The sequence below is a fragment of the Nocardia sp. NPDC004260 genome, assembly GCF_053603155.1.
Genome location: NZ_JBSGEZ010000037.1, coordinates 1 through 57,061, shown reverse-complemented (window position 1 = coordinate 57,061; position 57,061 = coordinate 1). Strand labels below are relative to the sequence as shown.

Below are 57,061 nucleotides of genomic sequence, written 5' to 3'. Positions count from 1 at the left end.
ACTGGGACACCTGGAGATCCAGGGCATGGAGAGCGAGCACCGCGCGGCGGCCTCGATCAAGGAACGCGACGGCCTGAGCTACGAGCAGTGGGCGGCGCAGGTCAGCCTGGTGCTGACGGGGATGGAGAACCTGTTCTTCCCGGTCGTCTTCGTCGCCGGCGGGGGCATCAGCAGGGAAGCCGAGCAGTGGATTCCCCTGCTCACCAACCGGACTCCGGTCATCCCGGCCCGCCTGCGCAACACCGCGGGCATCGTCGGCGCCGCCATGGCGATCGCGGGGGGCGTCGCACCGTGAGGCGCGCGGGAACCGCGAGGATGCCGTTCCCGGCATCGTGCCGTAGGTACCCTGGTTAGATCGTTACAATGGAACGTGCCCGGCTGAGCCGGAGAACCCCGACCGGCCCTCCGCCGGTGAAACCCGACAGATCGCTCCGCCGGAAACTCACTCTGGCGTGACGCCGCACGAGACCGTCACGAAAGGGCGTACGTGGTAGCCACGAATACCCGTCAGACCGCCGAATCGGCCGATGCCGACTCCGCAGATGTAACCGCAGCACGGCCGGTCCGTAAGGCTGCCGCGAAGAAGGCTCCGGCGAAGAAGGCCGCCGCCAAGAAGGCGCCTGCCAAGAAGGCCGCGAAGGCGGCCAAGGCTCCCGCGAAGAAGGCCACCACCAAGAAGGCGGGCCCCGACGGCGAGCCCGGCGCCGACGAGGCGATCGAGGACGAGTCGCTCGATCTCGACGATCTCGGCGATCTGGAAGTCTCCGAGGAGGACCTCGCCGACGGCGACGAACTGGTCGACGTCGCCGAGGACACCGAAACCGAGGAAGCCGAGACCGAGGCCGACGAGCCGACGGCGGCCGACAAGGCCTCCGGCGACTTCGTCTGGGACGAAGAGGAGTCCGAGGCGCTGCGCCAGGCCCGCAAGGACGCCGAGCTCACCGCCTCGGCCGACTCGGTCCGCGCCTATCTCAAGCAGATCGGTAAGGTCGCGCTGCTCAACGCCGAGGAGGAGGTCGAACTCGCCAAGCGGATCGAGGCGGGCCTCTACGCCGCGGAGAAGGTGCGCGAGTTCGCCGAGCAGGGCGAGAAGCTGCCGGTCGCCATGCGCCGCGACTTCAACTGGATCGTCCGCGACGGCAACCGGGCCAAGAACCACCTGCTAGAGGCCAACCTGCGCCTGGTCGTCTCGCTGGCCAAGCGCTACACCGGCCGCGGCATGGCGTTCCTGGATCTGATCCAGGAGGGCAACCTGGGTCTGATCCGCGCGGTGGAGAAGTTCGACTACACCAAGGGCTACAAGTTCTCCACGTATGCCACCTGGTGGATCCGGCAGGCCATCACCCGCGCCATGGCCGACCAGGCCCGCACCATCCGCATCCCGGTGCACATGGTGGAGGTCATCAACAAGCTCGGCCGCATCCAGCGCGAGCTGCTCCAGGATCTCGGCCGCGAGCCGACGCCGGAGGAGCTGGCCAAGGAAATGGACATCACGCCGGAAAAGGTGCTGGAGATCCAGCAGTACGCGCGTGAGCCCATCTCGCTGGACCAGACCATCGGCGACGAGGGCGACAGCCAGCTCGGCGACTTCATCGAGGACTCCGAGGCCGTGGTCGCGGTGGACGCGGTGAGCTTCACGCTGCTGCAGGATCAACTGCAGTCGGTGCTGGAGACGCTGTCGGAGCGGGAGGCGGGCGTGGTCCGGCTGCGCTTCGGCCTCACCGACGGCCAGCCGCGCACCCTCGACGAGATCGGCCAGGTCTACGGGGTCACCCGCGAACGCATCCGCCAGATCGAGTCCAAGACCATGAGCAAGCTGCGCCACCCCAGTCGCTCACAGGTCCTGCGCGACTACCTCGACTAGGTCGCATCGCCTCGACGCCCGCATTCGTCGTCCGCTCGATTCCTCCAGCGGCCGGTGAATGCGGGCGTCGCGCTTTTCCGAGCCAGGCCGAAGACGCGACGGATGAAACGGCGCCACGACGGGGGCACTTCGCCGCGCTCGGCTTCCGCCCGGCAGACTTGCGGGGTGGTTGCCTCAACCTCGACTTCGAGCTGGCTGCGGTCCCCGTGGACGCAGACCGTCGACCTGCGCGCCGAGTGGCGCGACGTGCAAGCCTGGCTGCGCCGTCCCGGGCTGCCGCGACGGCTCCTGCCCGCGATCCGCGGGCACCTGGGAGCCGCCCCCGCCAGCACCGCCTACGCGTTCACGCTGTTCGTCACCTGGTGGACGCTGCGCGGGGTCGGTGACTCGGTGGAGCGCAGATTGATCTTCTCGGCGTCGACCAACCTCTACAACATGCGGCACAACCCGGTTCAGGTGCTGGTCGCCTCGGCGTTCTGGACCGACGGCGGCTTCCCCTGGACAGCCATCGCCGGTTTCCTGATCGTCATGGCATATGCCGAGCGCTGGCTGGGCACCGCGCGCTGGATCCTGCTGTTCGCGACCGGGCACATCGGGGCGACGCTGTTGACCGTCACCGGCATCTCACACGCCATCGACCGTGGCCTCATCCCGCTGCGGGTAGCCGTCGCCGCGGATGTCGGGACAAGCTACGGCTTTTCGGCCGTGCTGGCGGCGCTGGCATTCCGGTTCCGCGGCAGGGTGCGGCTGGGGTGGGCCGGTGCGCTGCTCGTGACGCTCGGCGTGGCGCTGTGGATCGAGCCGACATTCACCGACTACGGCCATCTCTGTGCCGCCGTGATCGGGCTGGCGGTCGGGGCGATCGCGAGCCTGTTCTGGCATCGGCTGGAACGGACCGCAGGCCGTAGAGCCCGCACGGCCCCGGACTGATCAGTAGACCTGGGGCTCGCGGCGGCCGCGGTTGGGCAGCAAACCGACCATCGGCTCGACCACCCGCGCCGCGATCGGGCCCAGCACCGCCATCAGCAGGACGTAGGTCGAGGCGAGCGCCGTGAGCTGACCGTCCATCGCGCCCGCGCTCACGGCCAATCCCGCGATGACGATGGAGAATTCGCCCCGCGCGACGAGCGCAGCGCCCGCTCTGGCCCGGCCCATCTGCCGGATGCCCTCGCGCGCGGCGGCCCACCACCCGGTCGCCACCTTCGTGACGACCGTGACCGCCGCCAGCGCGATCGACCAGCCCAGCACCGGCGGGATCGCTCGCAGGTCGGTGTTCAACCCGAAGGCCACGAAGAAGATGGCCGCGAACAGGTCGCGCAGCGGTTCGAGCATCTTCGCCGCCGCGTGCGCGGTCGAGCCGGAGATCGCGATGCCGAGCAGGAACGCTCCGACCGCCGCCGACACGCTCAGCGCCGAGGAGACGCCCGCGACCAGCAACGCCGCGCCGAGCAGCGTGAGCAGGAAGACCTCACGGTCGGCGCTGTCCACGACCGCCGAGACGTACCGCCCGTAACGCAGCGCCACCACGAGCACCAGCGTGATGGTGATCAGTGCCACCGCCAGGGCGCGCAGCCCGCTGAGCCAGCTGAGCCCCGCCAGCACCGTGGTGAGGATCGGGAGGTAGACCGCCATCGCCAGGTCTTCGAATACCAGGATGGACAGGATCACCGGCGTCTCCCGGTTGCCCAGGCGTCCGAGGTCGTCGAGGACCTTCGCCACGATGCCCGACGAGGAGATGTAGGTGACGCCTGCCATCGTGATCGCGCCGTCGACACCCCAGCCCAGCATCAGCGCGACCACCGCCCCCGGTGACGCGTTGACCACGATGTCCACCAGACCGGCCGCCCAGGAACGACGCAGGCCGGTCACCAGCTCCGCCGCCGTGTACTCCAAGCCGAGCAGCAAGAGCAGCAGCACCACGCCGATCTCGCCCGCGATATGGCCGAAGTCGTGCGCGGCCCGGAGTTCGATGAGACCACCTTGGCCGAAGGCGACACCGCCGAGCAGGTACAGCGGAATGGGCGACATACCGACACGGCCCGCGACACGCCCCAGCATGCCGAGAACGAAGAGAACCGCTCCGAGCTCGATCAGGGCGAGCGCGGTGTCCGTCACGGCTCAGCCGTGCGTCAATATCTTCGCGGCGGCATCCAAGCCCTCCGGAGTGCCGACGACCACGAGCAGGTCGCTCGCGGTGAAGGTGAAATCGGGTCCGGGCGAGGGATGCAACTGCCCGGCCCGCATGACCGCCACGATGGAGGCCTTCGTGCGGGTACGCATCTCGGTCTCACCGAGGGTGCGGCCGTCGTAGGGGGAATCGTCCCCGATCGGGAGCTGGCGCGTGGTGATCCCGGGCAGGTCGCGATGGTCGTCGTTGAGCTTGGCGACCAGTTGCGGCGCACCGAGCAAGTTGGCCAGGACCGCGGCCTCATCGGTGGTCAGCGGGATCTGCGCGGCACAGGCGTCGGGATCGTCGAGTTTGGAGACGATCAGGTCGATATCACCATCACGGTGGGCGACCACGCCGATTCGGCGACCGGATCGCACTTCGAAGTCCTTCCGGACACCGATCCCGGGTAGTGCGGTGACGTCGACGTTCACGCCCTCCAGATTAGCCGGATCACCGCGTCCGCGAACGGATCGGTCATCACTTCGGCCGATGGCGCGTCGCGGTCGCTGTGCTGTGATGGAGGCGTGTGGCGGTGGGCGGATGTGCCGGAGCGGGCACGGGATGCGCTGGGCGCCGTGATCGCGTTCGCCGGGGGCGCGGCGCTGTACCTCGCCGGCTTGTCCACCATGACCGAGCGGGGCGAGCAGGCATCGTTGTGGGTGCGGTGCGGTGTGCTGGCTTTACTGTGCCTGGCGACCTTCTGCCGGCGCCGGATGCCGGTCGCGGCCATGCTTGCCGGGCTCTTGCCGCTGTCCGCGGACATCTGGCTGGGCGCCACGGTGCCGGTGTGGATCGTCTATGCCGACTTGATCTACGCGGCCGTGCTCTACGCCGGGCGCCGGGCGTCGCGGATCACGGCGCTGTCCTGGGCGACGCTGTCCGTCGTCGTGGTGGTGGTGACCCTCGCCTTGACCGGCGACCTGCGCGCGGTCGCGCTGGCGCTGGTGGCGGTGTTCAGTTTCGTCGCGACGCCGATCTGGTGGGCGAACTCGGTGCGCACGCACAAGGAGATCGCGAACGCCGAGCGCACCCGCGCCGAGGCGCTGACCTTGGTCGCCGAACTCGACCGGCGCGCGGCCATCGCCGACGAGCGCACCACGATGGCGCGCGACCTGCACGACGTGATCGCCGGGCACCTGTCGGCCATCGCACTGCACTCGGAGGCGGCGCTCGGCGTGCTGGCCCGCCGCGACGCCGACCCGGCGGTGGCCGGCATCATGCGCTCCATCCGCGCCAACAGCGTCAGCGCACTGGAGGAGATGCGCACCATGATCGGATTGCTGCGCAGCGACGACGGCGCGGCGGAAGTAGCCGCGCCGCGCACCCTCGCGCAGCTGCCGATCCTGGTGGACGCCGCACGCGCGGCGGGGATCTCGGTACGGGTGCGCGAATCACTGGACGGCGCCGCGCTGCCCAGCGCCGTCGACCAGGCCGCCTATCGCATCGTCCAGGAGGCTTTGACCAACGCCATGAAACATGCGCCGGGACAGGAGGTCTCCATCGACGTGCGCGCAGAGCAGGAGAGACTGACCATATCCGTCCGCAACAGGTCAACGCCCGCGCGGCCCCACCGGGCCGTCGACCGAGCGGGACGTCGCGGTCTGGTGAACATGCGCGAACGGGCCGCGGCACTCGGCGGAAGCTTGTGCGCCGGAACGGATTCCGGCCACTGGCAAGTTCTGGCCACCCTGCCGCTTGGCTGCGTGGGCGCCGCATGACGATTCGGGTGGTGATCGCCGACGACCACGCCGCGATCCGCGCCGGCCTGCGGATGATCCTGGACGTCGAGGACGATATCGAGGTGGTCGGCGAGGCGGCCGACGGCGATGTCGCGGTGGCGCAGGCCAAAGCGCTGCGGCCGCAGGTGGTGCTGATGGACGTGCGCATGCCGGGCGTGGACGGGATCACCGCGACCGAGCGGATCACCGCGGACGGCTTGGCGAAGGTGCTGATCCTCACCACGTTCGATCTGGACGAGTACGTCTTTCGCACGCTGCGTGCGGGTGCCTCCGGATTCGTGCTGAAATCCACGTCGGGCCGGGCGCTGGTCGAGGCGGTGCGCGCGGTCGCGGCCGGGGACGGCGTGCTGGCTCCGGAGGTGACGCGAGCGGTGATCTCGGCGTTCGCCGCGTCGAATCAGATTGCCGCGCAACCGGCTCCCGCCGGATTCGGCGAGCTCACCGAGCGGGAGCGCGAAGTGCTCGATTGCCTCGGCGACGGCCTGTCCAACGCGCAGATCGCGGGGCGGCTGTTCATCGGCGAGACGACCGTCAAGACACACGTGTCCCGGGTGCTGACGAAACTCGGTGTGCGGTCGCGGGTTCAGGCCGCCATAGTGGCGCGTGAGATCCGCGACCGGTAATCACGCCGGGAGTGGGGCGAATGTTCCGTCCGCCGCGGGCAGGTACTCTACGACCCCTGTGACCGCGGCCACCGGCAAGGGGCCGCACAGGTGCGGGAAGAGCATCGACTCCGGATCGGTCGGGACGCCCGGCTCCCACTTGATCGGCGACCCGACGCGGCGGGAGTCGATCCGCAGCAACACCAGATCACGCCGCCCCGCGAACAAGCGATTCGCGGGCAGGTGCACCTGTTGCGCCGACGAGAGATGGATGAACCCTGCCTCGGCGAGGGAGGGCGCTCGGTACTCCCCCGTTTGCCGCGCGGATAACCATTCATCCAAAGTGCATAGGTGAACAAGCGTGTGAGTGTCATAGGTCACGGGTAATCTCCCGGTAGACAACTGGATCGGCCGATCGAGAGTGTGACGCAGTGCACATCCACGACAGGACCAGCGGCGTTCGCCCGTAGCGAAATCCCTGGTCGTGTTATCGAAAACACACTGCTTCATCCGCGGGAACAAAGTCCCCCGTCCCGAACGTCTGACAGAGTAGTCATACCCCTGCTGGGAAGTAGCGGTAGCGAGCTCGTGGTGAGTGACCACGGGCCCCACACCAGGTGAACGGTCGTCGGGACCGGGAGCCAGGACGGAGGAGTCATGCCAGGAACCCTGACAAGCACCCCACTGACCGCGGTCGATCGTTGCGACCGCTGCGGGGCGGCGGCCCGTGTGCGCGCCGTACTGCCCGCGGGTGGAGAGTTGCTCTTCTGCCAGCACCACGCGAACGAACACATGGATCGGCTGCGTGAGCTGGACGCCGTGATCGACACGGAGTCCGCTCCCGCGCTCTGACCTGCTCCTCGCGTCCTGACACAACAGCATCGAACAACAGAACACCGTTTCCACGGCAGCGGGCGACCCACAGGTCGCCCGCTGCCGGTGTGTCCGGCGGCGCGCTCACTCCGTGCCGAGGATGCCGTCCAGCAGCCTGGCCAGGCCGTATTCGAACGCGCCGTCCGGGTCGGCCGGCGCCTGGTACAGCTCACCCACCGCCGCCCCGACACGTGCGGCGAGCGGGAACCGGCTCGGCGGCATGACCTCGCTCAGCAGTGGACCGTGCACTTCCCACCACTGCGCGTCGCTCATTCGCGCGGTCTCGCGGGCCGCTGCCACCGCCATGCGCGCGTTTCCGGTGGCGAACTCCGACAGCACGGCGATCGCCCGGTCCATCGCCACGTCCGGCAAGCCGAGCCCCTCGATCGCGGCGAGCTGCCGCTCGTAGCGACGCATCCGCCCCGGCCCGAGCACGAGCCGCCACGGCGACACCTCGAGCAGCCAGGGGTGCGCGAGGAGTTCCGCGCGCACCTGGCGGGCCACCGCGGCGAGGCGCTCACGCGGCGGCAGGTCGGCGGGAACCGGCGCGTCCTCCTCGGCCACCGCGTCGACCATGAGCACCGTCAGGGCGTCTTTGCTCGGCACGTACGTGTAGAGGCTCATCGGCCGCAGCCCCAGTTCGGCGGCGACCGTGCGTATGGAGACCTTGTCATAGCCCTGCCGGTCGGCGAGTGCGACGGCCGCGGCGACCACCGCATCCACGCTGACCGCCTGCTTCGGACCGCGCCCAGCCGGACGCGGCGGAAGTTCGTGCCGCCACAGCAAGCTCATCAGCCGCCTGGCCTCGTCGGATGTGACGTCGTCGCTCACTGGCTCCTCGGAACCGATCCGGTACGGTGTCCGTTGTCAGGTTACTCCGTACACCATACGTTGATTCAAGGGGTGCGCTCTGCCCAGCACACACGCCACTTATCTACCGGATCGGCACATGTTCGCGCTCTGGACCTGGCTCGGACACGCCACCGGTCCGGCCCCGACCGGTCCAGGTGACCGCCAGACCCTGGCGCTGGCCGTCCCGATCGGCGTGGACGGAGCCCTCGAGGTCATCGACGTCGATGCCGCCTTGGTGGATCCCGAGACTTTCGCCGACTCGAGCCTCGAGCACCCGGGAGAGTCGGTCCTGATCTGGCAACAGGTGGTGCGTTCCGCGCTCGCCGACCCCGCCGGGGAGCCGCCCGGCCCGGACGCCGATGCCCTGCCCATCGCCGCGCACGCCGTGCCGGACGCGTCCCGCACGGCAATCGTCTCCGCGCGACGGGCACTGGCCGTCCTGCGCGACACCGAGGCGGTCACCGCGGATCTGCGGGCCACCCTGAAAGCCCGGCTGCGCCCCTATCAGGCCCGCGGGGTCGGCTGGCTGCGCGAAACGGTGGCCGCGCACGGCGGCGCGGTGCTCGCCGACGAGATGGGGCTGGGCAAGACCGTGCAGACCATCGGCTTCCTGCTCGACCGGGCCGAGGCCGGTCCGCAGTTGGTGGTGTGCCCGACCTCGCTGGTCGGCAACTGGGCGCACGAGATCGGCCGGTTCGCGCCGGGGCTGCGCGTGGTCGTGTGGCGAGGCGGCGCCGTCGATCCCGACGCCGCGACGATCGTCGTCGCCGGTTACCCGACGTTGCGGCTACACGGGCAGCTGCTGACGAAGCGGAGGTGGGCGACGGCCGTCTTCGACGAGGCGCAGGCGCTGAAGAATCCCCGCACCCAGGTCGCCAAGGCGGCGCGCGCGATCGACGCGGCCGCCACGGTCGCATTGACCGGCACGCCGGTGGAGAACCATCTCGATGAGTTGTGGGCCCTGCTGCACCTGGTGGCACCCCGATTGTTCGGGCACCGGACGCAGTTCCGGCGGCGCTTCGTGCGGCCCATCCACGAGGGTTCGGCCGCCGCCGCGGCACGGTTGCGCGACACCATCGAACCGGTGGTGCTGGCCCGCACGAAACGTCAGGTCGCCGCCGCCCTGCCCGCGAAAATCCACAGCGACCTGCTCTGCGACCTCACCGCCGAACAGGAACAGCTCTACGACCAACTGCTCGACAAGGCCGTGGACGACGGATTCGGCGCGGGCATCGAGCGCCACGGCCGCGTGCTCGCGGCGCTGACCGCCCTGAAGCAGGTGTGCAACCATCCCGGCCTGATCACCGGCGAACTCGACGAGCTCGCCGGCCGGTCCGGGAAGCTCGACCTGTGTACCGACATCGTCGCCGCCAATCTCGAAATTGGCAGTCCGACACTGATTTTCACGCAGTACCGGCAGACCGGTGACCTGCTGGTACGGCATCTCGCCGAGCAGTTCGGCGTGGATGCGCCGTTCTTCCACGGCGGCCTCTCGCAGGCCGAGCGCGCCGAGATCGTCACCCGATTCCAGGCCGAGGACGGGCCACCGGTGCTGGTGCTCAGCCTGCGCGCGGCGGGCACCGGGCTCACGCTGACCCGCGCCGCCGACGTCGTCCACTTCGATCGCTGGTGGAACCCGGCGGTGGAAGCGCAGGCCTCCGACCGGGTGCACCGGATCGGCCAGACCCGCACGGTCACCGTCACCACGCTCACCTCCACCACCACCGTGGAGGAGCACATCGCGGGCATGCACGACCGCAAGGCGGCGCTGCGCGACCTCGGCGACGCTGCGGGTATCGCGTCGCTGGCCGCACTGGACGACGCCCAGCTGATCGAGATACTGCGCCGCAAGAGGGAGAACTGATGGCGGACAACGAATTCGGCTACACCGCGTGGGGCATGGACTGGGTCCGCCTCGCCGAGCCGCTGCGCCAGACCCGGCCGGACCCGCTGCTGCCCCGCGCGCGCAGCATCGCGCGCAACAACGGCGTGCGGGCCACCGTCGAAGGACAGTTTGTGCGGGCCACCATCCACCGGGGCGGACAGGCGTCGGTGACGCAGGTAGAGGTGGCCCCCCTGTCCCGGACCGCCGTTTCCGCGATCGCCGGATTCGTGCCGGACCCGCCCGTACCGACCGACGATGTGCACCGCGCGATCAGCGCGGCCGGGGTCTCCCTCGCGCCGGTCCTCGCGGGTACCGACTGCTCGTGCACCGCGCGCAAGACACGATGCGTGCACCTTCTGGCCGTCTTCTACGAGATGGCGCGGCGAGTCGACGAGGATCCGCGACTGGGCTTGGCGATCCTGGGTTATTTCGCCGCCGCGCCGCAGGACTCGGACGAGTCTGCACCGGCGACGCGGTGGACGCCGATCAGTGCGCTGGACCCTCGGCGATTCTTCACCACGACGCCGCGCTGAACCGCCGAACCACCTCGGAGTATCCGGGCCACCGATTCCGGCCGCATCGTTGCCGCTGCCACGGGCATGCCGCTGGCGCGGTTCGCGAGCCGATCGGTCCTGCGACGCCGAGCACGTACGTCGCGGCGTTCCAGCGGGCGGTCGTAGTCCCACAGCGGCGGTATTCCGCCGGGTTGATCAGGCGTTGGTACCGCTGTCCACGGTGAGGAACGCGCCGGTCACGCTGCGACCGGACGGCCCGGCCAGGAAGGCCACCGTCGCCGCCACATCGTCGGCGGCGCCGAAGCGCCCGAGCGCGGTCAGGGCGCGCTGCCTGCCCGCATGCGCTCCGTCGCCCGGATTCATGTCGGTGTCGGTGGAGCCAGGCTGGACGAGGTTCACCGTGATCGAGCGCGGGCCCAGTTCGCGCGCCAGCGCCTTGGTGAAGCCGTTGAGGGCGGACTTGCTGAGGTTGTAGAGCGTCACCCCGTCGAACGGCGCGTGATCGGTCAGGTTGGTCCCGATGCTGATGATCCGCCCGCCGTCGGTCATGTGCGCGACCGCGGCCTGCGCGCCGACGAACGCGGCACGCGCGTGCACACCGAGCGCGTTGTCGATCTCCGCGACGGTGAACTCCTCGAACGGCTTCGCCGGGAAGATCCCCGCATTGTTGACCAGGATGTCCAGCCCGCCGAGCTCGGACGCCCCGCGGTCCACCGCCGTGCGCACGGCGGTGGCGTCGGCGCTGTCGGCCTGGATGGCGACGGCTCGCCGCCCGAGCGCCTCGACCTCGCCGACCACCGTCTTCGCCTGCCCCTCGGCGTGCTGGTAGGTCAGCGCCACGTCCGCGCCCGCCGCGGCGAGGCGGCGCACGATCGCCGCCCCTATCCCGCGGCTGCCCCCGGTGACCAGTGCGACCTTGCCCGTCAGGTCCGGCATCGGTACTCCTCCTATTTTTGTGTCGATCAATACATAAATAGCCAACCGCATCCGCCGCCACGGTGTCAAGGGGTATATTTAACGATCGACACAGAAAGGTCCGGTATGGCTGAACGGGGACGACCGCGCGCCTTCGATCGCGCCGATGCCTTGCGCCGCGCCATGGAGGTGTTCTGGGAGCACGGCTACGAGGGCGCGTCGATGAGCGACCTCACCGCCGCGATGGGGATCAACTCACCCAGCCTGTACGCCGCGTTCGGCGGCAAGGAGGCGCTGTTCCGCGCGGCCGTCGACCTCTACGGGCACACCGACGGCGGCTATACCGCCCGTGCGCTGCGTGAGGAACCCACCGCGCGGGCGGCCATCGAGGCGATGCTGCGGGACAACGCGGTGGCCTACACCGAGGAGAACAAGCCGCACGGGTGCATGGTCGTGCTCGCGGGCTCCACCTACACCACGCGCAACACCGGCATCCGCGATTTCCTGATCGACAAGCGCCGCGCGACGACCGAAGACATCCGGCGACGACTCGAGCGCGGCGTCGCCGAGGGCGATCTGCCGCCCGGTACCGACAGCGCGGCGCTCGCCGGTTTCTACACGACGGTCCTCTACGGCTTGTCCATCCAGGCACGGGACGGCGCGGCGCTACCGGAACTCACCGCGTCCATCGACTGCGCCATGGCCGCCTGGCCCGCCCAAGCCGACTGAGGCGGGCTACTTCCGGCGCAGCGCGGCGATGCGCTCACCGAGTTGTTCGGCGGTGGCCAGCGCGGTCGGCGGCCCGCCGCACTCGCGGCGCAGCTCGCCGTGGATCACGCCGTGCGGTTTCCCCGTGCGATGGTGATGCATCGCCACCAAGCTGTTGAGTTCGCGCCGCAACTCGCCGAGCCGATCGGCGGTGGCGACCCGCTCCGCGGCGCCCGCCACCTGTGGACCGGGATCGGGGACGGGCGCGGACACGCTCCGATCCGCGACCTGTCTGGCCTGCCGCTCACGCAACAGCGCGCGCATCTGCTCGGCGTCCAGCAGGCCCGGAATCCCGAGGTAGTCGGCTTCCTCGTCGCTTCCGGCGAAGGTCGCGGTACCGAAGGAGGATCCGTCGTAGATCACCTGGTCGAGCTCGGCGTCGGCGGCCAGCGCGACGAAGGACTTCTCCTGCTCGCCCGGTTCGTCCTGCTGCTTGTTCGCCTCGATCAGCAAGTCGTCGTCCAGGCCGTTCTTCTCCCGGTGCGGCTTGCCGATGACATGGTCGCGCTGCAACTCCAGTTGCGCGGCCAGATCCAGCAGCACCGGCACCGAGGGCAGGAACACCGTCGCGGTCTCGCCGGACTTACGGGCACGCACGAATCGCCCGATCGCCTGCGCGAAATACAACGGGGTGGAGGCGCTGGTCGCGTACACCCCGACGGCGAGGCGCGGCACGTCGACGCCCTCGGACACCATGCGGACCGCGACCATCCAGGGCTGGGTGCTGTTGCTGAATTCGGCGATGCGGTTGGAGGAGGCCGGGTCGTCGGACAGCACCAGCGCCGGCTTCTCACCCGAGATGTGTTCCAGCAGTTCGGCGTAGTCGCGGGCACGGTCCTGGTCGGTGGCGATCACCAGACCGCCCGCGTCGGGCATGCCGGAGGCGCGCTTCTGGCGCAGCCGGATGTCGGCGGCGCGCAGCACGGCGGAGATCCAGTCGCCGGCCGGGTCGAGCGCGGTCCGCCAGGCACGGGCGGTCTGCTCGGCGTTCAGCGGCTCGCCGAGGCGGGCGGAATACTCCTCGCCCGCGCTGTCGCGCCAGTGCGCTTCGCCGGAGTAGGCCAGGAAGACCACCGGCCGCACCACGCCGTCGGCGAGCGCCTCGGCGTAGCCGTAGGTGTGGTCGGCGCGGGACTTCGGGAAACCGGACTCGTCGGGTTCATAGACCACGAAAGGGATCTGGCTGTCGTCGCTGCGGAACGGCGTACCGGTCAGGGCGAGGCGGCGAGTCGCGTCGCCGAACGCCTCAGCGGTCGCGTCACCCCAGCTCTTGGCGTCTCCCGCGTGATGGATCTCGTCGAGAACGACCAGCGTCCTGCGATTCTCGGTGCGCACGCGGTGGCGCGAGGGATGCGCGGCGACCTGCGCGTACGTGACCACGACACCGTGATAGTCACCCGAGGTGCCACCGGTGGAGTTGGAGAACCGCGAGTCCAGCGCGATCCCGGAGCGCGCCGCCGACTGTGCCCACTGGTGCTTCAGATGTTCGGTGGGTGCCACCACGGTGATCTGGTCCACGGTGCGGTCGGCCAGCAGTTCGGCGGCCACGCGCAGCGCGAAGGTGGTCTTGCCCGCGCCCGGGGTGGCCACGGCGAGGAAGTCTCGTGGTTTGGTGGCCAGGTACTTCGTCAACGCACGTCGCTGCCAGGCGCGGAGGGAACCACCGCTGACGGCGGGGCCGATCGCTTTCGAATCGCCCGGCGTCTCTGCCTCTCCCGCCACAGCGGCGCCACCCGACCCAGTCACGCAGACGACCCTAGCGGCCCGGCACGGTGTGTCGCCAAACCGACGCGGCGGGCGCGACGGGCATCACACGGCCACCAGCCAGGACGCTGGGAGTTCACCCGATGCCCACCGACACGTCGCGCGCACACTCCGATGCGGATCGCCGAAGTGCGCGATGCTGTAAGCACGATGACCGAGCACCACGCCATTCCAGGGGATCCGCCGCGGACCGACACACCGTCGACCCGCGCCGCCGCTGTGCGGCCGCCCACTTGGGCCGACCGCGCGAGCGCGCGCACCGCGGTGTTGAGCAGACGGGCCGCCGCGCTGATCCTGCGGGTGGCGCAGAAGGCGTGGACGGATTCCATCTTCGCCAAATCGGCCGCGGCCGCGTTCTGGCAGACGCTCTCGCTGGCGCCGCTGCTGCTCGGCCTGCTCGGCAGCCTCGGTTACGTCGGCGGATGGTTCGGCCCGGACACGGTGCAGATAGTCGAGTCCAAGATCATCGCGTTCAGCCGGGAGCTGTTCAGCGCCAACGTGGTGTCCGATCTCATCGAGCCCACGGTGCAGGACGTCCTCGGGCAGGGGCGGGGAGCGGTGGTGTCGGTGGGCTTCGTGCTGTCGCTGTGGGCCGGATCGTCGGCGATGGCGACCTTCGTCGACTCGATCGTGGAGGCCCACGACCAGCAGGACGCGCGGCACCCGGTGTGGCAGCGCATCTTCGCGCTGTTGCTGTACCTGTTGTTCCTGGCGGCGTCGGTGTTCATCCTGCCGCTGGTGGCGCTGGGGCCGACGCTGATCGGGCGGGTGCTGCCCACCGCGTGGCGAGCCACCGGACTGCAACTGCTGGACTTCTTCTATTACCCGGGCGTCGGCCTGCTGCTGATCGTCGGGCTCACCACCCTGTACAAGCTGGCACTGCACACCTCGTTGCCCTGGCACCGGCTCTTCGGCGGGGCGCTGGTGGCGGGCGTGTTCTTCATGGCGGCCAGCGAAGTGCTGCGCCGCTACCTGTCGTGGGTCAGCCGCACCGGCGTCACCTACGGTGCACTGGCGACGCCGATCGCGTTCCTGCTGTTCACGTTCTTCCTGGGCTTCGCGGTGATCCTGGGCGCGGAGTTCAACGCGGCGGTGCAGGAGTTCTGGCCCGCCCGCGCGACGCGCATGGAGCAAGTCAAGGAGTGGATCGCCAATCAGGTACGCGGCGAGAGCGGAACCGACGCGGACACGACGGATCGCGACGAGGCGGCGGCGGGTCCGGACGACGCGGACTCCGACGGCCTGCGCGCCGTGCTCGATCTGCGCGCGGCGCGGTCCTCGTCCGGCGAGTAGATCGTCGCCTCAGTCGCCCTTGCGTAGGCCGTCGTAGACCTTCTTGCACTCCGGGCACACCGGAGAGCCCGGCTTGGGCGAGCGGGTCACCGGGAAGACCTCTCCGCACAGCGCGACCACGTGGGTGCCCAGCACGGCGCTCTCGGCGATCTTGTCCTTCTTCACGTAGTGGAAGAACTTCGGGGTGTCGTCGCCCGTCGTCTCGTCGGTCGTCGTATCCGGGCGAACCATGGTGTCGGTGCTCACGCACTCCATGATGCCGCATCGCGCGACAACACCGCTGACCATGGCCTCACCTCGGTGTCGCATCACACCGGCCACCGCCGAGCAGACCCGACGCCGTTCGGCGCTCGCGTACCGATGCCGACCACCGCTGGAAACGCACCACCTTGCGGATGAACCGCTCCGGCGTCGCCTACCTCGCCGCCATCAACGGACCCGCACTCGGCGGCGGGCACGAAATCGCGCTGGCCTGCGATCTGCGCTACGCCGCACCTCGGTGTGTGCGCGGATGGACCACGAGTGGAAGACTCGGGGTATGCAGCAGAACGGCGATTCCCCATCCGCCGACGGCCGCGACCGCGAAGAGCACCCCGACGTGACGATGCCGACGCAGCCCCGCCGTTCCTCCGGATACTTCCCAGGCACCGACGACAAGCACCCCGCGTTGATCACCGAGGCGGCCCCCTCGCTGGACGATCAGCACCGGGCCCGGGTGCGCAGATACACGATCATCATGGCGTTCCGCATCCCGTGCTTGGTCCTCGCAGCGGTCGCCTACAGCGCGTTCGGCAACCCGCTGCTGTCCATCCTGATCATCGTCGCGTCGATTCCGCTGCCCTGGATCGCGGTGCTGATCGCCAACGATCGCCCGCCACGCCGCAAAGACGAACCCAGCAGGTGGGACCGTCCGCGCACGGCCATCGAGTCGCGTCCGCACAACGCCATCGACGGCTGAGTCCGCCGGGAAGACCGGCTCACCGCGCCGCTGCCGGAGGCCTGCGGACGACGGCCGACATCACGGCGGCAGCGCCGCACAGAGCGCCCGCCAGGTACCAGGCGAGGTCGTAGCTGCCTTGCAGGTCACGGATCACGCCCGCCCCGGTGGCCGCCACCGCCGAGCCGATCTGGTGCGAGGCGAACACCCAGCCGAACGCGACGGGGCCGTCGGCGCCGAACAGTTCGCGGCACAGCACGACCGTCGGCGGCACCGTGGCCACCCAGTCCAGGCCGTAGAAGACGATGAACACCCACAGGCTCGGTTGCGTGTCCGGACCCAGCAGCGCGGGCAGGATCAGCAACGACAGACCGCGCAGCGTGTAGTAGCCGATCAGCAGGTACCGCGGATCGATCCGGTCGGTCAGCCAGCCCGAGGCGATGGTGCCCGCCACGTCGAAGACGCCGACGACGGCCAGCAGGCTCGCCGCGGCGGTCGGCGGCATGCCGTGATCGTGCGCGGCACTGACGAAATGGGTACCGACCAGCCCGTTGGTGGACGCGCCGCACACCGCGAAACCGCCTGCGAGCAGCCAGAATCCGGGACGCCTCGCGATCGTCCCGAGCACCGTGAGCGCGCGCGACGCGCCGCCCGCGGCTGGCGCGCGCATGCCCGCCGTGCTGTCCGGCTCGGCGCCGTAGGCTCGCACACCGAGGTCGCTCGGATAGTCCCGGATGAACAGCACCACCAACGGCGCCACGGCCAGCGCCGCGCCCGCGACGATCAGCGACGGCAGCCGCCAGCCGTGGGCGTGCGCCAGCGCCGACACCAACGGCAGGAAGACCAACTGTCCGGTCGCGCCCGCGGCGGTGAGCACGCCGGTGACCAGACCGCGCTGCCGCACGAACCACCGGCCGGTGATCGTGGCGACGAACGGCATGGACATCGACCCGACGCCGACACCGACCAGCAGGCCCCAGGTCAGCACGAGGTGCCACGGCCGGGACATGAACACCGTCAGCCCGCTGCCCGCGGCGACCAGCAGCAGCGCGCAGGCCACCACCCTGCGGATGCCGAAGCGATCCATCAGTGCGGCGGCGAACGGCGAGATCAGGCCGTATAGCAGCAGATTCAGTGAAACGGCCGTCCCGATGGTGCCGTGCGACCAGCCGAACTCCTCGTGCAACGGGTCCATCAGCACGCTGGGCACGGAACGGAACGCGGCGGCGCCCAGCAGGGCGATGAAGCCCACGCCTGCGACCAGCCACGCCGGATGCAAGCGCCGGCGCGGCGCGGTAGCCAGGGAAACGGGAGTCGGCGTCTGCAGTTCGGTCACCCGATGAGCCTGCCCGAACCATGCTCACGCAACGAGTGGCTGAAATGCCACATAACATTGAATTCCTGCCAAATATGGCGGCGCCGGTATTTTCTCGACAAGGCGGGCACGCGTCCCTAGGGTCGCATGAGGCCTCACGCACCACGATCACCGGCCACGGTTTGTTGCGGGCGACAAGGACAAGACAGGAGCGAACATGATTCGGTGGATCTGGGTCTTCCTGGACCGCCCGGCGCAGCGTTTCGATGACTGCGCGAAGTTCTGGTCCACGGTCACCGGCACCGAGCTCTCCCCTCGGCGTGGCGCGAACGACGAGTTCCTCACCCTGTTGCCGGACCCGGCGCTGTTCGCCGCGGCGAGCGTCAAGATGCAAGCGGTGACCGGCCTCGGCGGCGTCCACCTCGACCTGGACGTCGACGACATCCCCTCCGCCGTGCGCACCGCGCTCGACCTCGGTGCGGAGCTGGTCGCCAACCATCCCGGCTACGCCGTGCTGCGATCCCCCGGCGGCCAGACGTTCTGCCTGACTCCCAGCGGCCGCGCCACCAGCACGCCCGCGCCCGCCGTCCGGGCTCCGGACGGCGCGCTGTCGCGCCTGGACCAGGTGTGCCTCGACATCGGCCCCGACGACCACGAGGTCGAGACCCGCTTCTGGACGCTGCTGACCGGCTGGACCCGTCAACCGGGCAGGCGGCCGGAGTTCGCCCGGCTGCGCTCCGAGGAACGGCAGCTGCCCGCGCAGCTGCTGTTGCAGCGCCTCGGCGAGAACCGCCCGACCAGCGCGCACGTCGATCTGGCGGCCACCGACATCGACGCCACCGCCGCGTGGCACGAGTCACTCGGTGCGACCGTGGTGGAACGTCACGAGCACTGGATCGTCCTGAGCGATCCCGGCGACGCGTTGTACTGCGTCACCGGACGCGACCCCAGCGGGGTCTGACCGACTCCGGCGGCGGCCCGGGGTGGCAGCGCGGCGCCACGGAACACAGCGGGCACCTGATCCACGCCCGGTGGTCGCGGTGGCAGAGTACCGGTGTGCCTACGAACCGATCGACGACCACCGGATCGCTGCTCGCCGCGCTGTGCCCGGATCTGCGGACCGCGCTCACCCGGGTGGGCTACGACGCCGACACCCTGCTCGAGGTGCTCGGCGACGCGCACGCGGCGCTGGGCCGGTCGGAGCCGGTACCCGTGCGCCGCGCTGCCCGCGCGGCAGGCGAGCTGGGCACCCTCATCCGTCTGCTGCTGCTCGGCGACGCGCTGCCCGAGCGGGAGGTGGCCGCGGCGCTGGCGCCGGTCGAGATGGATCGCGCGGTCGCCGCGGGCCTGCTGGAGCGCGAGGGCGACGAGGTGCGTGCGGCGCTCGACCTGTGGCCGCTCGACACGGGCGCGGGCACCCGGTGGGTGCTGTCGGACCTCGACGACTCGATGCGCAGGCGCACATTGACCGAGGATCACGTCCTCGGCGTCGGCCACGCTTCCCTCTCGCTGCTGCGCGCCACACCCACCCGGCCGGTCGGCACGGTGCTCGACCTCGGCACCGGCTGCGGCGTGCAGGCGGTGCACGCCGCCTCCTACGCGCGGCGCGTGACCGCCACCGATGTCAATCCCCGCGCATTGTGGCTGGCCGAGGCCACCGCCGCGCTCAACGAGCTGGACATCGAACTGATGGAAGGCTCCTGGTTCGACCCGGTGCGGGGCAGGCGCTTCGACCAGGTCGTGGCCAATCCTCCGTTCGTGGTGGGCCCGGGGCGTGTCGAGCACACCTATCGCGATTCCGGCCTCGCACTGGACGGCGCGAGCGAGTTGGTCATCTCGCAGGCCGCCGACTTGCTGGCGCCCGGCGGTACCGCCGCGATGCTCGCCGCGTGGGTCCATGTCGACGACGAGGACTGGCGCGGGCGCGTCTCCTCCTGGCTGCCCGCGCACGGGGTGGACGCCTGGGTGGTGCAACGTGACGTGGCCGACCCAGCCCTGTACGTGGGCACCTGGTTGCGCGACGCGGGCGCGGACCCGCGCGATCCCGCCACGCAGGCCCGCGCGGAGCGCTGGCTGGACGCCTTCGAGGCAGCCGACGTGGCGGGCATCGGGTTCGGGTTCGTCTACCTGCGCGCCATCGATGGGCCGACCGAATTGCTCGCCGAGGACCTCACCCACGGCTTCGATGATCCGCTCGGCGAGGAGGCCTTCCGGTATTTCGAGCGCTCGGCCTGGTTGCGGGCCGTCGCCGGCGACGAAAATCTCGCCTGGTCTTCACGTTTCGTCGTGGACCGGGCGACGGCGCTGGAGCGGGTGTATCTGCACGACGCCGAGGGATGGGCGCCGGAGGTGGCGCGGCTGCATCGCGGCGACGGCCCCCGTTGGCAGCACGAAGTGGATGAGGCGACGATCTCACTGCTGGCGGGAATGCACGCCGACGGCCTGCCGTTGTACGACCTGATCGAACTGCTGGCGCTCGCCCATGGATCCGATGCGGCGGGCGCCGAGTTCGCCGCCGACGCGTTGTCCGTGGTCACCGGCCTGGTACGGCACGGATTGATCAAGCCCGTGTGAGGCAACGGCAGCCGCGCGCCGACCGGTGCAGGTCCTGGCCGGGGATCGTCCCCGCGCTGCGGCGCTTCTCAGGAACTTCTCAGACGAGAAGGGCGAAAACCGCTGCTCAGAGCGGTTTATGCCAGCCGTAACGGGGAACTTTCTCCCTGTCGGGTCCGTTTATCGGAGTGAGACACCACCGACAGGAGGCAAGTCATGACAAGCCCCGCCACCACTCGTGTGCGCACCAGCGATTCGGACCTCGACGCTCAGAGCCCTGCTGCCGACTTGGTACGTGTGTACCTGAATGGAATCGGCCGCACCGCGCTGCTCACCGCTGCCGACGAGGTCGAGCTGGCCAAGCGCATCGAGGCGGGCCTCTACGCGCAGTACCTGCTGGAAACCGGCAAGCGACTGTCGGCGTCCCGCAAGCGTGATCTCGCGATCGTCGTGCGCGACGGTCAGGCCGCCAGGTCTCACCTGCTCGAAGCCAACCTGCGCCTTGTTGTCTCGCTCGCCAAGCGGTACACCGGCCGCGGCATGCCGCTGCTCGACCTGATCCAAGAGGGCAACCTCGGGTTGATCCGCGCCATGGAGAAGTTCGACTACGCCAAGGGCTTCAAGTTCTCCACCTACGCCACCTGGTGGATCCGGCAGGCCATCACTCGCGGCATGGCCGACCAGAGCCGCACCATCCGCCTTCCCGTCCACCTCGTCGAGCAGGTGAACAAGCTGGCCAGGATCAAGCGCGAACTGCATCAGCAGCTGGGCCGCGAGGCCACCGACGAGGAGCTGGCCAACGAATCCGGCATCCCGGTCGACAAGATTTCCGATCTGCTCGACCACAGCCGCGACCCGGTGAGCCTGGACATGCCGGTCGGTAACGACGAAGAGGCCCCGCTGGGCGATTTCATCGAGGACTCCGAGGCCACCTCGGCCGAGTCCGCGGTCATCGCCGGTCTGCTGCACCACGATGTGCGCAGCGTGCTCGCCACCCTGGACGAGCGCGAACAGCAGGTCATCCGGCTGCGGTTCGGCTTGGACGACGGCCAGCCGCGCACGCTGGACCAGATCGGCAAGCTCTTCGGTCTTTCCCGCGAGCGGGTGCGTCAGATCGAGCGTGAAGTCATGGCGAAGCTGCGCAAGGGTGAGCGGGCCGACCGGCTCCGCGCCTACGCCAGCTGATCGTCCGGCGCCGGCCGCCCCGACACGGCGCCGGCGTTCGGCTCAGCCGTGCCACGCGACGGGCTGGGCGTGCTGCGCAGCGAATTCGCCCGGCGGAACCGCCGAGGCTCAACCCAATCGGCGCGGACCGGTGTCGAAACGGCTGGGCTCCGGGCCGATCCGGGCGCGTGCGTACAGGATCTCCGCCGATGTCGGCGAGGCTAGCACCGGATCGAAGGACAGTTCCCGCATCTCCGGCAGGTCGTCGAACAGCGCCGAAATGCGCTGGGCCAGTTCGGCGAGGGCCGCTTTGTCCACGCGGGGACTCGCCGGCGTACCCGACAGCAACGGTGCGGCTCGCGGCGCGTCGATCAGGGCCGTCGCCTCGTCGGCGGTCAAGGGCAGTGCCCGATAGGCGCGGTCGCCGAGCAACTCGATGATCAGCCCGGACAGGCCGAATTCGATCACCGAGCCGAACGATGGGTCGTCCTGGACGCGCAGGATGCAGCCGACACCCTTGATGGCCATCTTCTGGATGTGCAGTACCGGATCACCGCACAACTCCGCCAAGTCCGCGTATCCCTGCCGCACCGCTTCGGGACGCCACAGATCGAGCCGAACGCCGGTGAGATCCGGTCTACGCCGCCACAATTCGCCGGTCGCCTTGGCCGCTACCGGATAGCCGAGTTCTTCCGCGGCGGCGACCGCTTCGTCGGCGTTGCGTACCTCGCGGAACTCGACCACCGAGATGCCGTAGCAGGCAAGCAGTTCCACCGTTTCCAGATCGGTGAGCCACCGACCGCCCGAATCGGCCATCCAATCGGCCACCAATTGACGTGCGCGGTCGGTGTCGATGCCCTCCGGCCGCACCACCGGTGAGACCGGCCTGGTTCGCCATTCGGCGTATCGCCGCACCCGGGCCAGCGCTCGTGCCGCGCGTTCCGGATCCGGATACGACGGGATCGAGCCGTGCGCCGCCGTGGCTCCGGGACCGCGCACCGCGAGCAGGTTCGGGATTCCTTGCTCGGCGACGAACGTGGTGAGGATCGGCTTCTTCGCCTCGGGCACCGCTGCCGCCGCCGCTCGGATCGCGTCGGCGAAACCGGCGGTCGGCAGCGGCACCGGAGGTGCGAATACGACGATCAGGGCGTCCGTCTCGTCCGAGCGCAACGCCGCGACCAGGGCGTCCAGATATGCGCCCGGTGTCGCCTGCGGGCCGAGGTCGACCGGCTCGCCGACCTCGAGGCCCTCCCCCTGCGCCGCGTCGACGGCCAGCCAGTTGAGCGCCGCGCTGTTGCCGACGACCGCCAGCCGCGAGCCGCGCGGCAACGGCTGATAGCCCAGCAGAGCGGCGCAGTCGAACAGTTCGGAGATCGAGTCGACCTGGACGATTCCGGCCTGGGCGAACAGATCCCGCACGATCGACCGGTCCATGTCCCCCGCGGGCTGAGCGACCGAGCGGCCGCTGCTCACCGCGACGATCGGCTTGGTCCGGGCCACCCGGCGCGCGATCCGGGAGAACTTGCGCGGATTACCGAAGCTTTCCAGGTACAGCAGCACCACATCGGTGTCCGAGTCGCTGTCCCAGTACTGCAGCAGGTCGTTGCCGGAGACGTCGGCACGGTTACCGGCCGACACGAACGTCGACAAACCGAGATTGCGGGCGGCCGCCTCCCCGAGGATGGCCGCGCCCAAGGGCCCGGACTGGCAGAAGAAACCGATACGTCCGCGACCGGGCAACACCGGGGCGAGGGTCGCGTTCATGGCGACCGCCGGATCGGTGTTCGCGATGCCGAGCGCGCTCGGCCCGACCACGCGCATGCCGTGCCCACGAGCGGCCGCCACGAGTTCGCGTTCGGCCGCCGACCCCCCGGCGCCGGTCTCACCGAAACCCGCGGTCAGCACGACGAGGCCTTTGACCCCTTTGGCCATGCAGTCGTCGAGCACCGAGCCGATCGCCGCGGGCGGCACCGCGACCACGGCGAGATCGACCTCGTCGGGAATCTCCCGGACCGTCGCGTACGCCCGCACCCCGCGCACCGACTTGCGGTTCGGGTTCACCGGGAACACCGGCCCCTGGAACAGACCCGAAAGCAGATTCGCCAGCACCGCCCCGCCGACCCGCCCGGTCGCGGGGGTGGCGCCGATCACCGCCACCGATCGCGGCGTGAGCAGATTGCCCACGCTGCGCGCCTCCGATGCCCGTTCGCGCGAATCACGCACCGACAGCAGCGCTTCGGTGGGGTCGATGGCGAACTCGAGATGCAGGACCGACCCGTCCCGGCTGCGCTCGACCTGGTAACCCGCGTCGCGGAAGACCGTCACCATGACGGTGTTCTCCGCGAGCACCTCGGCGACAAAGGTCTCGATCTTGTTCTCGGCGGCGGCGCCCGCCAGATGCTCCAGCAGGATCGAGCCCAGCCCGCGCCCTTGATGGCCGTCGGCGACCACGAACGCGACCTCCGCCGCCCGCGGCCCGTCCCGCTCCAGCAGCTCGTAGCGGCCCACCGCGACGATCGCCTCGCCGAGTTCCAGCACCAGTCCGACCCGGTCGTGATAGTCGACATGCGTGGTGCGATACAGGTCCTTCGGCGAGATCCTGGGATACGGGCCGAAATACCGCAGATACCTGGTGCGGTCCGACAGCGCGCCGTGGAACTCCTGCAGCCGCTCGGCGTCGTCGGGAGTGATCGGGCGCAGTCGTACGACGCCACCGTCGGAGGCGAGCACGTCGGCGAACCAGTGCTGCGGCGGCGGGGGCGGGATGGCGGGAGTGTCCGCGGTGTCGGGAAAGTCAGTCACGAGGATCCTCCGGGTCCAGACCCAGCAACCCGAAAGTCGCTCGGCGGGTGGCCAGCACGGCCATGTCGACGGCACGTTGGGCGCGATCGACCCGTACGTCACCGGTCTCACCGGTGCCGCCGGGGCCGTCCCATGGACGGTAGGCGACGTCACCGCCGTCGCCCATGGTGCGCGGCGGGTCCACCCGCGGCACCGCCGCGCCGATCAGGTCGATCCAGTCCTGCGGGATCGCCGTCGCGGGATCGATGGTGCGATCCAACGCGGTGGCCAGCAAGTGGGTCCAGGCCCGCGGCACCACCCGGACCAACCCGTATCCGCCACCACCGACGGCCAGCCAGCGTCCTTCGGCATAGCGGTCGGCGAGTTCGCGCATGGCGCGGAAGGCCGCGCGCTGTCCATCGACGGTGAGTTCCAGGTCGGCCAGCGGATCTTCCCGATGGCTGTCCACCCCGCACTGGCTGACCACGATCTGCGGACGGAATGCCTCCACCGCGCCAGGGACCACGGCATGAAACCCGCGCAGCCACTGAGCGTCCCGGGTGCCCGGCAGCAACGGCAGGTTGATCGACGTGCCCTCCGCCGCCCCCACGCCGATCTCCTCCGGCCAACCGGTGTTGGGCCACAGGGTGGCCGGATGCTGGTGCAGCGAGATGGTCAGTACCCGGGGGTCGGCGTAGAAGGCCCGTTGCACGCCGTCGCCGTGGTGCACGTCCACGTCGATGTAGGCGATCCGGTCGAAACCGTGGTCCAGCAGCCAGGAAATGGCCACCGCCGGGTCGTTGTACACGCAGAACCCCGCCGCCGAATCGGCCATCGCGTGGTGCATGCCGCCGCCGATGCTCACCGCCCGCTTGGTGCGGCCCTCCGCGATCTCCCTGGCCGCGGCCAGCGTGCCGCCGACGATCGTGGACGCCGCCTGGTGCATTCGCGGAAAAACCGGATTGTCCGGGGAACCGAGACCGAAGGGTGGAGCGGCAGGCGAACCCACCGGCGGCACGGCGCGTTCGACCGCGTCCAGGTAGTCGGGCGTGTGGACGCGCAGCAGATCGGGGCGTTCCGCGGCGGCGGGCTCGAGCACTTCGACGCCGTCGAGCAAGCCGAGACTCTCCGCCAGCGCCATGGTGAACTTCAGGCGCGCTGGCTGCATCGGGTGCTCCGGAGTCCAGCGGTAATCCAGGAACCGCTCGGTCCAGACGACGGTTGCGGGGCGGCTCGTTCCGGGCGAAATCGGCGCTCGAGGTTCGCCGCGCGGTGCAGTGGCCATGATCGCCACGCTAGCGGGAAGCAAGGAACCCCGCGAAACGTTCCTATGCAGTACAAATACAAGAAAGTATGCTCACGGCCGCCTGCCGTGCGCCGATCACGTTCCCGCAATGCCGCCGGAGATGTCGTGCGCAGCGTGGAGCGACACGATCCGGCACACGGGGGTGCCGTCGTGCGTGGGTAGAATTCGTGCCGACGAAGGGGTAACAGGTGAAGGATCTGGTCGACACCACGGAGATGTATCTCCGTACCATCTACGACCTCGAGGAGGAGGGCGTGGTGCCCCTGCGCGCCCGGATCGCCGAGCGCCTCGAACAGAGTGGTCCCACCGTGAGCCAGACCGTCGCGCGCATGGAACGTGACGGTTTGCTGCTGGTCGCCGGCGACCGTCATCTGGAACTGACCGAGAAGGGGCGCAGCATGGCGGTCGCGGTCATGCGCAAGCATCGGCTGGCCGAACGGCTTCTGGTCGACATCATCGGCCTGGACTGGCAGAACGTGCACGCGGAGGCCTGTCGCTGGGAGCACGTGATGAGCGAGGACGTCGAGCGCCGTTTGGTCGAGGTGCTCAATCACCCCACCACCTCCCCGTACGGCAACCCCATTCCCGGCCTGGACGAACTGGGCATCATTCCGCCCGTCGCCGCCGACGAGACGCTGCTGCGCCTGTCGGATCTGCCGAACGGCCAGCAGCACGCCGTCGTCGTGCGCAGGCTGGCCGAGCACATCCAGACCGACCCCGAAGTCATCGGCCGGCTGCGGGAGGCGGGCGTGGTGCCCGACGCCCGCGTCACTGTGGAGACGAGGCAGGGTTCGGTGATCATCACCGTGCCCGGCCACGACGGCTTCGAACTGCCCGACGAGATGGCGCACGCCGTCCAGGTGAAGCTGGCCTGACACGTGAGACTTCTCGTCACGGGTGGCGCGGGCTACGTCGGCGGCGTCTGCGCCCAAGTTCTGTTGGAAGCCGGCCACGAGGTGATCGTGGTCGACGATCTGTCCACCGGCAATGCCGAGGGCGTGCCCTCCGCCGCCCGGTTCGTCCAGGGTGACGTGGCGGTCGCCGCGCCGGAACTGCTGGCCGCCGAACCCTTCGACGCTGTTCTGCATTTCGCGGCGCAGTCGCTGGTCGGCGAGTCGGTGCAGCAGCCGGAGAAGTACTGGCACGGCAACGTCGTGAAGACGTTCGAGCTGCTGGAGGCGATGCGGCGCGCGGGAACGCCGCGGCTGGTCTTCTCCTCCACCGCCGCGGTCTACGGGGAACCGGAGCAGGTGCCGATCACCGAGGATGCCCCGACCCGCCCGACCAACCCGTACGGCGCGTCGAAGCTGGCCATCGACCATGCCATCACCTCCTACGCGATCGCGCACGGGCTGGCGGCGACCAGCCTGCGGTACTTCAACGTCGCAGGCGCCTATGGCGGACTGGGCGAGAACCGAGTGGTGGAAACGCATCTCATCCCGCTGGTCCTGCAAGTCGCGGCCGGGCACCGCAAGGCGATCTCGGTCTTCGGCACCGATTGGCCCACCCCCGACGGGACCGCGGTCCGCGACTACATCCACATCCGCGACCTCGCTCAGGCCCATCTGCTGGCCTTGACGACCGCCGAGCCGGGCACCCACCGGATCTACAACCTCGGCAGTGGCACCGGATTCTCCGTTCGCGAGGTGATCTCGGCCTGCGAGCGCGTCACCGGCCTGCCGATCGCCGCGCAGGACGCGCCCCGTCGTCCCGGCGACCCGGCGACGCTCATCGCGTCCAGTGAACGCGCCGTCACCGAGCTGGGCTGGCGTCCCGAGCACAACGATCTCGACGAGATCGTCACCGACGCTTGGGCTTTCCTCCGATCGCTCGGCTCCCGCGCGCACAGCGCGAAATAGCCGTCCCGTTACCGCCCTGGAACCGCGACGCAGAACATCGGTTCTCACGGCGTCGGCTCCTCGAGGTCGACACCGAGACCAGCGGCGGTGCGGTAGCCGCTGCGCGCGAGGCGACGCAACTGTTCCGGGCGCATGCCCAGGCGCAGCGAGGTGTCGAGCAGCATCGCCATCGGATGCCCCCGATCCGCCTCCAGCGCGGCTTCCAGCGCGATGCCCGCCAGTGGTCCGTCACCACGGACGTAGGCGCTGTAGCCAAGCAGTGCGGCGGCCTCGGCACGATCCGCGCCGGTCAGCGCGCGGGTCAGCGCGGTCCACACCGCCTCCGCCGCGTCGGCGTGGTCGCCAACGGCCAGTGCGAACATCGTGTCCCGGACCGCCCGATCGCGCAGGGCGGCGGTGATCTTCGCGAGTTCGGGCGCCATCAGCGCCGCGCCCGAGGCGGTGTTGGCGATCTGCCACAGCACATAGTCCAGCGCTTGCCTGCTGTATCCGATCGGATCGCCGCGACGCGCGGCCCGTGCGTAGCGTTCGCCCGCGCGCGCGAGCGCGTCCGGCAGGTGCGCCGCCACCTCGGCACATGCGAGCGGATCGGGCGCGACCAGACCGGTGAGTTCGGAACGCGAACCGCGGATCGGCCTGCCTTCCAGCACGTGGGTCAGCGTCACCAGAGAGGCCGCCGGATCACGGAGCACTCCGCGCCGCCGCGGTCCCGTCAAGGTCCACCACCGCTGCCCGGCGGCGATCGCACGCACCGCCCATACTCCGGCCAGCGAGATATCACACGCTGCCAGCCGCCTGCCGAGCGAGCCGACCAGCGCGTCGAATCGTCCGGCCGCGCATCTCGACCGGTCGGCGCCGGGCTCCACGGCGCGTTCGTCGACGACGACGGCCATGACCTCGGCCGCCTGGTCGTGCGCGCAGATTCGCGCGACCGCGGCCGCCAGCGTCGCACCCCGCACGCGGCGGCCACCGGGCGAATCCAGATCGAAGCGCACCACCGCGTCGACCGTCGCACCGCCGGACGTCCCGTGCCGCAGGACGAGCACGACCACCGACCGTTCCGGGGTGAATCCGAGCATCGCGGGCACCGCGGCAATCAACTCCGCCGGATCCTCCACGCACACAACATGTTCCGGAGCACCATGGAACTGCGGAGCATCTTCGCCGCATCGAGCGTGCCGAGATCGACCGCCGGGAGTCCACTCGCCTGTTCCGTCCTCCGCCGCGCGCGAACGCGAGTGCGGCGCGGCGATCGCTGCGGGAACGGCGCGTGGCGCGGTGTCGGAGCGACCGCCGCACCTCGATGGATGGTTGCGGCCGGAATCCGGCCGCGATTCGTCGTCCATGCCTGCATGTCCGGCATCGACCGGTTCGGGGGCTCGAAACGGGTTCGCGGAAGTGGTCATGCTTCGACCATGCGGCTCGGTGGCCTCCGGTCTTCGACGCCGACCTGGCGATTCCGCCGCCCTGGGGAATCCGCTTCGCGCTGTGCACGACTCGACCGACACGACGGCGGTATCGCGATTCGTGTCGGAGGCGCCTGCTACCGTGCCGCCCGCGCTACCTCTCGCGCACCTTGCGCACCGCCGTGGCGAACAGCGCATCCAGCGCGGGGGTATCCGGTTCGCCCCCGGCGAACGACATGTAGGTCACCGAGATTCGCACGTCCCCCGCCTGCGCGACGTGCGTGCGCATGGTTTGGGTCAGCCGGGCGCCTCCCGACTCCGGCCGCACTGTCCTGCGCAGCGAGAGGGTGTCGTCGGCGTCGATCGGCGGCGGCGAGTCCAACTCGGATGTCACGGTGGTAGCGGCGCCCGCTCGGTTGACCCGCACCGATCCGCACTGCTCCAGCCGGGCGCGCAGGGCGGCCAGCGGCTCGCCGCTGCGGGTCAATTCGACGGTCAGCGTGGCGCGGGTCGCGTCGTCCGTGCCGACCGCCATCGCGGTGCGATCGGGCCCGAAGTCGTGGTTCGGCGGCACGCACCGGCTGGGCTGGACGTTCGCACCGCGGCCCATGCCGTCCAGGTCGCCCGCCGCTCGAGCCACGGCGTCCTGGGGCAGCACCACCGCCGCGTACGGCGGTGGGAACTGGTTCGGATCCGGTAGCAGTGTCGGCAGTTCCGCGCTGACGTGCCGGGTCACCGCGGTCGGCGCCGACAAGACCGGGCGCCCCGGTACCGTCGACCCGCATCCTGCGAGCAGCACCGCGCAGACAACGGGTGCCACCCGGCCCAGCCGCACGTGCCTCGAATCCGCCACGGTCACATCCCCACTGTGCCAAACTCCTCGTGTCCGGTCGGCGATGCCACGCCGCCGGGCCGGGAATGCGTGGCCCACCGATGCTGTTGGCTGGAAGTACGGGTCGGTGTCCGGCCGTGCGCGGCGACCGCGACGGCATGGGGGACAATGGACAGTGGTCCCCGGTTCGGACGACTGCTCGTCTCGCACCACCAGGAGTGGCGAACGATCGGGCAGGCAACCACACTGGCGCGTGAGGCACGCGTCCGGGCCGCAGGAGCCGCGCAGGAAGGAGTACGCGATGGACTACGAGTCGCGAATGTACGAACTGGAGTTCCCCGCTCCGCAGCTGTCATCCGCCGACGGCGCGGGCCCGGTCCTGGTACACGGACTGGAAGGCTTCACCGACGCCGGGCACGCGGTGCGGTTGGCGACCACGCACCTGCGCGAAAGCCTCGAAAGCGAATTGGTCGCCTCGTTCGACGTGGACGAGCTGCTGGACTACCGGTCGCGGCGCCCGCTCATGACGTTCAAGACCGATCATTTCTCCGATTACGCCGAGCCGGAACTCAACCTCTGGGCATTGCGCGACACCGCGGGGACCCCGTTCCTGTTGCTCGCGGGTCTGGAGCCGGACCTACGCTGGGAGAAGTTCACCACCGCGGTGCGGCTGCTCGCCGACCAGCTGGGCGTGCGGCGCAGCATCGGCCTGAGCGCCATCCCGATGGCGATTCCGCACACTCGCCCGCTGGGCGTGACCGCGCACTCCTCCAACCGCGACCTGATCTCCGAGCACCAGCGGTGGCCGGGCGAGCTGCAGGTTCCTGGCAGCGCGTCGTCGCTGCTGGAATTCCGCATGGCGCAGCACGGTCACGAGTCGGTCGGCTTCTCGGTGCACGTGCCGCACTACCTGGCACAGACCGCATACCCGGAGGCCGCGCAGACGCTGCTGGAGAACGTCGCCGACAACGCGGGCCTGGAGTTCCCGCTGGCCGCGCTCGGCGAGGCCGCCGCCCGGGTACGCGAACAGGTCAACGAGCACATCGCGGGCAATGCCGAGGTGGAGACCGTCGTGCACGCGCTGGAGCGGCAGTACGACAGCTTCGTCACCGCGCAGGAACGCCAGTCGAGCCTGCTGGTCGGTGACGGCGAGTTGCCGAGCGGCGAGGAGCTGGGCGCCGAATTCGAGCGATTTCTCGCCGAGCAAGGCCGTTACACCGGCGACGACGAGGGCGAACAGGACTGATCCGCCCGGCCGCTTGGTCCCGATCGCCCCTGCAAACATGCTCACGGGCGAGGCCGTAGGGTTGTCGGAGTGGATCTGACCGAACTGCTCGACATCCCGGGGACCGACGCCGACGCGCTCTACGAGTCGTTCGGCATCTGGGCCGCCGAGCAGGGCACCCCGCTCTACCCCGCGCAGGACGAGGCGCTGCTCGAGCTGGCATCCGGATCCAACGTCATCCTCGCCACCCCAACCGGTTCCGGAAAGTCACTCGTCGCGGTCGGCGCGCATCTGTTCGCCCTCACCCAGGGCCTGCGCACGTACTACACCGCTCCGATCAAGGCGCTGGTGAGCGAGAAATTCTTCGCCCTCTGCGAGGTATTCGGCGCCGAACGCGTCGGCATGGTCACCGGCGACGCCGCGGTGAATCCGGACGCGCCGATCATCTGCGCGACCGCGGAGATCCTGGCCAATCTGGCGCTGCGCGAAGGCGCGGACGCCGCCGTCGGCCAAGTGGTGATGGACGAATTCCACTTCTACGCCGACCCCGACCGGGGGTGGGCCTGGCAGGTCCCGCTGCTGGAACTACCCCGCGCCCAGTTCCTGCTCATGTCGGCCACCCTCGGGGAGGTCGATTTTTTCGCCCGTGACCTGGAGCGCCGGACCGGCCGCTCCACCGCGATCGTCGCTGGCACCGAGCGCCCCGTGCCGCTGAGCTTCTCCTATGCCCGCACCCCGATCACCGAGACGCTCGAAGAGCTGGTCACCACCCACCAGGCTCCGGTGTACGTCGTGCACTTCACGCAGGCCGCCGCGCTCGAACGCGCGCAGGCGCTGACGAGTGTGAATTTCGCGACGCGCGCCGAGAAGGACGCGATCGCCGACGCGCTGGGCGAATTCCGGTTCGCCGCCGGATTCGGCAAGACGCTGTCGCGGCTGATCCGGCACGGCATCGGCGTACATCACGCGGGCATGCTGCCGAAGTACCGGCGACTGGTGGAGCGTCTGGCCCAGGACGGCCTGCTGAAGGTGGTCTGCGGCACCGACACCCTCGGCGTCGGCATCAACGTGCCCATTCGCACGGTGCTGCTCACCGGGCTGACCAAATTCGACGGCGTGCGCACACGCAGGCTCAAGGCGCGGGAGTTCCACCAGATCGCGGGCCGCGCGGGCCGGGCGGGTTACGACACCATGGGCACCGTCGTCGTGCAGGCTCCGGAGCACGAGGTGGAGAACACTCGGCTGCTGGCCAAGGCGGGCGACGATCCCAAAAAGCAGCGCAAGGTGCAGCGGCGCAAACCGCCGGAAGGCTTCGTCTCCTGGAGTGAGGAGACCTTCGACCGCTTGGTCGCCGCGCAGCCGGAGCCGATGGTGTCGCGTTTCACGGTCACCAACGCCATGCTGCTGAATGTGATCGCCAGGCCGGGTAACTGCTTCACCGCCATGCGCCATCTGCTCGAAGACAACCACGAGCCGCGGCCCGCCCAGCGCAGGCACATTCTGCGCGCCATCCGGCTGTATCGGGCGCTGCGCGACGCCGGGGTGGTGCAGCAACTGCCCGAACCCGACGCGCAGGGCCGCCGCGCCCGACTGACCGTCGACCTGCAGCGTGACTTCGCCCTCGACCAGCCGCTGTCGCCGTTCGCGCTGGCCGCGCTGGAGTTGCTGGACAAACAGTCCCCGAGTTATACCCTCGACGTGGTGTCGCTCATCGAATCCACGTTGGAGGATCCGCGCCAGCTGCTGATGGCCCAGCAGCACAAGGCGCGCGGCGAGGCCATCGCGGAGATGAAGGCCGACGGCATCGACTACGACGAGCGGATGGAACTGCTCGAAGAGGTGACCTGGCCCAAGCCGCTGGCCGAACTGATCGAACCGGCCTTCGAGACCTACCGCGCCGGACACCCGTGGGTGTCGGAGTTCGCGCCCGCGCCGAAGTCGGTGGTGCGCGACATGATCGAGCGCGCCATGACCTTCGCCGAGCTGATCTCCTTCTACGAGCTGGCCCGATCCGAGGGCGTGGTGCTGCGCTACCTCGCCGACGCCTATCGCGCGCTGCGGCGCACCGTGCCGGAGTCGGCGCGCACCGAAGAACTCGACGACATCACCGAGTGGCTCGGAGAGCTTGTGCGCCAAGTCGATTCGAGCCTGCTCGACGAATGGGAGCAACTGACCAACCCGGGCGCGGAGACCGACGCCGACCAGATCGCGTTCGGCGCCGAAACCGTGCGCCCGATCTCCGCCAACGAACGCGCGTTCCGGGTGATGGTCCGCAACGCGATGTTCCGCCGGGTCGAACTGGCCGCGCTGCGACGCTGGGACGAGCTGGCGGCGCTCGGTCCCGGCCCGGACTGGGCCGAGGCACTCGCGGACTACTACGCGGAATACGAGCGCATCGGCACCGGACCCGACGCCAGGGGACCGCAACTGTTCCAAGTGGAACGAAGACCCGGATTCTGGCATGTGCGGCAGGTGCTGGAGGACCCGGCGGGCGACCACGGCTGGTCGATCGACGCGGTGGTCGATCTGGCCGAGTCCGACGCCGCGGGCGAGGTCGTCTTCGACGACGTCACCGTGTCCGCCGGCTGAGCCCGCATCGCCTACCGGCCCCCTGTTCCCGCAGGTCAGCAGCTCCATCGCGGCCTGATGAGCGGGTTGCGCCACCATGGGGCGAATCCAGGTTTGGACGGATTCGTTGCTGGGTAGCGGCCGCTGATACTCTCTCCCCCGCTGCCGAAGCGAAAGATCAACTATGCCCGAATCGCCGTATCTTGTCATCCATCCCGAGCGTGTCCGCCAGAATTACCGCGCGCTCCAGGCCGCCCTGTCCGCAGGCACGGGCGCCGCGACGAGGATCCGTTTCGCCGTGAAGGCGAGCCCGGTGCCGGAGATCGTGCGCCTGCTGGACGAGGAAGGCGCGGAATTCGACGTAGCCAGCATCGGCGAGATCGACCTCTGCCTCGGACTCGGTGTGGCGCCGGAGCGGCTGTGCTACGGCAACCCGATCAAGAAGGCCGCGCACATCGCCCGCGCCTACGCCCTCGGGGTGCGCCGCTTCGCCTTCGACACCGAGGACGATCTGCTGCGCATCGCCGAGCACGCGCCCGGCTCCGAGGTGGAGTGCCGCTTCCTCGCCTCGGCGCCGGAATCGCGCACCCCATTCGGCACGAAGTTCGGCTGCAGCCCCGGCGAGGCGTTCCGGCTGTTGGTCCGGGCCAGAGATCTCGGGCTGGTCGTCGCCGGACCGTACTTCCACGTCGGCTCTCAGCAACTGGATCCCACCGCGTGGCGGATCGGCATCGAGCAGGCGGGCCGGATCGCCGAGGCATTGGCCGACAAGGACATCGCGGTCGGCTCGGTGAACATCGGCGGCGGGCTGCCGATCTCCTACGCCGACCCGGCGCCCGCGCTGGGCGAGATCGTCGCGGTGGTGAACCACGCGGCGGCCGAATTCCTTTCCGGGAATACCGGATTGGTCGTCGAACCGGGCCGCGCACTGGTCGGTTCGGCGGGCACGATTCACGCCGAGGTCGTCGGCGTCCGCACCGCGCCGGACGGCCGGCGCTGGGTGTATCTCGACATCGGCCGCTACAACGGCATGGCCGAGACCGAGAACGAGTACATCGCCTACCGGTTCGTCACCGATCGCGACGGCGACCCCGTCGACGAGGCGGTGGTGGCCGGTCCGACCTGCGACGGCGACGATGTACTGTATCAACGCACGCGAGTCCTCCTACCGACCACGTTGCGAGCCGGTGATCGCGTTCGAATCCTCGACACCGGCGCCTATACCGCGAGCTATTCGTCGGTGTCCTTCAATGGTTTTCCGCCCTTGACCGTTCATGTCTCGGGCGCTGAGCGAGAGTGAGTTTGCCCATGACGGCGGAATTCACCGGTTGGCATGTGCTGGCCGAGTTCGGTGGTGTCGACGCAGCACTCTGCGACGATCTCGAACGACTCGAATCGGCGTTGCGTGAGTCTCTGATCGCGGCGGGCGTCACCATCTGCGATGTCGTACACAAGAAGTTCGAACCGCAGGGGGTGACCGTCCTCGCGCTGTTGTCGGAGTCCCACGCCTCGATTCACACCTATCCGGAGTCCGGCGACATCTTCGTCGACGTCTTCACTTGCGGCAGCATCGGCGCGGGCGCGTCGAAGGCGGTCGAGCTACTGCGGGACGCTCTGGCGCCCAAGGATGTTCGGATGCAGGTCATCCGCAGGGGACACGGTAGCCAGCGGATCGAGGAGCCGGTGGGCGCGGGCCTGACCCGCATCTGGGACCTGCACGACGTGATCGTCGACACCCACACCCCGTTCCAGCACATGATCATCGCGCGGACCGAGCAGGGCATCAGCCTGTTCTCCGACGACGACCGCCAGTCCACCGAGTTCTCCCAGGTCACCTACCACGAGGCGATGATGGTCCCCGCCTTCGTGCTGGCCGAGAAGCTGGACAAGGTGCTGATCATCGGCTCCGGGGAAGGCGTCGCCAGCCAGATGTCGGTCGCCGCGGGCGCCACCCTGGTCGACCACGTCGACATCGACCAGCTCGAGGTCGAGCTGTGCGCCGAGCACCTGCCCTACGGCTACAGCAGGGATGAACTGGCCGCCGCGGTCGAGGGTGAGGGGCCGATCAAGGTCCATTACGCCGACGGCTGGGACTTCCTGGCCGAGGCCGAGCGGGCGGGCACCCGCTACGACGTCATCGTGATCGACCTGCCGGACGAGCGCGTCGAGGACGCGCAGCACAATCGCCTCTACGAGGCGGAGTTCCTGTCCCGATGTCGTGCGCTGCTCGCGCCCGGCGGTGTGCTGTGCGCCCAGGCGGGCTGCGCGACGATGTGGCGCAACGAGACCCTGAAGCGGTCCTGGCAGCGTTTCCACGAGCAGTTCGGCACCGTGGTGCACTACGGCAGCGACGAACACGAGTGGTCGTTCCTGTTCGGCCTGGTCGAGGAGATCGACGACCCGGTCGGCGGGATGACCGATCGCCTGGCGCTGCTGCCCTACAAGCCCGAGACCATCGACGCCAGGGCGCTGGAGCGCGGCGCGATCGAACCGCACGCCCTGCGGGTCTAGGCGAAGGCACCTGAATGCGCCGGTTCCGAATCCGGAACCGGCACATTCGGCGTTTCGTGTCCGATCGGAGCCGCGCCGGGTCGACGGGCGGCTGGTCCCGGTTGGTTCAGGAGCGCTGCTGCGCGCGCCACTGCTCGACGTCGACTCCGCCGACGCCCCAGTTCGACAGCGCGACCTCGTCGATCACGACGTAGGTGCTCGCGGGCGATTTGCCGAGCACGTCCTGCGGCAGATCGGTGACACCCTTGATCAGCCGCGCCTTCTGCTCGCGGGTCACGCCTTCGTCGGTGACTTTGATGTTCACATAAGGCATTTCAGGCCGCCCTTCCAGAAATGAACCCGCCGTCGACGGGGAGGATGTGTCCGGTGGTGAAGGCCGCGTCGGCGAGATACAAGACCGCGGCCGTCGTTTCGGCGACTTCGCCGATGCGGTTCAACAGCGCGAGTCTGCCCGACGCAGGTTCGTCGCCGTCGCCGAACAGCGGTGTGCGAATGATGCCGGGGGCGACGGCGTTGACCCGGATGCCCTCGGCGGCGAGCTCAGCGGCGAGGCTGGTGGTCAACGCGTGTATGCCGCCCTTGCTCACCAAAGCCGCGGTGGCGGGCAACCCGGCGAGGGCGTGATCGATCAGCACGGTGCCGATGTTCACGATGCTGCCGCCCCTGGCTTGCGTCAGGAACTGCCGCACCACGGCCTGCGTGGTGAAGTAGGTGCCCTTGAGGTTGCCGTTCAGATAGACGTCCAGATCTTGCTCGGTCACCTCGACGAACGGCTTGGCTCCGAAAATGCCCGCGTTGTTGACCAGCACGTCCACGCCACCGAATCGCTCCACCGCGACGCGCACCAGGGTCGCCGCGGTCGTGGCGGCGCCGATATCGCCCGGGACCGCAGCCACACGCTCCGGCGCGCCGAGTGCGGCGGCCACCCGGGTCAGCTTTTCCGCGTCTCGGCCGTTGAGCACCACGTTGTCGCCGCGTTCCACGAACGCCCGTGCGATATCGCGACCGATTCCGCTCGAGGAACCGGTCACGATGACGGTCTTCACCATAGTGATCCTTTCTTCTATACGACCGGTCGTCTTGGAAGGGGTAGCGGAAGACGCCGGACAGGTGCGACCCCTGGAATCAGGGCAGGAAGTAATCGCCCAGCAGGCGATCGAGGCACTTGTGCAGCGGCGCGAGGGTGCGCTCCATCTTCATCCTGATGACCGCCCCTTCCCAGGCTTCGAGCAGGAGATCGGCCAGTTCGACGGCCTCGATGTCGGCACGGATCGTGCCGAGGCGTTGCGCCTGCGTGAGTTGCTCGGCGACCCGATCGCGCCACGCGCGCCAGGCCGCCGACAGCGATTCCCGCAACAGCTCACTGCCTTCCAGCTCGCCCCCGAGATTCGCGATGAGGCACCCGCCGGTGAAATCCGCCGCGACGAAATCGTCCATCAGCCGTCCGAAGAACGCCCGCAAGCCGCTCACCGGGTCCGGCGCCGCGCCGAACGCCTCGGTCAGATTGCGCTGTACGCAGACCGAATGGTGCTCGATGATGGCGCGACCGAAGCTCTCCTTACTGTCGAAGTAGTTGTAGAACGAGCCCTTCGGCACACCGACCTTGTCCAGGATCTGTTTGATCCCCGTGCCGTGGTAACCGTTGGTCAGAAGCCCTGCGGCGCCCTCTTCGACAAGAAGACGCCGGGTGTCCTCGCTGCGTCGCGGTCGTGCCATGCGTTGAATATATGACCGGTCGTCTTCGAATTGCAACAGCCGCACGTACGGCCTCACCCCGGGGGATCCGGCCACCCAGGTCCAGCCGAGCCCGAGAAGCTCGCGGGGTCCTGCCGCCACCGCGCGGACCGGACGGCGAAACGCGCGAGATGCTCGGCGGCGAACCGGTCCCGTTCCCAGTCCGCCGAGTCCGCCGCGACCGTCCAGACGTAGGTCCACACAAAAGCGTTCCGGCCCTCGATGCGCACTTGACGCAGGTCGTACTCGTCGTCCTCGAACGCGTCGAGAATCGTCCACTCCGTCGCGCTGAGACCAGTCAGCACGGCACCGCGGGCGCGCCCGTGCGCCGCGGCGACCAGTCCCGGATACAACCGCCGCGGCAGCGCGGCGGCGCGCCACCCGGTCAGCTCGGCCGGTTCGAGCGACGGCACTCGCCCGAGCAGCGTCGTCAACACCTCGGGGAACTGCAGGGTGCCGTAGACGAACAACGCATGGTCCGATCCGGACAGGCGGCCGAGCCGCCCCTCTCCCAGTGCCGCCGATGCCAACTCGCCTCTCCTCTCACCGGTCTCCACTGTGCCCGGCCGGCGCGTTCGACGCAGCTACATCGGTCGCTGAGCACGGATGATGGCGGCCAGGTATTCGTAATCGTCGGCGCGGGCGCTGGACGTGCGAAAGACCAGGCCGATGGTGCGGCCGGGTGCGGGAGCGGAGAAGTGCGCCACGTCCAACGTGCCGCGCGCGGTCTCCGCCGCGACCGCCATCTGCGGGATCAGCGTGACACCGAGCCCGCCGGCCACGCACTGGACCACGGTGGACAGGGACGCGGCCCTGGTGTCGCCGACGGCGGCGGGATGCACATCGGCCGAGCGGCACGCCTCCAAGGTCTGATCGCGCAAGCAGTGCCCCTCGTCCAGCAGCAGCAGCGGCTGAGCGTCCAGCACCGACGCCGCCAGGTCGCCACGCCCGGCCAGTTCGTGGCCGCGCGGCGTGACCAGCACGAATTCCTCGGAGTACAGCGGAATCTCGACCAGGCCCGGCATCTCGGTGGGGACCGCGAGCAGCGCGACGTCCAGCACGCCGGTGCGCAGCCCGTCCAGCAGCCGGGCGGTCTGGTCCTCGATGATCTGCGGGCGCAGTTCGGGCAGCCGCTTGCGCAATTCCGGCAGCAACCCGGGCAGCACATAGGGGGCGACCGTCGGGATGATACCCATCCGCAGCGTGCCGCCGAGCCCGTCACCGGTGGCCGACGCGACGAAACGGTCGGCGGCCTCCAGCGTCGCCATCGCCTTGGGCAGCAACCGCATCCCGGCGGCGGTCACCAGCACGCGCCGGGTGCTGCGTTCGATCAGCTGGAGCCCGAGCCCATGTTCCAGGGCGGCGAGCGCCTGCGATAGCGTGGGCTGACTCACACCGAGACGGGCAGCCGCGGTGCCGAAATGGCGGTATTCCGCGATCGCCACGAACGCACGCAGCTGTGACAGGGTGGGCTGATAAGTCTGATCAGTCACCCCTATCAGTGTAGTGCGACTGATCACCTTTACCTTTTACCGCCCCTTGGGCAAGATCGCCCATGAGCTTTTCACCCGCGGTGTGAGTGCTGGATCCGAGTCGGTGGCCTGCTTTCACGGCAACGGTTCGGCAATACCGCAGAACACAGTTGGCAATCAAATGACGAGGAGACGAGCATGGCCCTGCTGACCATCGGCGACCAATTCCCGGCATACAACCTCACCGCGGTCATCGGCGGTGACCTGTCGAAGGTCGACGCTCAGCAGCCCGACGACTACTTCACCAGGATCACCAGCGACGACCACGCGGGCAAGTGGCGGATCGTCTTCTTCTGGCCGAAGGACTTCACCTTCGTGTGCCCGACGGAGATCGCCGCGTTCGGCAAGCTCAACGACGAATTCGAGGACCGGGACGCCGTGGTGCTCGGCGCGTCGGTGGACAACGAGTTCGTGCACTTCCAGTGGCGCGCTCAGCACGAGGACCTCAAGGCCCTCCCCTTCCCCATGCTCTCGGACCTCAAGCGGGAACTGGCCGCAGCCACCGGTGTGCTCAACGCCGACGGCGTCGCCGACCGCGCCACCTTCATCGTCGACCCGAACAACGAGGTCCAGTTCGTCTCCGTGACCGCGGGTTCGGTCGGCCGCAACGTCGACGAGGTGCTGCGCGTGCTCGACGCCCTGCAGTCCGACGAGCTGTGCGCCTGCAACTGGAAGAAGGGCGACCCCACGATCAACGCGGGCGAACTCCTGTCCGCCAGCGTCTGAAAACCGCAGTCGCAGCCGGACTTCCGGGTACGTCCCAACCCCACACCATCGAGAACCGACCTGGTCCCGCACGGGATCGCTTCGAGTAGAGGAATCGTCGCATGAGCATTGAGAACCTGAAGAACTCCCTTCCCGAGTACGCCAAGGACCTCAAGCTCAATCTGTCGTCCATCGCGCGCACCACGGTGCTGAACGAACAGCAGTTGTGGGGCACCCTGCTCGCGTCGGCGGCCGCCACCCGGTCGACGACCACGCTGCGCGAGATCGCCGAGGAAGCCGCCGACGTGCTGTCGGCGGAGGCGTACAACGCCGCGCTCGGCGCCGCCTCGATCATGGGCATGAACAACGTGTTCTACCGGGGCAAGGCGTTCCTCGGCGGTCGTTACGACGACTTGCGGGCCGGGCTGCGCATGCAGATCATCGGTACGCCGGGCGTCGATAAGGCCGACTTCGAGCTGTGGTCGTTCGCGGTCTCCTCGATCAACGGTTGCGCGCACTGCCTCGAGGCGCATGAGCACACGTTGCGCGAAGCGGGCGTATCCCGCGAGGTGATCTTCGAATCGCTGCGCGCCGCCGCCATCGTGGCCGGTGTCGGCCAGGCGGTGCAGTCGACCGAGGCCCTCACCGCGGCCGCGATCTGATCTCGCTGGGAAAGAGGCCCCTGTTCTGCGGCGGGGGCCTCTTTCGCGTTCCGTTGTGGTCTGCGCTACAGCTCGCGTCCCCGGCATCCGAGTAGGCTCGGCGACCATGAGCACACAGGTCGATGTGGTGCGAGTGTTCACCGACGCCGCCGGACGGTTCGGCAACGAGCTCGGTATCGCGCGAGCGGCCGACGTGGCCGCGGCCGATCGGCAGGCGCTGGCCGCCAAGGCCGGATACAGCGAGACCGTGGTCGTCGAGGAGCCGGTGGACAGCACCGCCGCGGTGCGGATCTACACCCCCACGATGGAACTTCCGTTCGCCGGGCACCCCTCGGTGGGGACGGCGTGGTGGTTCGCGTCGCAGGGCATTCCGGTGCGGACACTGGACGTCCCCGCGGGCCCGGTGGCCGTGGAGCTCACCGAGGGATTGACTTGGATCACCGCTCGCGGCGAGTGGGCGCCCACGTTCACCTTCCATCAACTGGAGGACGCCGAGGAGCTGGCCACCTTGCGGCCGGAGGAGTTCCCCGGCGGTCCGCATTACCTGTGGGCATGGACCGACGAGCATCGCGCCGCCCTGCGATCGCGCATGTTCGCGCCGACCATGGGCATCGCCGAGGACGAGGCGACCGGAGCCGCGGCCGTGGCGTTGACGGCATTGCTGCGCAAGGGACTGGTCATCACCCAGGGCAAAGGCTCGCAAATGTTCACCCGGTGGGACTCCGACGGCTGGGTGCATCTGGGCGGCCGAGTCGCCGCGGACCAGCCGGTGGAGATCTGACGCCGCTCAGGGCAGGGTCACGCCCACGATCGGATCGCCGCTCGGTGCGTCCGAACCGCCGTCCGGTTCGACGCTCACCGCCAGCACTTCGCCGGACCGGAAGCCGGTGACGAACGGCCGTTCGGCCGACGGCACGTCGCTCAGCAATCCCGCCGAGCGCGGTTGCCCGTCGGAACCGACCAGCCACACCTGATACACCCGGCCCAACGGCGGCGGAGCGACCCGATCGAAGACGACGACCGCGCGTCCGAGTTCGGGTGAGGCGTCGACGACGAGCAGCCCGCCCCCGGCGAACGATCCGTTCACCGTCCGCATGTGCACCCGATCGGCGGCGACCGGGTCCGAGTGGGAGCCGAGGAGCTGCGCGGTCACCACGCTGCCACCGATCACCAGGCACAAGACGGCCGCGAGCGGCGCCACCCAGCGCAGCGAGCGCCGCCACGACGCGATCCGCGTGCTCGACCGCTCGGCGCGCTCGTCGGGCAGCGCGGCCAGGATGCGGCGTTCCAGCTCCGGCGGCGGCGCGAGCTCACCGAGCACGGCCAGCCGCCCCATGACATCACGCACCTGCCACACGGTGTCGGAGAACGCCTGGCGCACCTCCGGGTCAGCGGCCGCCAGACGGGCATCGATGTGCCTGCGTTCGATATCGGCGACCGCGTCCAGCGCGCAGGGGTAGGCAAGGTCGATGAGGTCCGCCTCCGAGCGCGGCGAGGTGTCAACCATCGCTGCCTTCCCCGGACAAACATTGCTCCAATCGTTTCAGCCCGTCGCGGATGCGGGTCTTGATCGTGGGCAGCGGCACCGAGAGACGATCGGCGACCTCCCGGTAGGTCCACCCGCCGTAGTAGGCCAGCACGATCGCTTCGCGCTGCGTGGGGGTCAACCTCTCCAGGCAGCCGGCCACCTGTTGCTCCTCGATGCGCTGGGTGACCGATTCGGCGACGACATCGTGGGCGCGACCGAGCTGCTCATGCGCGTAGACGAGGTCCCGGCTGGTGGCCGAACTCTCCGCGCGAACCCGGTCCACCGCCCGGCGATGGGCGAGCATCATGAGCCAGCCGACCGGACCGGCCAGCGTGGCATCGTAACGATCGGCCATCGACCAGACCTGGAGGTAGACCTCCTGGGTCACCTCCTCCGCGGCGGCATGACTGCGCAGGACTCGCACCGCGAGCCCGAACACCCGCGGACTGGTCAGCTGATAGAACTCGGTGAACGCGCCACGATCGCCCGCGCCGGCGGCGGCGAGCAGCGCCGCGAGCTCACGGCGCGCGCGGGTCGCCCCTGCTCGGTCGTAGCCGGTGGGCAGCGGGCACGCGAGCGCCGGGTCATCGGTTTCCCCGCGCGCACGCGCCGGACCGCCGGAGCGATGGGGTGAAGCAGAACCGTGTTCGTTGCTCGTGGCCGAATCCCGTGCCTGCATGCACAGGGGTTCGGTATGCGCGGGAAACCGGATTGGTCACGGTCAACGAATGATCACGGCCACGAGCATGTAAGCGGTGCCCGCGTCCATCACCACATGCGGCACCGCCGCCCACGGTTTCGCGGGACCGGTGAGGGCGGCGACGCAGCCGCCGGAACGCACCAGCAGCCCCAGCGGCCCCGGCACGTGCGCCCGGGTCCAGCCGGTACAGGCGGTGAAGGTCACCAGAAGCGCGTCGAGCAGGAACAGCACGGCGAGAACGAGCGCCGGTCCGGTGGACGGACCGCCCACATGGCCGGAAGCCGTATGGCCGGACATCGCGTAGAGCATCGCCGCGGCGGCGACGATGTGGTAGCCGAGCGGTACCAGCCGGTCGATCGGCAATGGCCGCCCCTGGGTGGCGTGCTCCACGGCACGGATAGTCAGCAACCCGGCGAACACCACGGCCATCGCCGTCAGCACGCCGCGCACCGCATGCGGGCTCGCGCCCGAGGGAAACACCAGCATGCCGAGCATCACCAGGCACATCACCAGGTGGGCCGCATCGGATTCGGAGTGCCCGGCCGAGGCGTCCGACGGTGGCCGCGTCTGCGCGACGGACCCGGTCGACGACGTCGCGGCCGCCGCCACCCGCGACAGCACGATCCCCGCGGCGATCACGAACGCCGCCACCATCGTCCACCGCAATACGGCATACTCCTGCACGAACTGCGCCACACCCCACCACCTCTCAGCACGGCGACCACGGTCGTCGCCCTTCCATGCTCGCATCCCGGAGCCTTCGGGGTGTCATTTTCAAATCGCGCACATCATGTACGACGCTGAGGGAGCCATACCTCAGCATTCCGATCGCATGCCCTCATTGCCGAGTTCCGGCGTGCGCGTCGCATCGCGGATTCGGTTGAACGACAGTGGTTGCGACGACTTCGCGGCGTCCTCCGCCGTGTCGCGGAGAACGGCTCCGCGCGACGGTCCTTCATTCGAGGCCGCCCGGGGAACGCTCGGGTGCGGCCTCGGCGAGGTGCCGAGTCAGCGGCGGGATGCGGGTGGAACCGAGCGACCCGCCATGATGGAGTCATGCCCCACCAGGCCGGCAACCACGTCACCGAGATCGAGCGCGACGGTCTGCGCATCGTCGTCGACGACCGCACCGGCCCGGAGGTCGCGGCACTGCTCACCGAGCACCTCGCCGAGATGGCCGCGCACTCGCCCGCCGAGAGCATGCACGCGTTGGACCTGGCGGCGCTGCGTCATCCGGACGTCACGTTCTGGACCGCATGGGATGGTGCGGCCCTCGCCGGATGCGCCGCGGTGAAGCGCCTCGACGACGACCACGCCGAGATCAAATCCATGCGCACCGCCGCGACGCATCAACGCCGCGGTATCGCGACCACGCTGCTGCGTCATCTGCTCGCCGAGGCCACCGCGCGCCGCTACCGCAGCCTCAGCCTCGAGACGGGTGCTCATGATTTCTTCCGGCCCGCACGACGGCTCTACGCCGCCCACGGCTTCGCCCTCTGCGCGCCATTCGGTGACTACCGCCCTGATCCGCACAGCGTCTTCATGAGCCGTGACCTCTGACGTCACGCATCGTTCAACGCGCGGGTGAATCCCTCGACGAGCTCGGCGACCTGGTCGTCGGTCATGACGAAGGCCGGGGAGACCTGCATGGCTCCTTGGCCCGCGGCGCGACCGGAGATGCCGTGCGCGCGCAACGTCTTGACCAGTCGCGGCCCTTCGGCGGGATCGGCGAGCTGGATGGCCGCGACGGCGCCGAATCCGCTGCGCACCTCGGCGACCCTGGGGTGTTCGGCGAGCACCGACAGCTGATCGTGCAGGCTGGATTCCAGGCGCAGAGCGGCCGCGAGCAGGTCTTCCCGCTCGACGATGTCGAGATTCGCCAGCGCGGCGGCCGCCGCGCCCGCGTGGCCGCCGTAGGTGTAGCCGTGCCGCCACCAGACGCCGCCGGCGAAGAACGGCTCCGCCACGCGCGGGGCGGCGAATACCGCGCCCATCGGGAGATATCCGGAGGTCAGTCCCTTCGCGGTGGTCATCAGATCGGGTTCCAGCGCGAGCCGGGACGAGGCGAACCACGCTCCGCCGATGCGGCCGAAACCCGTGACCACTTCGTCGGCGACGAACAGGATGTCGTGGTCGCGGCAGATCCGGCGCACCTCGGCGAGGTAACCCGCCGGTGGCGGATACACACCGCCCGCGCCGATGACGGGTTCGCAGAAGAACGCGGCGATCCGCTCGGCGCCGACCTCCTCGATGAGGGCGAGCAGTGCTTTCGCGTCGTCCCATGCCACGGTGCGCGCCGCGGGCATCAGCTCGCCGTAGCCTTCGCGGTTTCCCGGTAGGCCACCGAGCGCGGTGCCGCCCACGTGCATGCCGTGATAGGCCATCCGCCGCCCGACCATGATCGTCTTGCCCGGCTGCCCTAGTTCGTGCCAGTAGCGGCGGGCGAGCTTGGTCGCGGTGTCGACGGAGTCGGAGCCGCCCGAGGTGAAGAAGATCTTGCTCCCGGGGACCGGCGCGAGCCCGGCGAGCCGCTCGGCGAGTTCCTGGGTGGCGGGCTCGGTGATGTCGCCGAAATTGGAGTAGTGCGCGATCGTGCGCAGCTGGGCGGCCACCGCGTCGGCGATCTCGGCGCGCCCGTGGCCCACGTTGGCGAACCACAGGCCCGCGGTGGCGTCCAGGTAGCGGTTGCCCGCCCGGTCGAAGACGTAGGCGCCCTCCCCGCGGGCGACCACGAACGCTCCGTCCCGCTCGACGGCGCCCATGTCGGCGAAGCCATGCCATAGCGCGTTCATGTCTTCCACCTTTACCGGTTCCCCGGCCACGGTCCATACCTCCGAACACCGCGGCCGCTCCGCGAACCGGACGCAAGCACCGCGCGCATCGGCGCTGAACCGCGCATATCCGGGCGGGACACCGCGCCGATCGCACACCTCTGGCTTACTCGGCTACCGGACGCACCGCCTGGTGGAAAAATTCGCTGGCGGATTTCGCTAGGCTGGTCGATGCAATGACCAGGACAGCCGCCACCGATCTCCGCGACCTTCGCACCCGCCTGGCGAATCTCTCCCTTCGCGACGAACACCGGTTGCGGCGCAGGCTCGACAAAGCGCGCGGCGGCGACCTGGGCGAGGTGGAGACCGAGATCACAGCGGCCGAACTGTGCGTCGAAGCGCGGCGCGCCGCGGTGCCGGAGATCCGCTACCCGGAGCAGCTACCGGTCACCGCGCGCCGCGAGGACATCGCCGCGGCCATCGCCGCGCACCAGGTGGTCATCGTCGCGGGCGAGACCGGCTCCGGCAAGACCACCCAGATCCCGAAGATCTGCCTCGAACTCGGCCGCGGCATCCGTGGCACCATCGGGCACACCCAGCCCCGCAGGCTCGCCGCGCGCACCGTAGCCGAGCGCATCGCCGAGGAGCTGGGCACCGAACTCGGCGACGTGGTCGGCTACACGGTGCGGTTCACCGACCACGCCTCCGAAACCACTCTGGTCAAGTTGATGACCGACGGCATCCTGCTCGCGGAGATCCAGCGCGACCGGCTGCTGCGCCGCTACGACACGATCATCATCGATGAGGCGCACGAACGCAGTCTCAACATCGACTTCCTGCTCGGCTACCTCAAACAGCTGCTGCCCCGCAGGCCCGACCTCAAGGTGATCATCACCTCGGCGACCATCGATCCCGAGCTGTTCGCCCGGCATTTCGCGGACGAACAGGGCACGCCAGCACCGATCGTCGAGGTCTCCGGGCGCTCGTACCCGGTGGAGATCCGCTACCGGCCGCTCGCGCTGGAGCTGCCGAGCGCCGCCGAGGACGAAGACGACGAAGACACCCGCATCGTCGACCGGGACCCGGTGGACGCCATCGGTGACGCGGTGACCGAACTGTTCGCCGCGGGCGACGGCGACGTGCTGGTATTCCTGTCCGGCGAACGCGAGATCCGCGACACCGCGGACGCGCTGCGCGATCTGAAGCTGCCGCGCACCGAGATCCTTCCGCTGTACGCCCGGCTGTCCACCGCCGAGCAGCACCGCGTGTTCGCCCCGCACACCGGCCGCCGGGTGGTGCTCGCGACGAACGTCGCGGAGACCTCGCTCACGGTGCCGGGGATCCGATACGTCGTCGACCCGGGCACCGCGCGGATCTCGCGCTATTCCATGCGCACCAAAGTGCAACGGCTGCCGATCGAACCAGTGTCCCAGGCATCGGCGCGGCAGCGATCCGGACGTTGCGGTCGCGTCGCCGACGGCATCTGCATCCGCCTGTATTCGGAAGACGACTTCGAATCCCGGCCCACCTTCACCGATCCGGAGATCCTGCGCACCAACCTCGCCGCGGTGATCCTGCAGATGACCGCGCTCGGCCTCGGTGACATCGAGAACTTCCCGTTCGTGGAGGCGCCGGACCGCCGCGCCATCCGCGACGGCGTCGCCCTGCTCGAGGAGCTCGGCGCCCTCGCGCGGCGGGACGGCGGGGCCAGAGCGAGTGGCGACGACGCCGCACTGTCGCTGACGCCGATCGGCCGCGAGATGGCCCAGCTCCCCGTCGATCCCAGGATGGCGCGGATGCTGGTGGAGGCGCAGCGCACCGGGTGCCTGGCCGACGTGCTGGTCATCGTCGCGGCGCTGTCGATCCAGGACGTCCGCGAGCGGCCCGCCGATCAGCAGCAGGCCGCCGACGCCAAGCACGCGCGGTTCACCGTCGACGGCTCCGATTTCCTGGCCTACCTGCGACTGTGGGAATATCTCGGCGGACAGCGCAAGTCGTTGTCGTCCAATCAGTTCCGCCGTCTGTGCCGGGAGGAGTTCCTGCACTACCTGCGGATCCGGGAGTGGCAGGATCTGCACGGGCAGCTGCGCACCATCACCAGGGGCCTCGGCTGGTCGACGCGCGCGGAGCACGCGGAGGACGGCGCGAAACCGGACCGAACCGAAGCGGCGGCACCGGATCGCAAGTCCGGCAACGGGTCACGCAGGGGTCGCGGTGGCGACTTACGCGCGGGCTCCGAACGTGGCAGGTCCGCCACCGCGGCCATCGTGGACGACGGACTCCCCTGGGATGCCACATCCATCCATCAGGCGCTGCTGGCGGGCATGCTGTCGCACATCGGCGTCCGCGAGGCCGAAACCCGGGAGTTCCTCGGCGCCCGCAACGCCAAGTTCATGATCTTCCCCGGTTCGTCGCTGGCCAAGAAGCCGCCCCGCTGGGTGATGGCCGCCGAACTGGTCGAGACCTCACGGCTGTGGGGCCGGATGGCCGCGAAGATCGAGCCCGAATGGGCCGAGCGACTGGCGGGCGACCTCGTCAAGCGCACCTACTCCGAACCACACTGGTCGGCCAAGCGAGGCGCGGCGCGCGCCTACGAACGCGTGACGTTGTACGGCATCCCACTGGTCACCGGCAGGCCCGTGGATTACGGCCGCATCGACCCGGAGCTGTCACGCGAGTTGTTCATCCGCCATGCCCTGGTGCAGGGCGAGTGGCAGACCCGGCACGAGTTCTTCCACCGCAATCGCGCGCTGCTGGACGATGTCGCCGACCTGGAGCACCGCGCCCGCCGCCGCGACATCCTGGTCGACGACGAGGTGCTGTTCGAGTTCTACGACAAGCGCCTGCCTGCCGACATCGTGTCGGTGCGGCACTTCGACAGCTGGTGGCGCGCCGCAGGCCGGGAGGACCCGGCGCAGCTGGACTTCTCCACCGCCACCGTGGTCAACGAGGGCGCGGCCGCGCTGGACCCGGCGGCGTTCCCCGACTCCTGGCGGCAGGGCGAACTCAGTTTCCCGCTCTCCTACCAGTTCGAACCGGGCAACGAGGACGACGGCGTCACCGTGCGTATACCGGTGGAACAGCTCGCCCACGTTCGCGCCGTCGGTTTCGACTGGCTGGTGCCGGGCATGCGCGACGAACTGGCCGCCGCCCTGATCAAGACGTTGCCGAAGGCCTTGCGGCGCAGCGTTGTTCCCGCCCCCGATTTCGCGACCGCCGCCTTGGCGGCGCTCACCCCCCGTGCGGAGCCGCTGCGCGCCGGGCTGGCGCGCGAGCTGTCCCGGCTGGGTTCGGTTCCGATCGCCCCCACCGACTTCGACATCGCCGCGCTGCCCGACCACCTGCGCATGACCTTCGCGGCCGTCGGCGGCGACGGGGCCACGCTCGCGCGCGGCAAGAGCCTCGCCGCGCTGAAAACGCAGCTGGCCGAACAGGTCTCCGCCTCGGTCGCCCGGGCCACCGCGGGCGCGGAACGCCCTCCGGCCACGGTGTGGACCTCCGAATCGCTCGGCACCATCGCGCCGACGGTGCGGCGCGAGGTGGCGGGCCAGACCGTCACCGGATATCCCGCGCTCGTCGCCGAAGAGGACGGCGTGGCGCTCCGGGTTCTCAGCTCCCCCGCCGAGCAGGCCGCCGCCATGCGCCTCGGCACCAGAGCGTTGCTGCTGCACGCACTGCCGACGTCGGTCCGCTCCGCCACCGCGGGCCTGTCGCCCGCGGACCGCCTCGCCCTGAGTCAGAATCCGTACGGCTCGCTGGAGGCGCTGCTCGAGGACTGCCGCGCGGCCGCCGCCGACGAACTGCTCGCGGCCGCGGGCGGGCCGGTGCACGACCCGGCGGAATTCGACGCGCTCGTCGCCCGGATCCGGCCCGACTTCGCCGCTACCGTCGCTCGTTTCGTTCGCCTGGTCGTGCCGATCCTCGCCGGCGCACACCAAGTCTCAGCGGCGCTGGAGCGAACGAGCGAGCGCGACATCGCCGATGACGTCCGTCATCAGCTCGACAACCTGGTGTTCCGCGGCTTCGTCTCCGAGACGGGCGCGACGAGGCTGCGTGAGCTGCCCCGTTATCTCCAGGCCGCGGTGGCGCGACTGGAGGCGCTGCCCGGCTCCGCCGTTCGCGATCGGCAGGGCATGGCCGAACTCGATCGGGCGCTGGCCGCCTACGAGCGCCTGGTCGCGTCGCTACCGGAGAACCGCAAGCATGCGCCCGCGGTCACCGAGATCTGGTGGATGATCGAGGAATTCCGGGTCAGCCTGTTCGCGCAGAAGCTCGGCACCCCATTTCCGGTGTCGGCCAAGCGAATCGAGAAGGCGATCGCCGCTGTGCGACGCTGAGTCAGTCGGCGGCCGACAACGCTTCCGCACGCGCCCTGCGCATCTCCCTGATCTCGCGTTCGAAGTCGTCGGCCGAGGTGAACGATCGGTAGACCGAGGCGAAGCGCAGGTAGGCCACCTCGTCCAGATCCCGCAGCGGGCCGAGAATGGCCAAGCCCACCTCGTGACTGGGCACCTCGGGAGAACCCTTCGCCCGCACCGCGTCTTCCACCTGCTGGGCGAGCAGGTTCAGCGCGTCGTCATCGACCTCACGGCCTTGGCAGGCCCGGCGCACACCCCGGATGACCTTCTCACGGCTGAACGGCTCGGTGACGCCGCTACGCTTGACCACCGACAGAATGGCCGTCTCCACCGTGGTGAACCGCCGCCCACATTGCGGGCAGGCGCGACGGCGACGGATGGCCGCGCCTTCGTCGGCCTCGCGCGAATCCACCACCCGAGAGTCGGGGTGTCGGCAGTACGGGCAATGCATCCGAGAAATCCTTCGTCGATGCGCGTGCTCGCGTCCGGACCGAGCACCGATCGCGGCGATCGGTCCGGCGAGCCCGTGTACAGAGGTCTATACCCCGGCACCAGGTATTCCTCGTGCGACACGCGGAATACCTGCATAACACTTCGAGGATACCCGTCCGAGTTTCCGGTTTGTCGCACTCACCCCGGCTATCGGACGCTGCTCGGTTATCCGGAGATCTGCCAGTGCGCGGTCAGGTCCGCGAGCAGCTCCGGTAAGCGGGCGGCCAGGCGACCGCGCGCCAGCTTGTTCCAGAACGCCTCGCCGAGGACGGCGCCGGCCGAGACAGGATCGGTCTCCATATCGATGTGGCGGGGCACCAGGTCACCGGTGATGTAGTTCCATCGGGTGTCGCGGTCGGCCCAGTTGAAGCCGGGCAACGGGACGCGCAGCGCGAGGCCGCGGCCTCCGACTTCGGCGCTCACCACCGTCGGGGCGAACACGCCTGGCGCGCGAACGCCCGGGACAGCGGGTTTACCCGCGATGGTGCTGACATAGGTGAGCACGCGGCCGATCGGCGCACGACCCGCCGACGTCTCATCCCACTGGTCGGCCACGACGTGGTTCTGCTCCCGATCGGTCATCCGGACCAGCGCGTCGATGTAGCCGTCCCGGGCGCCCGAGTCGATCGACCGCCAAGCGGCGTGGATGTCGTCGTCCAGCACACCGGCCGCGTACATCTCGTCGATTCCGCGCATGCCGAGCGCGACGTAGGCCTCGTGCATCGGCACCAGATCCGTGAAGATGTGCTTCTGCATGATCATCAGGCGTGTCTGGTACCAGGCGACGTCCGCCGCGGTCAGCCGAGAACCCTCGGTAGCGAACAGCCGGATGTCCTCCGGCAGCGCAGCCGCCAGTTCCGGTGGCGTGGCGCGCAGGAGATCGGCGACCGTGTCGCCGAGTCGATGGATGCCGGGCAAGTCCAGGAAGACGCCCGCATCGCTCATGTCGAAGAATCCGGAGGCGAACGATCCGCCCGCGATGCCGGCGAGTCCCGCCCAGAAGAACTCCGGGTGCTGGGTGGCCAGCCGCAGATAGTTGACGTACACCTGATTGAAAGTGCGTTCGTTCGGGCGCGGGCCCCGACCGGGATCCCAGGCCGCCAGGTCGATGTCGGCGTTGCGGGTGGCGACCACCAGCCAGTACTGGTGCAGCAGCGTCGCGTATCTGCGCGGCGGCACTCCGTCGGCCCGTGCCTGCCGCAACGCCTCCGCTAGGTCGAATTCGCTCAGTGGGAGCAGCGGATCGAGTCCACCCGGCCCCGCACCGTCGCCATTGACGGACGGGAGATCGAGATACGCCGCGTAGGCGGGCTCCGCCCTGGCGATGGCTGCCGCGCCGAGCCCGAAGACCAGGCAGAAGGACAAGGCGGCAAGGCGGGTGAAGACGCGAACCGAGCGCCCTGCGGTAAGGAGTGTCATGTGCTGAGAAGTCCCGACATCGTTCGGGCGGCGTCGCCCGGATCATGTTTTCAGCACGGTAGCAACACGTTCTAGTTTTCGATCAACAATTCCGGCCGCCCAGGGTGGCCGATTTCCCTTGCGCTCAGCGCGAATTGCCGTCCATCGGCACGCTCGGGCCATCCACCACGGCCGGCACCGGCCGGCCGGACCCACCGCCCCATTCACCCGCGCGCACATGTGACAAAGCGATCAAGCCCACCACCGTCGAAGCGGTGAGCAGGGCGGCGACGGCGAGGGCGGCGAACCCGATCTGCGCCTGCTCGACCCGGCGCATGGGATGTTCGCCACGAGGACGACGCCGCGCGAAAGTGCTTACGCTTCGGTCATAAGCGAGCATGCCCGTACCGGGACGCGCGCCGGGTGGGCGCCGATCGACCGCTGATCGATGCGCGGGCGTCAGCGTGCGCGGGCGCGCACCGCCGCACAGCAGCCGCCGAGCAGTCTCGTACCCGAGATCATCCTGCGCCGGGGCCGGATCGGCGACGCGGCGCTCGGCTTCGGCCTCCGCCGCAGCGATCGAAGGGGTGACATGGCTGATCGCAGTGCTCATCGGACAAACCTCCGTAGTGGGTGCTCCGTTGCCGGTCGAGCCGTTCGAACACGCGTTCCGCGCTCATTCGCTCACATGTTCGAAGAACTGGTGTTCGATTTCTACCACGCCGCGACGACAAAGTCAGCAGGAACACCCGACATGCGTCGAACAGATGTTTGATCCAGCGGCGCTACCGGACTAGATTCGAAGGACCGAAGACACGACAGGCCGAGAAGACACATGCCGGGCGCGGACCGGCCTGGCACAGCAGGAAAGGGCGGTTGCGGTGAGGCAGACGGACGACACGGGTGACGAGACCGAGAGCGGCGCCGACGCGGCGGGTAGCGGGGCGGATCTCACCGTGCGTCAGCGCAAAGTGCTCGAGGTGATCCGCACCTCGGTGAGCGAGCGCGGCTACCCGCCGAGCATCCGGGAGATCGGTGACGCCGTCGGCCTCACGTCCACCTCGTCGGTCGCCCATCAGCTGCGCGCCCTGGAACGCAAGGGCTACCTGCGCCGGGACCCGAATCGCCCGCGTGCCGTGGACGTCAGGGGCCTGGACGAAGTGGTGCGGTCGGTGACCAGCTTGCCGGTCGCCGCGGTCGACGACGGTGAGATCAGCGTCGACGTCGATCGTCCCGTCCCCACCTTCGTTCCGGTGCTCGGCCGCATCGCCGCCGGTGGCCCGATCCTGGCCGAGCAGGCCGTGGAGGACGTCTTCCCGCTGCCGCGCGAGCTGGTCGGCGACGGTTCGCTGTTCCTGCTGAAGGTCGTCGGTCAATCCATGATCGACGCGGCGATCTGCGACGGCGACTGGGTGGTGGTGCGGCAGCAGAACGTCGCCGAGAACGGCGACATCGTCGCGGCGATGATCGACGGTGAGGCCACGGTGAAGACCTTCAAGCGCACCGGCAAGGACGTCTGGCTGATGCCGCACAACCCGGTCTTCGAGCCGATCCCCGGCAACGACGCCCAGATCCTGGGCAAGGTCGTCACGGTCATCCGCAAGATCTGACGGCCACGGCGCGACGATCCACCGGCCGGCCGCCCGCGTGCCCGTCGGCCGGTGAACGTCCGGTACTCACAGCTGATTGCCAGGATGCGCGCAGGAGATTCACCAGGACGCTTGCGAGACTCCTGCGGTGACAGCGATCCCCGCCGAGGCCACCCTGCCCGATGCGAATCCGATTGCCACCCGTCCCGAGCGGGGCGGATTACCGCCCGCGCGGCTATGGGAGCGCGCAGGGCTGGCGGCATTGCTGCTCGGGACAGCGGCCGCGTACTTGTGGCACATCACGGTCAACGGCATGGGCAACGGCTTCTACGCCGCGGCGGCCTGGTCGGGTGCGCGGGACTGGAAAGCGGTGCTGTTCGGTTCTCTCGACCCGGGCAACTTCATCACGGTGGACAAGCCGCCGGTGTCGCAATGGGTGATGGGTGTTTCGGGGCAGCTGTTCGGATTCGGCAGCGCGAGCATGCTGGTGCCGCAGGCGCTGATGGCTGTCGCCGCGGTGGCATTGATGTACGCGATGGTCGCCGGGGCGACGACCAGCCGGGCCGCCGGACTGCTCGCCGGAGCCGCGCTGGCGGCAACGCCGGTGGTGGCGTTGATGTTCCGGTTCAACAATCCGGATGCCGTGATGGTGCTGCTGATGACCGCGGGCGCGTACTGCACGCTTCGGTCGGCGCGGCAGGCGAGCGCGCGCTGGCTGATGCTGGCGGGCGTCGCGCTCGGGTTCGCGTTCCTGGCGAAGATGCTCGAAGGTCTCATGGTGTTGCCCGCCTTGGCGCTCACCTATCTGATCGTCGCGCCGACCTCGGTGCGAAACCGGTTGCTGCACTTGTCGGCCGCCGCGGCGGCACTGGTCGTCTCGTCCGGCTGGTATGTGCTGCTGACGGTGCTGTGGCCCGCCACGGCGCGGCCGTACCTGGCAGGCTCGACGGACAACACGTTCATGGATCTGGTGCTGGGCTACAACGGGTTCGCTCGCTTCCTGGGACAGAACCACCACGGCGGCAATAGATTCGCGCTGCCTCCGGGGTACGAGATGCCTGCCTCCGCCGGGCACACCGGCGGCGGGTTCGGCGGCTTCAGCGGACCAGGCCCGGCTCGCCTGTTCACCGGTGAGATCGGTTTCGAGATCTCCTGGCTGCTTCCGGCCGCCCTGCTCGCCTTCGCACTGGTGCTCGTCTCCCGTCGGGGTGCGCCACGAACGGACCCGGTGCGTGCGGCCGCGCTGGCGTTCGGGCTGTGGCTGGTCGTCGACGGCGTCGCGTTCACCGTGATGCGCGGCGGTATGCACGCCTACTACACGTTGACAATCGGTCCGGCCGTGGCCGGGATGTTCGCGGTCGGGGTGGCCGAGGCGTGGCGGCGCCGGTCGGAGGCGTTCGGTCGCGTCGGCGCCGCCGCACTGGTGCTGACGTCGGGACTGTGGGCGTTCGTCCTGCTGAACCGCAATCCCGGGTGGCTGCCGCCGCTGCGCTGGACGCTCATGGCGATCTCGCTGGCGGTGGCGCTCGGACTGGTCGCCGCCGCGTTCCCGGCCGGGGCGCGACGGGTGCGAGCCAGGGCCGTATCGGTGCTCGTCGCCGTGGGCGTGCTCGCCGGGATCGGCGGAACGACAGCATACGCCGCGGCCACTCTGCCGCAGGCGCACACGGGAGGCAGTCCTACCGTGGGCCCGGCACGGCCCACGACGGCGGATCCGTCGAACGACATACGCCGCGAGGTCACCGCGTTCGTCGACGGGGAGGTCGAACCCCAACTCGCCACGCTGTTGCGCGACACCGCCACCCCCTGGTCGGCTGCCGTGGACCGGTCCTCGGTCGCCGCGTCGCTGGAACTCGCCACCCACACCTCGGTCATCGCGATCGGCGGCTTCACTTCCGACGATCCGGTGCCCACCCTCGACGAGTTCCAGACCATGGTGCGCACCCATCAGGTGACGTACTACCTCGCGCAGGAGGTGCGGCTGCCCGATTCGTGGCGGGTGCGCGACCAGGCCGCCGGGGCCGGCCGGACCGACGCCCCGGACAACGGATGGTGGCGGCCGGCCGGGCACAAAGACATCGCCGATTGGGTGTCGGCGCACTACAGCGCGGTACACATCGGCAACGTCGCGGTCTACGACCTCACCGCCCCGGCCTGCGACAGTGCACAACCCTCGCCGCCCGCGGCCTGCGCGAAATGACTGGGCACTCCGGCCGCCGCGGCCACCCACCGGTGGTGCTCGTCCGGGGACGAGAGGTCAGCTGCCGACGCCGAGCGCGGTGAGGAACACCAGCACGACGGTCGTCACGGCGAAGACGCCGTGAGCCGCGACGACGGCAACGGGAAAGTGCCCTTCGGGCGGTTCGGCCGTTCCCGCGGCGGAGCGGCGTTCGACCGTTCCCGCGGCGGAACGCGCTCGATAGGCGGGAATCCAGCGCACCAACATCGTGAATCCGAGTAGCGCGACCGGGATCAGCAGCACGAAGGCGGTCCATGCCCACGCCGTGTTGTCGACGACGAGGTACACGATCCACACGATCAGTCCGGCCACGGCGAGCAGGAAGTGCCCGAACAACACCGGCGCGGGCAGCTGGGTCGAATTCGGCTGACGCGTGCCGCCCTTGGCGATCCAGGTGCCGAGCAGGAAGAAACCGCCGCCCGCGGTGAGCAGCCAGAAGATCAATGCGGCGATGCCCATGGTGTGCCTCCTGACGTTGGGAAGGGATTCAGCGCGTGAAGCCGCTCGCCTGGGTGGCCTCGTCGGCGACACGTACGCCGTACCGGTAGGCGAGCTTGCCCCCGAGATACCCCGACATCGCCAATGCCACCAGGGCCGCCACCGACAGCGCCAAGGGCCCGGCCGGAACCGCGCGTGCGGTGTCTGCGCCCCGCCGCCAGACGAAACCGACCGCGTAGGCGACGGTCACCAGCAGATTGAGGGTCAGGTGCAGCAAGCCGGTGCGGAAGGCGGGCGTACCGGTCGGAATCGCGAGCAGGTCGAGGAACCCGATCGTCGCGGCGGCCAAGGCGCCGAGCACGCCGATCGCGATCAGCCACAACGACCCCTTGACCAGGAACTCCGAATCGTCCACCACTCGGGACGCGAGGTCGAACACCAGACTGGCGACCCATGCGCCGATCGGGACGGTGACCAGGATCGGATGGAAAGGGTGCCCGTACGGGCCGGCCAGCGCGGCGCTCACCGGCCGCTTCGCCTGCCGCGGATCCTCGGTCATGGCGCACCTCCATCGAGGTCGATCGCCTTCGCATCCGCCGACCGGCCGCGGGGCCGAGGCTCGGCCACGGTCCGCCGAGTCATTTCATTCCGCCCGCGCAGATGGCCGGCGGATTCCACTCTCGTGTCTACGGGAATATCGCATCGAATACGGTAGGCCACAAAGTGGATGTACCACCGTACGGAAATTGCACACCTCGTTCGGAAAAGCCGCACCCATCGCCTCGACGCAGAATTGTCGGACGCTTGCACAACTGCGGTTTTCCGGCTTGTGGGACGGCTACTACATCATCGGAAGCATCGGCATCGGCATGCCCGGGAACATACTGTTCCACATGTCGCGAATCATCCCCATCATCTGATCCAACACTGTAGTTCACCTCCCTTCGGGTGAGATCCGGAACACGGATCAGCCCGTCGGGCACGATGGCGGAGGACGCGCCGACACACCGGATGAATCATCCGGGAATAGTTCGGAGTTTCGCCGGACGACTATCGGTGAAATACACGTGTCGCTCCCCGAGATCGGGCTCGACAGCTATATACAGGATACGCGCACCTAGGTGCAATGCCGCTCACATAGGCTGGTCGGGCTGGTGTCAACTGGTGTTGATGGTGACGTCGATCTCAATCTTGTAGGTGTTTCGGTCGATGTCGCCC

Annotated in this window: 54 protein-coding genes (1 of these 54 cut by a window edge); 28 read left to right on the top strand and 26 right to left on the bottom strand. The window is 69.3% G+C overall.

Annotated elements, in window-relative coordinates:
- From ppgK to ACWEO7_RS21875, 3 genes are all read left to right on the top strand, one after another.
- Positions 1–295, top strand: partial view of a polyphosphate--glucose phosphotransferase gene (ppgK, locus tag ACWEO7_RS21885; RefSeq protein ID WP_450016699.1) — the end only. 464 nt of this gene lie to the left of the window's left edge; only the last 295 of its 759 coding nucleotides appear in the window; its start codon lies beyond the left edge, outside the window; the stop codon is at positions 293–295.
- A 192-nt stretch (positions 296–487) separates the two neighbouring features.
- Positions 488–1,864, top strand: coding sequence for an RNA polymerase sigma factor (locus tag ACWEO7_RS21880; protein ID WP_450016697.1), 1,377 nt, complete (start codon positions 488–490; stop codon positions 1,862–1,864).
- Between the two features lie 165 nt (positions 1,865–2,029).
- Positions 2,030–2,794, top strand: coding sequence for a rhomboid-like protein (locus tag ACWEO7_RS21875; RefSeq protein ID WP_452425677.1), 765 nt, complete (start codon positions 2,030–2,032; stop codon positions 2,792–2,794).
- On the opposite strand, the gene ACWEO7_RS21870 is transcribed toward ACWEO7_RS21875, so the two are convergent.
- Together ACWEO7_RS21870 and ACWEO7_RS21865 are read right to left on the bottom strand one after the other, a co-directional pair.
- Positions 2,795–3,979 (bottom strand): cation:proton antiporter, encoded by a 1,185-nt coding sequence (locus ACWEO7_RS21870; RefSeq protein WP_452425675.1) that lies wholly within the window; start codon positions 3,977–3,979, stop codon positions 2,795–2,797.
- A gap of 3 nt (positions 3,980–3,982) precedes the next feature.
- Positions 3,983–4,465 (bottom strand): cation:proton antiporter regulatory subunit, encoded by a 483-nt coding sequence (locus tag ACWEO7_RS21865; protein WP_355070361.1) that lies wholly within the window; start codon positions 4,463–4,465, stop codon positions 3,983–3,985.
- A gap of 111 nt (positions 4,466–4,576) precedes the next feature.
- Here ACWEO7_RS21865 and ACWEO7_RS21860 point away from each other — a divergent pair, with 111 nt between their 5' ends.
- The gene (locus ACWEO7_RS21860) at positions 4,577–5,752 is read left to right on the top strand and encodes a sensor histidine kinase (RefSeq protein WP_452425673.1); all 1,176 of its coding nucleotides are present in this window, start codon (positions 4,577–4,579) and stop codon (positions 5,750–5,752) included.
- The gene (locus tag ACWEO7_RS21855) at positions 5,749–6,396 is read left to right on the top strand and encodes a response regulator transcription factor (RefSeq protein ID WP_355070358.1); all 648 of its coding nucleotides are present in this window, start codon (positions 5,749–5,751) and stop codon (positions 6,394–6,396) included. Before ACWEO7_RS21860 ends, ACWEO7_RS21855 begins: the two co-directional genes overlap by 4 nt.
- On the opposite strand, the gene ACWEO7_RS21850 is transcribed toward ACWEO7_RS21855, so the two are convergent.
- Positions 6,397–6,756, bottom strand: coding sequence for a DUF952 domain-containing protein (locus ACWEO7_RS21850; protein ID WP_452425671.1), 360 nt, complete (start codon positions 6,754–6,756; stop codon positions 6,397–6,399).
- Positions 6,757–7,032: 276 nt separating this feature from the next.
- Between ACWEO7_RS21850 and ACWEO7_RS21845 the strand changes: the two genes are divergently transcribed.
- Positions 7,033–7,227, top strand: coding sequence for a DUF7455 domain-containing protein (locus tag ACWEO7_RS21845; protein WP_036538000.1), 195 nt, complete (start codon positions 7,033–7,035; stop codon positions 7,225–7,227).
- Positions 7,228–7,332: 105 nt separating this feature from the next.
- On the opposite strand, the gene ACWEO7_RS21840 is transcribed toward ACWEO7_RS21845, so the two are convergent.
- Complete coding sequence (locus ACWEO7_RS21840; protein WP_452425700.1) at positions 7,333–8,040, bottom strand: TetR/AcrR family transcriptional regulator C-terminal domain-containing protein; 708 nt, start codon at positions 8,038–8,040, stop codon at positions 7,333–7,335.
- 157 nt (positions 8,041–8,197) lie between these two features.
- Between ACWEO7_RS21840 and ACWEO7_RS21835 the strand changes: the two genes are divergently transcribed.
- The gene (locus ACWEO7_RS21835; RefSeq protein WP_452425669.1) at positions 8,198–9,964 is read left to right on the top strand and encodes a DEAD/DEAH box helicase; all 1,767 of its coding nucleotides are present in this window, start codon (positions 8,198–8,200) and stop codon (positions 9,962–9,964) included.
- The gene (locus ACWEO7_RS21830; RefSeq protein ID WP_452425667.1) at positions 9,964–10,518 is read left to right on the top strand and encodes a hypothetical protein; all 555 of its coding nucleotides are present in this window, start codon (positions 9,964–9,966) and stop codon (positions 10,516–10,518) included. The genes ACWEO7_RS21835 and ACWEO7_RS21830 overlap by 1 nt, the downstream gene beginning before the upstream one ends.
- A gap of 177 nt (positions 10,519–10,695) precedes the next feature.
- On the opposite strand, the gene ACWEO7_RS21825 is transcribed toward ACWEO7_RS21830, so the two are convergent.
- The gene (locus tag ACWEO7_RS21825) at positions 10,696–11,436 is read right to left on the bottom strand and encodes an SDR family NAD(P)-dependent oxidoreductase (RefSeq protein ID WP_452425665.1); all 741 of its coding nucleotides are present in this window, start codon (positions 11,434–11,436) and stop codon (positions 10,696–10,698) included.
- Positions 11,437–11,541: 105 nt separating this feature from the next.
- Between ACWEO7_RS21825 and ACWEO7_RS21820 the strand changes: the two genes are divergently transcribed.
- On the top strand, positions 11,542–12,144 hold the full coding sequence (locus ACWEO7_RS21820) for a TetR/AcrR family transcriptional regulator (protein WP_452425663.1): 603 nt from the start codon (positions 11,542–11,544) through the stop codon (positions 12,142–12,144).
- Positions 12,145–12,150: 6 nt separating this feature from the next.
- Here the strand turns inward: ACWEO7_RS21820 and ACWEO7_RS21815 are convergent, their stop codons facing one another.
- Complete coding sequence (locus ACWEO7_RS21815) at positions 12,151–13,905, bottom strand: DEAD/DEAH box helicase (protein ID WP_450016745.1); 1,755 nt, start codon at positions 13,903–13,905, stop codon at positions 12,151–12,153.
- 192 nt (positions 13,906–14,097) lie between these two features.
- Here ACWEO7_RS21815 and ACWEO7_RS21810 point away from each other — a divergent pair, with 192 nt between their 5' ends.
- On the top strand, positions 14,098–15,240 hold the full coding sequence (locus ACWEO7_RS21810) for a YihY/virulence factor BrkB family protein (RefSeq protein ID WP_452425698.1): 1,143 nt from the start codon (positions 14,098–14,100) through the stop codon (positions 15,238–15,240).
- A gap of 9 nt (positions 15,241–15,249) precedes the next feature.
- On the opposite strand, the gene ACWEO7_RS21805 is transcribed toward ACWEO7_RS21810, so the two are convergent.
- Positions 15,250–15,486 (bottom strand): DUF3039 domain-containing protein, encoded by a 237-nt coding sequence (locus ACWEO7_RS21805; RefSeq protein ID WP_039799212.1) that lies wholly within the window; start codon positions 15,484–15,486, stop codon positions 15,250–15,252.
- Positions 15,487–15,635: 149 nt separating this feature from the next.
- Between ACWEO7_RS21805 and ACWEO7_RS21800 the strand changes: the two genes are divergently transcribed.
- A complete protein-coding gene (locus ACWEO7_RS21800; RefSeq protein WP_452425661.1) occupies positions 15,636–15,842 on the top strand; it encodes an enoyl-CoA hydratase-related protein in 207 nt (68 codons plus the stop codon).
- A gap of 2 nt (positions 15,843–15,844) precedes the next feature.
- Entirely contained in the window at positions 15,845–16,198 is a 354-nt protein-coding gene (locus tag ACWEO7_RS21795) for a DUF3099 domain-containing protein (protein ID WP_450016743.1), read from the top strand.
- Between the two features lie 19 nt (positions 16,199–16,217).
- Here ACWEO7_RS21795 and ACWEO7_RS21790 read toward each other — a convergent pair whose 3' ends face one another.
- Positions 16,218–17,513 (bottom strand): MFS transporter, encoded by a 1,296-nt coding sequence (locus tag ACWEO7_RS21790; protein WP_452425659.1) that lies wholly within the window; start codon positions 17,511–17,513, stop codon positions 16,218–16,220.
- Between the two features lie 196 nt (positions 17,514–17,709).
- Between ACWEO7_RS21790 and ACWEO7_RS21785 the strand changes: the two genes are divergently transcribed.
- From ACWEO7_RS21785 to ACWEO7_RS21775, 3 genes are all read left to right on the top strand, one after another.
- Complete coding sequence (locus ACWEO7_RS21785) at positions 17,710–18,453, top strand: VOC family protein (RefSeq protein ID WP_452425657.1); 744 nt, start codon at positions 17,710–17,712, stop codon at positions 18,451–18,453.
- A 95-nt stretch (positions 18,454–18,548) separates the two neighbouring features.
- Positions 18,549–20,066 (top strand): DUF7782 domain-containing protein, encoded by a 1,518-nt coding sequence (locus tag ACWEO7_RS21780; protein ID WP_452425655.1) that lies wholly within the window; start codon positions 18,549–18,551, stop codon positions 20,064–20,066.
- A gap of 195 nt (positions 20,067–20,261) precedes the next feature.
- Positions 20,262–21,230 (top strand): sigma-70 family RNA polymerase sigma factor, encoded by a 969-nt coding sequence (locus ACWEO7_RS21775; protein WP_450016665.1) that lies wholly within the window; start codon positions 20,262–20,264, stop codon positions 21,228–21,230.
- Positions 21,231–21,338: 108 nt separating this feature from the next.
- Here the strand turns inward: ACWEO7_RS21775 and ACWEO7_RS21770 are convergent, their stop codons facing one another.
- A complete protein-coding gene (locus tag ACWEO7_RS21770) occupies positions 21,339–24,011 on the bottom strand; it encodes a bifunctional acetate--CoA ligase family protein/GNAT family N-acetyltransferase (RefSeq protein ID WP_452425653.1) in 2,673 nt (890 codons plus the stop codon).
- Entirely contained in the window at positions 24,004–25,275 is a 1,272-nt protein-coding gene (locus tag ACWEO7_RS21765; RefSeq protein WP_452425651.1) for an acetoin utilization protein AcuC, read from the bottom strand. The genes ACWEO7_RS21770 and ACWEO7_RS21765 overlap by 8 nt, the downstream gene beginning before the upstream one ends.
- A gap of 209 nt (positions 25,276–25,484) precedes the next feature.
- On the opposite strand from ACWEO7_RS21765, the gene ACWEO7_RS21760 reads away from it, so the two are divergent.
- Entirely contained in the window at positions 25,485–26,171 is a 687-nt protein-coding gene (locus ACWEO7_RS21760) for a metal-dependent transcriptional regulator (protein ID WP_379251182.1), read from the top strand.
- A 3-nt stretch (positions 26,172–26,174) separates the two neighbouring features.
- Entirely contained in the window at positions 26,175–27,155 is a 981-nt protein-coding gene (galE, locus tag ACWEO7_RS21755; protein ID WP_452425649.1) for a UDP-glucose 4-epimerase GalE, read from the top strand.
- 44 nt (positions 27,156–27,199) lie between these two features.
- Here the strand turns inward: galE and ACWEO7_RS21750 are convergent, their stop codons facing one another.
- Positions 27,200–28,273, bottom strand: a complete 1,074-nt coding sequence (locus ACWEO7_RS21750) for a DUF4192 domain-containing protein (RefSeq protein ID WP_452425648.1) — start codon at positions 28,271–28,273, stop codon at positions 27,200–27,202.
- A gap of 442 nt (positions 28,274–28,715) precedes the next feature.
- Positions 28,716–29,414: a sensor domain-containing protein gene (locus ACWEO7_RS21745; RefSeq protein WP_452425646.1), complete on the bottom strand. Its 699-nt coding sequence runs from the start codon at positions 29,412–29,414 to the stop codon at positions 28,716–28,718.
- 280 nt (positions 29,415–29,694) lie between these two features.
- Here ACWEO7_RS21745 and ACWEO7_RS21740 point away from each other — a divergent pair, with 280 nt between their 5' ends.
- The 4 genes from ACWEO7_RS21740 (at position 29,695) to speD (ending at position 35,697) form a co-directional block, all read left to right on the top strand.
- On the top strand, positions 29,695–30,639 hold the full coding sequence (locus ACWEO7_RS21740; protein WP_452425645.1) for a proteasome assembly chaperone family protein: 945 nt from the start codon (positions 29,695–29,697) through the stop codon (positions 30,637–30,639).
- Between the two features lie 69 nt (positions 30,640–30,708).
- Positions 30,709–33,207 carry a DEAD/DEAH box helicase gene (locus tag ACWEO7_RS21735; RefSeq protein WP_355070326.1) on the top strand — a complete coding sequence of 833 codons (2,499 nt, stop codon included), beginning with the start codon at positions 30,709–30,711 and terminating at the stop codon, positions 33,205–33,207.
- A gap of 163 nt (positions 33,208–33,370) precedes the next feature.
- Positions 33,371–34,486, top strand: coding sequence for a type III PLP-dependent enzyme (locus ACWEO7_RS21730; RefSeq protein WP_452425643.1), 1,116 nt, complete (start codon positions 33,371–33,373; stop codon positions 34,484–34,486).
- 8 nt (positions 34,487–34,494) lie between these two features.
- The gene (gene speD, locus ACWEO7_RS21725; protein WP_452425641.1) at positions 34,495–35,697 is read left to right on the top strand and encodes an adenosylmethionine decarboxylase; all 1,203 of its coding nucleotides are present in this window, start codon (positions 34,495–34,497) and stop codon (positions 35,695–35,697) included.
- Positions 35,698–35,803: 106 nt separating this feature from the next.
- On the opposite strand, the gene ACWEO7_RS21720 is transcribed toward speD, so the two are convergent.
- The 5 genes from ACWEO7_RS21720 to ACWEO7_RS21700 all read right to left on the bottom strand — a co-directional run bounded on the left by ACWEO7_RS21720 (position 35,804) and on the right by ACWEO7_RS21700 (position 38,924).
- Positions 35,804–36,010, bottom strand: a complete 207-nt coding sequence (locus tag ACWEO7_RS21720; RefSeq protein WP_452425639.1) for a tautomerase family protein — start codon at positions 36,008–36,010, stop codon at positions 35,804–35,806.
- Position 36,011: 1 nt separating this feature from the next.
- Positions 36,012–36,746, bottom strand: coding sequence for an SDR family NAD(P)-dependent oxidoreductase (locus ACWEO7_RS21715; protein ID WP_452425637.1), 735 nt, complete (start codon positions 36,744–36,746; stop codon positions 36,012–36,014).
- A gap of 76 nt (positions 36,747–36,822) precedes the next feature.
- Positions 36,823–37,413: a TetR family transcriptional regulator C-terminal domain-containing protein gene (locus tag ACWEO7_RS21710; RefSeq protein ID WP_452425635.1), complete on the bottom strand. Its 591-nt coding sequence runs from the start codon at positions 37,411–37,413 to the stop codon at positions 36,823–36,825.
- A gap of 53 nt (positions 37,414–37,466) precedes the next feature.
- On the bottom strand, positions 37,467–37,961 hold the full coding sequence (locus ACWEO7_RS21705; RefSeq protein WP_452425633.1) for a gamma-glutamylcyclotransferase family protein: 495 nt from the start codon (positions 37,959–37,961) through the stop codon (positions 37,467–37,469).
- A gap of 54 nt (positions 37,962–38,015) precedes the next feature.
- Positions 38,016–38,924: a hydrogen peroxide-inducible genes activator gene (locus tag ACWEO7_RS21700; protein WP_450016637.1), complete on the bottom strand. Its 909-nt coding sequence runs from the start codon at positions 38,922–38,924 to the stop codon at positions 38,016–38,018.
- A gap of 177 nt (positions 38,925–39,101) precedes the next feature.
- Here ACWEO7_RS21700 and ACWEO7_RS21695 point away from each other — a divergent pair, with 177 nt between their 5' ends.
- From ACWEO7_RS21695 to ACWEO7_RS21685, 3 genes are all read left to right on the top strand, one after another.
- Positions 39,102–39,689 carry a peroxiredoxin gene (locus tag ACWEO7_RS21695; RefSeq protein ID WP_452425631.1) on the top strand — a complete coding sequence of 196 codons (588 nt, stop codon included), beginning with the start codon at positions 39,102–39,104 and terminating at the stop codon, positions 39,687–39,689.
- Positions 39,690–39,790: 101 nt separating this feature from the next.
- Complete coding sequence (locus ACWEO7_RS21690; protein WP_039799200.1) at positions 39,791–40,330, top strand: carboxymuconolactone decarboxylase family protein; 540 nt, start codon at positions 39,791–39,793, stop codon at positions 40,328–40,330.
- Between the two features lie 106 nt (positions 40,331–40,436).
- Positions 40,437–41,111 (top strand): PhzF family phenazine biosynthesis protein, encoded by a 675-nt coding sequence (locus tag ACWEO7_RS21685; protein ID WP_452425629.1) that lies wholly within the window; start codon positions 40,437–40,439, stop codon positions 41,109–41,111.
- A gap of 6 nt (positions 41,112–41,117) precedes the next feature.
- Here the strand turns inward: ACWEO7_RS21685 and ACWEO7_RS21680 are convergent, their stop codons facing one another.
- The 3 genes from ACWEO7_RS21680 to ACWEO7_RS21670 are packed head-to-tail and all read right to left on the bottom strand — an operon-like array spanning position 41,118 to position 43,254.
- Positions 41,118–41,837, bottom strand: a complete 720-nt coding sequence (locus ACWEO7_RS21680) for an anti-sigma factor (protein ID WP_452425627.1) — start codon at positions 41,835–41,837, stop codon at positions 41,118–41,120.
- A complete protein-coding gene (gene sigK, locus ACWEO7_RS21675; RefSeq protein WP_452425625.1) occupies positions 41,830–42,537 on the bottom strand; it encodes an ECF RNA polymerase sigma factor SigK in 708 nt (235 codons plus the stop codon). The genes ACWEO7_RS21680 and sigK overlap by 8 nt, the downstream gene beginning before the upstream one ends.
- A 42-nt stretch (positions 42,538–42,579) precedes the next feature.
- Positions 42,580–43,254: a DUF5134 domain-containing protein gene (locus tag ACWEO7_RS21670; protein WP_452425623.1), complete on the bottom strand. Its 675-nt coding sequence runs from the start codon at positions 43,252–43,254 to the stop codon at positions 42,580–42,582.
- A gap of 360 nt (positions 43,255–43,614) precedes the next feature.
- On the opposite strand from ACWEO7_RS21670, the gene ACWEO7_RS21665 reads away from it, so the two are divergent.
- Complete coding sequence (locus tag ACWEO7_RS21665) at positions 43,615–44,118, top strand: GNAT family N-acetyltransferase (RefSeq protein WP_452425622.1); 504 nt, start codon at positions 43,615–43,617, stop codon at positions 44,116–44,118.
- 2 nt (positions 44,119–44,120) lie between these two features.
- Here the strand turns inward: ACWEO7_RS21665 and ACWEO7_RS21660 are convergent, their stop codons facing one another.
- Entirely contained in the window at positions 44,121–45,350 is a 1,230-nt protein-coding gene (locus ACWEO7_RS21660; protein WP_452425620.1) for an aminotransferase family protein, read from the bottom strand.
- A 215-nt stretch (positions 45,351–45,565) separates the two neighbouring features.
- On the opposite strand from ACWEO7_RS21660, the gene hrpA reads away from it, so the two are divergent.
- Entirely contained in the window at positions 45,566–49,666 is a 4,101-nt protein-coding gene (hrpA, locus tag ACWEO7_RS21655) for an ATP-dependent RNA helicase HrpA (RefSeq protein ID WP_452425618.1), read from the top strand.
- A 1-nt stretch (position 49,667) separates the two neighbouring features.
- On the opposite strand, the gene nrdR is transcribed toward hrpA, so the two are convergent.
- The 3 genes from nrdR to ACWEO7_RS21640 all read right to left on the bottom strand — a co-directional run bounded on the left by nrdR (position 49,668) and on the right by ACWEO7_RS21640 (position 52,190).
- Complete coding sequence (gene nrdR / locus ACWEO7_RS21650; RefSeq protein WP_355070293.1) at positions 49,668–50,138, bottom strand: transcriptional regulator NrdR; 471 nt, start codon at positions 50,136–50,138, stop codon at positions 49,668–49,670.
- 206 nt (positions 50,139–50,344) lie between these two features.
- Positions 50,345–51,598, bottom strand: a complete 1,254-nt coding sequence (locus ACWEO7_RS21645) for a hypothetical protein (RefSeq protein ID WP_452425616.1) — start codon at positions 51,596–51,598, stop codon at positions 50,345–50,347.
- Positions 51,599–51,722: 124 nt separating this feature from the next.
- Entirely contained in the window at positions 51,723–52,190 is a 468-nt protein-coding gene (locus tag ACWEO7_RS21640; RefSeq protein WP_452425614.1) for a hypothetical protein, read from the bottom strand.
- Positions 52,191–52,458: 268 nt separating this feature from the next.
- On the opposite strand from ACWEO7_RS21640, the gene lexA reads away from it, so the two are divergent.
- Complete coding sequence (lexA, locus tag ACWEO7_RS21635) at positions 52,459–53,187, top strand: transcriptional repressor LexA (protein ID WP_452425612.1); 729 nt, start codon at positions 52,459–52,461, stop codon at positions 53,185–53,187.
- Between the two features lie 127 nt (positions 53,188–53,314).
- Positions 53,315–55,366: a glycosyltransferase family 39 protein gene (locus ACWEO7_RS21630; RefSeq protein ID WP_452425610.1), complete on the top strand. Its 2,052-nt coding sequence runs from the start codon at positions 53,315–53,317 to the stop codon at positions 55,364–55,366.
- A 57-nt stretch (positions 55,367–55,423) separates the two neighbouring features.
- Here the strand turns inward: ACWEO7_RS21630 and ACWEO7_RS21625 are convergent, their stop codons facing one another.
- Together ACWEO7_RS21625 and ACWEO7_RS21620 are read right to left on the bottom strand one after the other, a co-directional pair.
- Positions 55,424–55,864: a hypothetical protein gene (locus tag ACWEO7_RS21625; RefSeq protein WP_452425608.1), complete on the bottom strand. Its 441-nt coding sequence runs from the start codon at positions 55,862–55,864 to the stop codon at positions 55,424–55,426.
- Positions 55,865–55,892: 28 nt separating this feature from the next.
- The gene (locus ACWEO7_RS21620; RefSeq protein ID WP_452425605.1) at positions 55,893–56,402 is read right to left on the bottom strand and encodes a DUF2231 domain-containing protein; all 510 of its coding nucleotides are present in this window, start codon (positions 56,400–56,402) and stop codon (positions 55,893–55,895) included.
- Positions 56,403–57,061 lie beyond the last annotated feature (659 nt).

Bases quoted from the DNA above. Each gene is read 5' to 3' on its own strand.
- ACWEO7_RS21840 (WP_452425700.1), bottom strand. From the start codon at position 8,040: ATGAGCTTGCTGTGGCGGCACGAACTTCCGCCGCGTCCGGCTGGGCGC.
- ACWEO7_RS21715 (WP_452425637.1), bottom strand. From the start codon at position 36,746: ATGGTGAAGACCGTCATCGTGACCGGTTCCTCGAGCGGAATCGGTCGC.
- ACWEO7_RS21665 (WP_452425622.1), top strand. From the start codon at position 43,615: ATGCCCCACCAGGCCGGCAACCACGTCACCGAGATCGAGCGCGACGGT.
- ACWEO7_RS21640 (WP_452425614.1), bottom strand. From the start codon at position 52,190: ATGAGCACTGCGATCAGCCATGTCACCCCTTCGATCGCTGCGGCGGAG.
- ACWEO7_RS21645 (WP_452425616.1), bottom strand. From the start codon at position 51,598: ATGACACTCCTTACCGCAGGGCGCTCGGTTCGCGTCTTCACCCGCCTT.
- sigK (WP_452425625.1), bottom strand. From the start codon at position 42,537: ATGCAGGCACGGGATTCGGCCACGAGCAACGAACACGGTTCTGCTTCA.
- ACWEO7_RS21830 (WP_452425667.1), top strand. From the start codon at position 9,964: ATGGCGGACAACGAATTCGGCTACACCGCGTGGGGCATGGACTGGGTC.
- ACWEO7_RS21820 (WP_452425663.1), top strand. From the start codon at position 11,542: ATGGCTGAACGGGGACGACCGCGCGCCTTCGATCGCGCCGATGCCTTG.
- ACWEO7_RS21685 (WP_452425629.1), top strand. From the start codon at position 40,437: ATGAGCACACAGGTCGATGTGGTGCGAGTGTTCACCGACGCCGCCGGA.
- ACWEO7_RS21690 (WP_039799200.1), top strand. From the start codon at position 39,791: ATGAGCATTGAGAACCTGAAGAACTCCCTTCCCGAGTACGCCAAGGAC.
- ACWEO7_RS21695 (WP_452425631.1), top strand. From the start codon at position 39,102: ATGGCCCTGCTGACCATCGGCGACCAATTCCCGGCATACAACCTCACC.
- ACWEO7_RS21660 (WP_452425620.1), bottom strand. From the start codon at position 45,350: ATGAACGCGCTATGGCATGGCTTCGCCGACATGGGCGCCGTCGAGCGG.
- ACWEO7_RS21765 (WP_452425651.1), bottom strand. From the start codon at position 25,275: ATGGCCACTGCACCGCGCGGCGAACCTCGAGCGCCGATTTCGCCCGGA.
- ACWEO7_RS21775 (WP_450016665.1), top strand. From the start codon at position 20,262: ATGACAAGCCCCGCCACCACTCGTGTGCGCACCAGCGATTCGGACCTC.
- ACWEO7_RS21785 (WP_452425657.1), top strand. From the start codon at position 17,710: ATGATTCGGTGGATCTGGGTCTTCCTGGACCGCCCGGCGCAGCGTTTC.
- ACWEO7_RS21730 (WP_452425643.1), top strand. From the start codon at position 33,371: ATGCCCGAATCGCCGTATCTTGTCATCCATCCCGAGCGTGTCCGCCAG.
- ACWEO7_RS21620 (WP_452425605.1), bottom strand. From the start codon at position 56,402: ATGACCGAGGATCCGCGGCAGGCGAAGCGGCCGGTGAGCGCCGCGCTG.
- nrdR (WP_355070293.1), bottom strand. From the start codon at position 50,138: ATGCATTGCCCGTACTGCCGACACCCCGACTCTCGGGTGGTGGATTCG.
- ACWEO7_RS21825 (WP_452425665.1), bottom strand. From the start codon at position 11,436: ATGCCGGACCTGACGGGCAAGGTCGCACTGGTCACCGGGGGCAGCCGC.
- ACWEO7_RS21795 (WP_450016743.1), top strand. From the start codon at position 15,845: ATGCCGACGCAGCCCCGCCGTTCCTCCGGATACTTCCCAGGCACCGAC.
- ACWEO7_RS21800 (WP_452425661.1), top strand. From the start codon at position 15,636: ATGAACCGCTCCGGCGTCGCCTACCTCGCCGCCATCAACGGACCCGCA.
- ACWEO7_RS21855 (WP_355070358.1), top strand. From the start codon at position 5,749: ATGACGATTCGGGTGGTGATCGCCGACGACCACGCCGCGATCCGCGCC.
- ACWEO7_RS21740 (WP_452425645.1), top strand. From the start codon at position 29,695: ATGGACTACGAGTCGCGAATGTACGAACTGGAGTTCCCCGCTCCGCAG.
- ACWEO7_RS21845 (WP_036538000.1), top strand. From the start codon at position 7,033: ATGCCAGGAACCCTGACAAGCACCCCACTGACCGCGGTCGATCGTTGC.
- ACWEO7_RS21810 (WP_452425698.1), top strand. From the start codon at position 14,098: ATGACCGAGCACCACGCCATTCCAGGGGATCCGCCGCGGACCGACACA.
- speD (WP_452425641.1), top strand. From the start codon at position 34,495: ATGACGGCGGAATTCACCGGTTGGCATGTGCTGGCCGAGTTCGGTGGT.
- ACWEO7_RS21720 (WP_452425639.1), bottom strand. From the start codon at position 36,010: ATGCCTTATGTGAACATCAAAGTCACCGACGAAGGCGTGACCCGCGAG.
- ACWEO7_RS21835 (WP_452425669.1), top strand. From the start codon at position 8,198: ATGTTCGCGCTCTGGACCTGGCTCGGACACGCCACCGGTCCGGCCCCG.
- ACWEO7_RS21710 (WP_452425635.1), bottom strand. From the start codon at position 37,413: ATGGCACGACCGCGACGCAGCGAGGACACCCGGCGTCTTCTTGTCGAA.
- ACWEO7_RS21625 (WP_452425608.1), bottom strand. From the start codon at position 55,864: ATGGGCATCGCCGCATTGATCTTCTGGCTGCTCACCGCGGGCGGCGGT.
- ACWEO7_RS21680 (WP_452425627.1), bottom strand. From the start codon at position 41,837: ATGGTTGACACCTCGCCGCGCTCGGAGGCGGACCTCATCGACCTTGCC.
- hrpA (WP_452425618.1), top strand. From the start codon at position 45,566: ATGACCAGGACAGCCGCCACCGATCTCCGCGACCTTCGCACCCGCCTG.